The sequence below is a fragment of the Acinetobacter sp. ABJ_C5_2 genome (genome assembly GCF_044538485.1).
In the GTDB taxonomy this organism is placed as follows: domain Bacteria; phylum Pseudomonadota; class Gammaproteobacteria; order Pseudomonadales; family Moraxellaceae; genus Acinetobacter; species Acinetobacter nosocomialis_A.
The window spans coordinates 1-46,760 of the sequence record NZ_JBIUCS010000024.1; the positions used below are offsets into that span (position 1 = coordinate 1).

General features: G+C 37.9%; 47 protein-coding genes and 1 rRNA gene. 25 read left to right on the forward strand and 23 right to left on the reverse strand.

Annotated features, from left to right (window positions below; all coding sequences use genetic code 11):
* From ACH8JV_RS15375 to tviB, 9 genes are all read right to left on the reverse strand, one after another.
* Positions 1 to 926 (reverse strand): EpsG family protein (locus tag ACH8JV_RS15375; RefSeq protein ID WP_396522229.1); only part of this gene is annotated, 926 nt, incomplete at its 3' end.
* A 118-nt stretch (positions 927 to 1,044) separates the two neighbouring features.
* Positions 1,045 to 2,118 carry a glycosyltransferase family 4 protein gene (locus ACH8JV_RS15380; protein WP_396522231.1) on the reverse strand — a complete coding sequence of 358 codons (1,074 nt, stop codon included), beginning with the start codon at positions 2,116 to 2,118 and terminating at the stop codon, positions 1,045 to 1,047.
* On the reverse strand, positions 2,118 to 2,987 hold the full coding sequence (locus tag ACH8JV_RS15385; RefSeq protein WP_396522233.1) for a glycosyltransferase family 2 protein: 870 nt from the start codon (positions 2,985 to 2,987) through the stop codon (positions 2,118 to 2,120). The genes ACH8JV_RS15380 and ACH8JV_RS15385 overlap by 1 nt, the downstream gene beginning before the upstream one ends.
* Positions 2,984 to 4,243: an O-antigen translocase gene (locus ACH8JV_RS15390; protein WP_396522235.1), complete on the reverse strand. Its 1,260-nt coding sequence runs from the start codon at positions 4,241 to 4,243 to the stop codon at positions 2,984 to 2,986. The genes ACH8JV_RS15385 and ACH8JV_RS15390 overlap by 4 nt, the downstream gene beginning before the upstream one ends.
* A 1-nt stretch (position 4,244) precedes the next feature.
* Positions 4,245 to 5,360 carry a DegT/DnrJ/EryC1/StrS family aminotransferase gene (locus ACH8JV_RS15395; protein WP_396522237.1) on the reverse strand — a complete coding sequence of 372 codons (1,116 nt, stop codon included), beginning with the start codon at positions 5,358 to 5,360 and terminating at the stop codon, positions 4,245 to 4,247.
* Entirely contained in the window at positions 5,360 to 6,214 is an 855-nt protein-coding gene (locus tag ACH8JV_RS15400) for a WxcM-like domain-containing protein (protein WP_396522239.1), read from the reverse strand. The genes ACH8JV_RS15395 and ACH8JV_RS15400 overlap by 1 nt, the downstream gene beginning before the upstream one ends.
* A 1-nt stretch (position 6,215) precedes the next feature.
* Positions 6,216 to 7,088 carry a glucose-1-phosphate thymidylyltransferase RfbA gene (gene rfbA / locus ACH8JV_RS15405; RefSeq protein WP_086398840.1) on the reverse strand — a complete coding sequence of 291 codons (873 nt, stop codon included), beginning with the start codon at positions 7,086 to 7,088 and terminating at the stop codon, positions 6,216 to 6,218.
* Entirely contained in the window at positions 7,088 to 8,146 is a 1,059-nt protein-coding gene (gene rfbB / locus ACH8JV_RS15410; protein WP_396522241.1) for a dTDP-glucose 4,6-dehydratase, read from the reverse strand. Before rfbB ends, rfbA begins: the two co-directional genes overlap by 1 nt.
* A gap of 29 nt (positions 8,147 to 8,175) precedes the next feature.
* Positions 8,176 to 9,453 carry a Vi polysaccharide biosynthesis UDP-N-acetylglucosamine C-6 dehydrogenase TviB gene (gene tviB, locus ACH8JV_RS15415; protein ID WP_396522243.1) on the reverse strand — a complete coding sequence of 426 codons (1,278 nt, stop codon included), beginning with the start codon at positions 9,451 to 9,453 and terminating at the stop codon, positions 8,176 to 8,178.
* Between the two features lie 162 nt (positions 9,454 to 9,615).
* Between tviB and ACH8JV_RS15420 the strand changes: the two genes are divergently transcribed.
* The 5 genes from ACH8JV_RS15420 (at position 9,616) to ACH8JV_RS15440 (ending at position 15,069) form a co-directional block, all read left to right on the forward strand.
* Positions 9,616 to 10,758, forward strand: a complete 1,143-nt coding sequence (locus ACH8JV_RS15420) for a polysaccharide biosynthesis/export family protein (RefSeq protein WP_396522245.1) — start codon at positions 9,616 to 9,618, stop codon at positions 10,756 to 10,758.
* A gap of 1 nt (position 10,759) precedes the next feature.
* Positions 10,760 to 11,188, forward strand: a complete 429-nt coding sequence (locus ACH8JV_RS15425) for a low molecular weight protein-tyrosine-phosphatase (RefSeq protein WP_086398843.1) — start codon at positions 10,760 to 10,762, stop codon at positions 11,186 to 11,188.
* Positions 11,189 to 11,209: 21 nt separating this feature from the next.
* Complete coding sequence (locus ACH8JV_RS15430) at positions 11,210 to 13,405, forward strand: polysaccharide biosynthesis tyrosine autokinase (RefSeq protein ID WP_396522247.1); 2,196 nt, start codon at positions 11,210 to 11,212, stop codon at positions 13,403 to 13,405.
* A 196-nt stretch (positions 13,406 to 13,601) separates the two neighbouring features.
* Entirely contained in the window at positions 13,602 to 14,324 is a 723-nt protein-coding gene (locus ACH8JV_RS15435) for an FKBP-type peptidyl-prolyl cis-trans isomerase (protein WP_100192181.1), read from the forward strand.
* Positions 14,325 to 14,373: 49 nt separating this feature from the next.
* Positions 14,374 to 15,069, forward strand: a complete 696-nt coding sequence (locus ACH8JV_RS15440; protein ID WP_396522249.1) for an FKBP-type peptidyl-prolyl cis-trans isomerase — start codon at positions 14,374 to 14,376, stop codon at positions 15,067 to 15,069.
* A gap of 47 nt (positions 15,070 to 15,116) precedes the next feature.
* Here the strand turns inward: ACH8JV_RS15440 and murJ are convergent, their stop codons facing one another.
* Together murJ and ampD are read right to left on the reverse strand one after the other, a co-directional pair.
* Entirely contained in the window at positions 15,117 to 16,667 is a 1,551-nt protein-coding gene (gene murJ / locus ACH8JV_RS15445; RefSeq protein WP_396522251.1) for a murein biosynthesis integral membrane protein MurJ, read from the reverse strand.
* 72 nt (positions 16,668 to 16,739) lie between these two features.
* Complete coding sequence (gene ampD, locus ACH8JV_RS15450; protein WP_396522253.1) at positions 16,740 to 17,309, reverse strand: 1,6-anhydro-N-acetylmuramyl-L-alanine amidase AmpD; 570 nt, start codon at positions 17,307 to 17,309, stop codon at positions 16,740 to 16,742.
* A 171-nt stretch (positions 17,310 to 17,480) separates the two neighbouring features.
* On the opposite strand from ampD, the gene nadC reads away from it, so the two are divergent.
* The gene (gene nadC, locus ACH8JV_RS15455) at positions 17,481 to 18,326 is read left to right on the forward strand and encodes a carboxylating nicotinate-nucleotide diphosphorylase (RefSeq protein WP_396522255.1); all 846 of its coding nucleotides are present in this window, start codon (positions 17,481 to 17,483) and stop codon (positions 18,324 to 18,326) included.
* Here the strand turns inward: nadC and ACH8JV_RS15460 are convergent.
* The 6 genes from ACH8JV_RS15460 to ACH8JV_RS15485 all read right to left on the reverse strand — a co-directional run bounded on the left by ACH8JV_RS15460 (position 18,323) and on the right by ACH8JV_RS15485 (position 24,522).
* Entirely contained in the window at positions 18,323 to 18,490 is a 168-nt protein-coding gene (locus ACH8JV_RS15460; protein ID WP_396522257.1) for a hypothetical protein, read from the reverse strand. The two genes, nadC and ACH8JV_RS15460, sit on opposite strands and share 4 nt — an antisense overlap.
* 500 nt (positions 18,491 to 18,990) lie before the next feature.
* A complete protein-coding gene (locus tag ACH8JV_RS15465; protein WP_396522259.1) occupies positions 18,991 to 21,159 on the reverse strand; it encodes a phosphocholine-specific phospholipase C in 2,169 nt (722 codons plus the stop codon).
* A 20-nt stretch (positions 21,160 to 21,179) separates the two neighbouring features.
* Positions 21,180 to 21,314, reverse strand: coding sequence for a hypothetical protein (locus ACH8JV_RS15470; protein ID WP_264653691.1), 135 nt, complete (start codon positions 21,312 to 21,314; stop codon positions 21,180 to 21,182).
* Positions 21,315 to 21,447: 133 nt separating this feature from the next.
* Positions 21,448 to 22,164 (reverse strand): ribonuclease PH, encoded by a 717-nt coding sequence (gene rph, locus ACH8JV_RS15475; protein WP_002120794.1) that lies wholly within the window; start codon positions 22,162 to 22,164, stop codon positions 21,448 to 21,450.
* Between the two features lie 159 nt (positions 22,165 to 22,323).
* Complete coding sequence (locus tag ACH8JV_RS15480; RefSeq protein WP_396522278.1) at positions 22,324 to 23,466, reverse strand: fatty acid desaturase family protein; 1,143 nt, start codon at positions 23,464 to 23,466, stop codon at positions 22,324 to 22,326.
* A gap of 30 nt (positions 23,467 to 23,496) precedes the next feature.
* On the reverse strand, positions 23,497 to 24,522 hold the full coding sequence (locus ACH8JV_RS15485) for a ferredoxin reductase (protein WP_396522261.1): 1,026 nt from the start codon (positions 24,520 to 24,522) through the stop codon (positions 23,497 to 23,499).
* Positions 24,523 to 24,695: 173 nt separating this feature from the next.
* Between ACH8JV_RS15485 and ACH8JV_RS15490 the strand changes: the two genes are divergently transcribed.
* A complete protein-coding gene (locus ACH8JV_RS15490) occupies positions 24,696 to 25,334 on the forward strand; it encodes a TetR family transcriptional regulator (protein ID WP_000027529.1) in 639 nt (212 codons plus the stop codon).
* 136 nt (positions 25,335 to 25,470) lie between these two features.
* Positions 25,471 to 26,118 (forward strand): TetR/AcrR family transcriptional regulator, encoded by a 648-nt coding sequence (locus ACH8JV_RS15495; protein ID WP_209834843.1) that lies wholly within the window; start codon positions 25,471 to 25,473, stop codon positions 26,116 to 26,118.
* 81 nt (positions 26,119 to 26,199) lie between these two features.
* On the opposite strand, the gene ACH8JV_RS15500 is transcribed toward ACH8JV_RS15495, so the two are convergent.
* Positions 26,200 to 26,817: a thiol:disulfide interchange protein DsbA/DsbL gene (locus ACH8JV_RS15500; RefSeq protein WP_263612645.1), complete on the reverse strand. Its 618-nt coding sequence runs from the start codon at positions 26,815 to 26,817 to the stop codon at positions 26,200 to 26,202.
* A 179-nt stretch (positions 26,818 to 26,996) separates the two neighbouring features.
* On the opposite strand from ACH8JV_RS15500, the gene ubiG reads away from it, so the two are divergent.
* From ubiG to ACH8JV_RS15560, 12 genes are all read left to right on the forward strand, one after another.
* The gene (ubiG, locus tag ACH8JV_RS15505; RefSeq protein ID WP_263612644.1) at positions 26,997 to 27,710 is read left to right on the forward strand and encodes a bifunctional 2-polyprenyl-6-hydroxyphenol methylase/3-demethylubiquinol 3-O-methyltransferase UbiG; all 714 of its coding nucleotides are present in this window, start codon (positions 26,997 to 26,999) and stop codon (positions 27,708 to 27,710) included.
* The gene (locus ACH8JV_RS15510; protein ID WP_311086677.1) at positions 27,707 to 28,408 is read left to right on the forward strand and encodes an HAD-IA family hydrolase; all 702 of its coding nucleotides are present in this window, start codon (positions 27,707 to 27,709) and stop codon (positions 28,406 to 28,408) included. The genes ubiG and ACH8JV_RS15510 overlap by 4 nt, the downstream gene beginning before the upstream one ends.
* Positions 28,409 to 28,473: 65 nt before the next feature.
* Entirely contained in the window at positions 28,474 to 29,220 is a 747-nt protein-coding gene (locus tag ACH8JV_RS15515) for a YciK family oxidoreductase (RefSeq protein WP_263612642.1), read from the forward strand.
* A 216-nt stretch (positions 29,221 to 29,436) separates the two neighbouring features.
* Entirely contained in the window at positions 29,437 to 29,847 is a 411-nt protein-coding gene (locus tag ACH8JV_RS15520) for an RcnB family protein (RefSeq protein WP_263612641.1), read from the forward strand.
* A gap of 222 nt (positions 29,848 to 30,069) precedes the next feature.
* A complete protein-coding gene (locus ACH8JV_RS15525) occupies positions 30,070 to 30,399 on the forward strand; it encodes an RcnB family protein (RefSeq protein WP_396522280.1) in 330 nt (109 codons plus the stop codon).
* Positions 30,400 to 30,519: 120 nt separating this feature from the next.
* Positions 30,520 to 31,875, forward strand: coding sequence for an amino-acid N-acetyltransferase (gene argA / locus ACH8JV_RS15530; RefSeq protein ID WP_396463723.1), 1,356 nt, complete (start codon positions 30,520 to 30,522; stop codon positions 31,873 to 31,875).
* A gap of 333 nt (positions 31,876 to 32,208) precedes the next feature.
* Positions 32,209 to 33,177 carry a sulfonate ABC transporter substrate-binding protein gene (locus ACH8JV_RS15535; protein ID WP_396522263.1) on the forward strand — a complete coding sequence of 323 codons (969 nt, stop codon included), beginning with the start codon at positions 32,209 to 32,211 and terminating at the stop codon, positions 33,175 to 33,177.
* Between the two features lie 70 nt (positions 33,178 to 33,247).
* Positions 33,248 to 34,231, forward strand: coding sequence for a sulfonate ABC transporter substrate-binding protein (locus tag ACH8JV_RS15540; protein WP_396522265.1), 984 nt, complete (start codon positions 33,248 to 33,250; stop codon positions 34,229 to 34,231).
* A gap of 26 nt (positions 34,232 to 34,257) precedes the next feature.
* Positions 34,258 to 35,433, forward strand: coding sequence for an FMNH2-dependent alkanesulfonate monooxygenase (ssuD, locus tag ACH8JV_RS15545; RefSeq protein WP_396522267.1), 1,176 nt, complete (start codon positions 34,258 to 34,260; stop codon positions 35,431 to 35,433).
* Positions 35,430 to 36,227, forward strand: a complete 798-nt coding sequence (gene ssuC / locus ACH8JV_RS15550) for an aliphatic sulfonate ABC transporter permease SsuC (RefSeq protein WP_343569893.1) — start codon at positions 35,430 to 35,432, stop codon at positions 36,225 to 36,227. Before ssuD ends, ssuC begins: the two co-directional genes overlap by 4 nt.
* 13 nt (positions 36,228 to 36,240) lie before the next feature.
* Complete coding sequence (locus tag ACH8JV_RS15555; RefSeq protein WP_004706121.1) at positions 36,241 to 37,041, forward strand: ABC transporter ATP-binding protein; 801 nt, start codon at positions 36,241 to 36,243, stop codon at positions 37,039 to 37,041.
* 260 nt (positions 37,042 to 37,301) lie between these two features.
* A complete protein-coding gene (locus tag ACH8JV_RS15560; protein ID WP_002050490.1) occupies positions 37,302 to 37,922 on the forward strand; it encodes a TetR/AcrR family transcriptional regulator in 621 nt (206 codons plus the stop codon).
* 34 nt (positions 37,923 to 37,956) lie between these two features.
* On the opposite strand, the gene ACH8JV_RS15565 is transcribed toward ACH8JV_RS15560, so the two are convergent.
* On the reverse strand, positions 37,957 to 38,523 hold the full coding sequence (locus ACH8JV_RS15565) for a 5'-nucleosidase (protein ID WP_396522269.1): 567 nt from the start codon (positions 38,521 to 38,523) through the stop codon (positions 37,957 to 37,959).
* An 80-nt stretch (positions 38,524 to 38,603) separates the two neighbouring features.
* On the reverse strand, positions 38,604 to 39,737 hold the full coding sequence (locus tag ACH8JV_RS15570) for a TDT family transporter (RefSeq protein ID WP_396522271.1): 1,134 nt from the start codon (positions 39,735 to 39,737) through the stop codon (positions 38,604 to 38,606).
* Between the two features lie 208 nt (positions 39,738 to 39,945).
* Between ACH8JV_RS15570 and ribF the strand changes: the two genes are divergently transcribed.
* The 5 genes from ribF (at position 39,946) to ACH8JV_RS15595 (ending at position 45,528) form a co-directional block, all read left to right on the forward strand.
* Positions 39,946 to 40,947: a bifunctional riboflavin kinase/FAD synthetase gene (gene ribF, locus ACH8JV_RS15575; RefSeq protein ID WP_342063468.1), complete on the forward strand. Its 1,002-nt coding sequence runs from the start codon at positions 39,946 to 39,948 to the stop codon at positions 40,945 to 40,947.
* A gap of 61 nt (positions 40,948 to 41,008) precedes the next feature.
* Complete coding sequence (ileS, locus tag ACH8JV_RS15580) at positions 41,009 to 43,846, forward strand: isoleucine--tRNA ligase (RefSeq protein ID WP_396522273.1); 2,838 nt, start codon at positions 41,009 to 41,011, stop codon at positions 43,844 to 43,846.
* Entirely contained in the window at positions 43,839 to 44,369 is a 531-nt protein-coding gene (gene lspA / locus ACH8JV_RS15585; RefSeq protein WP_001133879.1) for a signal peptidase II, read from the forward strand. Before ileS ends, lspA begins: the two co-directional genes overlap by 8 nt.
* 1 nt (position 44,370) lies before the next feature.
* Entirely contained in the window at positions 44,371 to 44,853 is a 483-nt protein-coding gene (locus ACH8JV_RS15590) for a peptidylprolyl isomerase (RefSeq protein WP_004884037.1), read from the forward strand.
* A gap of 132 nt (positions 44,854 to 44,985) precedes the next feature.
* Positions 44,986 to 45,528 (forward strand): NADPH-dependent FMN reductase, encoded by a 543-nt coding sequence (locus ACH8JV_RS15595; RefSeq protein WP_004884038.1) that lies wholly within the window; start codon positions 44,986 to 44,988, stop codon positions 45,526 to 45,528.
* 43 nt (positions 45,529 to 45,571) lie between these two features.
* Here ACH8JV_RS15595 and ACH8JV_RS15600 read toward each other — a convergent pair whose 3' ends face one another.
* From ACH8JV_RS15600 to rrf, 3 genes are all read right to left on the reverse strand, one after another.
* Positions 45,572 to 45,883, reverse strand: coding sequence for an ankyrin repeat domain-containing protein (locus tag ACH8JV_RS15600; protein ID WP_396522276.1), 312 nt, complete (start codon positions 45,881 to 45,883; stop codon positions 45,572 to 45,574).
* A 27-nt stretch (positions 45,884 to 45,910) separates the two neighbouring features.
* Positions 45,911 to 46,543 carry a hypothetical protein gene (locus tag ACH8JV_RS15605; protein ID WP_114269952.1) on the reverse strand — a complete coding sequence of 211 codons (633 nt, stop codon included), beginning with the start codon at positions 46,541 to 46,543 and terminating at the stop codon, positions 45,911 to 45,913.
* Between the two features lie 98 nt (positions 46,544 to 46,641).
* Positions 46,642 to 46,756, reverse strand: a 5S ribosomal RNA gene (gene rrf / locus ACH8JV_RS15610).
* Positions 46,757 to 46,760: the final 4 nt, after the last annotated feature.

Consider the following 46,760-nt stretch of genomic DNA (forward strand, 5'->3'; position numbering starts at 1 on the left):
CTATTATATTTTTTTAGAATATATGGAATTAAAAAAATACACATACTTGTAAAATAATATAATATTCGCTGTGGGCCAGATGGATCCGTACCTAAAAGAGCAATTGGAAACATCAAAGCCAATCCACATAAAAATATTTGTTCAAATTTATTAAAATAAATATTTTCACTTCTATTTTTTTTACTAGAAAAATATACAACTAAACCAATTAAAGAATAAAATAGTAATGTAATATATCCACCTGCTTGATCAACCTCTTGAGTATAGTGCTCATAACGCTTGTTCCCCTGAGCTAAATAACCTATTAAAACCTGACTAGCTAAAATAGAAATAATGAAACATGCTATCACCTTATATTCCAGTCTAAATCTTGCATTAACCAAAAGGTATATAGGAATCATTATTAAAGCAGAAATATGGAACATAGATGCAATAAAAACAACAGTAAAATATGGAATTATCCGTTTCTCCAACAGATAAGGTAATCCCAAAAAGCAAATTGACATTGCCAAGCCTTGCCTAAGACCATTAAAGAAAAAGGTATAAAAGCCAAAAGTAATAAATATAAATATCGAATAAAAATAATTAATAGAAAGTTTCTTAATAGTGATTAAATAGGATAAAACCACAACTATAGATGAAATAAGAAATAACCAAAAATAATTATCAGTGCAAGTCAATATGATATACTCAAGTAACTGATAACCCAACTCCATTCCATTATTAAAATCATAATACATTGAGTTTAAAGATCTTTCAAAATTATATGTATAGTTTACTGTATCCGTACCAACAGATGAGCTTCTTATACTTGCAAAAAATATTAGAAAAAGTGCTGGAAGCCAAAAAGCTTTTCGTCCCAAAGAAAAGCTTTCAACAAAAACAACACTTATTAATAAAACAAGTAATAAAATATACGGTAACATTTAAACCTCTATTTTCATGAGCATTAAAAATGCTAATAAAATATAACTTTTCGCATAAAATTTTAAAAATAAAAGGTATGCATAACCAGAATTAAAATAACCACTATTTCTCAGCCAACTAAACTTCCGAAATATTTAGAATATTTTTCCAAATATTTCCAATTTCATTTACACTATATTTATGAGAACTATTATATGCATTTTTAGACAAATTTGAATAATCCACTACATTCATTCTAAAAATCTCTACTAACTTTTCTGCATATAACTTTATATTATTCTCTTCACATAAAAAGCCATTGTAACCTTCTTCAATAATTTCTTTCGGGCCCGTATAACAATCCATAGCCAACAATGGAGTAGAAAAAGATAAAGCCTCAATTAATACTAACGGGAATGCTTCAGTTCTAGATGTCAAACAATAAACCTTAGCTTCTTTATAATAATTATCTATATTTTTTGTAAATTTTTTTATTTCAATACTATCACTTAAGTCATATTTTAAAATTAAAGATTTTAAATTAATATATTCTTCTCCTTCTCCTACAATTAGCAATCTAACATTATCTGGCAAATTTGGTTTTGCTATTTTCCATGCACTAATTAATAAGTCAAAACCTTTTTCATATCGCAATCTCCCAACAGCCAACACATTATAGTAGGGGGTTTTATCAATATGTCTTTCTACATAAAAAGATGAAGGATTCCTTATTACTACTATTTTATTCGGAATATTAAACTTTCGATTCCACTCATACTCATCCCTATTTGTCAAGACAATAATTTTATAAAAAAAATTACTAGCTAAATAGCGAGCAATTTTTCTTTTTCTATCTATTATCGAGTTATTAAAGCTATAATGCTCCCAACCAATACATTTAATCTTCAAACCCAAACTTGCAGGTATAACAATAAAAGATAATAAACTATCAACTATTATTAGGTAATCAATGTGTGTTTTTTTCAAAAAGTATCTTAACTCAAAAATCTTTTGGGCCAAATTTCTACTTTCTAAATATATTATTTTAATATTTTCATTGAAATCAAAAAATAATTCCTCCCCCTTAAACAAGCTAAAAATAAAAATCTGGCATTTAGGATCTTGACTTAACTCATTAGTGATTAATGAAGTAACTCGTTCTAGTCCACCACTTTCATCAATGTTATAGCAAATAAAGCCTATATTTTTCATTAAGAAAATACCTTACCAAATAATTTATACATAAAATATACTGGATTTAAAAAAAACATTTTAAAATAAACTTCTAGCTTATTAGTACGCCCAAGACTGACATACTCCATATTATTCAGCCACCTTACATTAAATATAGCCTCATTATAATACTTTGAATTTTCGAAGCAATTTAAGACATCAAAACGAGAATTATGCATCTTTTCTAATTGCTTAACTGTATTATCACTATGTTGTCTATATCTCGAATATATATTTGGATATACTGCTAATTTACCTATTTCAGCCATTTTAATCCACATATACCAATCTTCAATTATCATATCTTTTTTATATCCGCCAATTTTATTCACAACATCCAAACACATTAGCTGAGTTGGCGCATATATTATATGTTTGTGTAAAATAATATCTTTTAAGCAATAATATTTAATTGTATTGTTTTGAATTTTTTTAATTATATTATTATTTTCATCTATTAATTCCACTCCACCAAACAATGCTACTAAATCTGGATTTTCAGTCATGATTTTGACCTGATCTTTAATTTTACTATTGAAGATCATATCATCAGAAGCAATTGCCGAAAAATACTTACCTTTGCACCACTCTATAGCTTCATTTAATGTTGAAGATAACCCTTTGTTAGATCGACTTCTAAACTCGAAACGATTAAAGCGTTTTTCACATGTCGAAATCATTTGCTGAATTCTTTCTACAGAATTATCTTTAGAACCATCATCAATAATAATTAGTTCAATATTCTCATAAGTCTGATCAATAACACTCTGAATGCAGTCTTGAACAAACTTTCCATGGTTATAACAAGGTATAACTATAGATACTAAAGGTTGCTTTTCATCATTCATACTGTATCCCTTTCTTTTAAACTTTTAAAAACACAAACACTCATTACAAACCAATACATTGCATAGTTAATCAGATGAGCAATTGATACTCCTTCAAAACCAAAAAGATGAGTACACATATAAGTTAATAATATCGAAGTTATTGCAAATATAACTTCAGTAGTTATAAATAATTTCGTCATAGCTTTACTCAACATTAGATATGCAAGTATCCAGCTACCAATTTTTAAGGAGTCACCTATCATCTGCCAAAGAAACAAATCACGCATAGGTAAAAATGTTTTAGTAAATAGAATACCTATAATCCAGTCTCTAAGAAAATATACAGCTAGACTACCTATAACAGCAAAAGGAAATATATATTTATATCCTAAGTAAACTTCTGACTTGATTTCCTCAAGTCTTGATAATTCTGAAAGTCTAGGTAAATAATATACGCCCAATGTTGTGGTCACTAACATTAAATATGCTGCACTTAGACGTATCATTGCTTCCCAGTAACCAGCGTATGTTACCCCATACTCGTGTGTTAGGTAGCTTCGAATAACTATCTGAGAAAGTGGAACACAAATAGCACTAACCAAAGCCATAAAAGCAAAAGCTAAAAATTTTTTAGCAATAGTTTTATCTATTTTCCCAAATAGATAAGACAATTTAAACCAATCAGCTTTGTAACATAAAAATAAAGTTATTAAGAATGCTAAAGACTGATAAATTGAAAGAGCAACTAAAGCGCCATATAAACTATATTTTATTGCTAAAAGGCTTGTGACAGCTAAAGAAAAAATACTTCCTACAATATTTGCAATAACTAATCTTAAAACTTCTTTTTTTCCATTTAAAATGGCTAAAAAAAGTGCATTAAAGGTAAATAATGTTAGGAATACGGCAAACCAAACAAAAACCGTTTGATAAAGATCAGTATGAAAAATATAAATTGAAAGTTGTTTTTGAAAAATTAGAATAATTAATGAAAAAATTAAGCTAAAAAGTAAGACAATACTTCCCGCTGTTTTCCATATATTTCGTTGTTTGGTTTCATCTTCATAATACTCAGCCGTATATTTAATAACTGCAGTATTAATTGCACTACCGGCGAAGGTTGTCACCATTTGTATAAAATTTTGGAACTGCCCAATAGCCGCATAACCAGCTGGACCGACATAAATAGCTAAAATCTTATTTAAAATAAACATCGTGGCCGTTTTAATTAAAACAGCCACGCCATTTAGTACACTTGTTTTTAGTAAATTCATTTTAGACTTTAAAATTATTACAAATCTGAATTACTTTCTCAGCCTCTTCCACGCTTAGTGTAGGACCAATAGGTAAACTCATCACTTCAGCATGAATTTGTTCAGATACAGGATAACTTAAGTCATTCCATTCTTTATAAGCCTGTTGCTTATGAGGTGGGATAGGATAATGAATTAAAGTTTGCACACCTTGTTCAGCTAAGTACTTTTGTAAAGCCTCGCGATGCTCAGTACGAATCACAAATAAATGCCAAACGTGTTGCTGATACTCTTCAGCATTTTTCTGAGCTAAGGGTAATTGGATTAAAGGATTAACTATATGCTGCAAATATAATTGCGCAATTTTACGACGATGAGCTATTTCTTGATCTAAATATTTTAATTTAATATCTAGCATGGCAGCTTGAATTTCATCAAGACGACTATTTACGCCAGGTACTAAATTTTTATATTTTTCATGAGAACCATAATTACGAAGAGCACGTAACATTTGTGCAAGTTCTTCATTATTAGTGGTTACAGCACCAGCATCCCCTAATGCACCTAAATTTTTACCAGGATAAAAACTAAAACCAGAAGCATCTCCCCAGTTTCCAGCTTTTATTCCATTAATTTCAGCACTATGTGATTGAGCTGAATCTTCTAAAACAAGTAGATTATATTTATTAGCAATTGCCATGATTGCAGGCATTTCTGCTAATTGCCCATATAAATGAACAGGTAAGATTACTTTCGTTTTTGAAGTAATTGCAGCCTCAATCTTGCTTGGATCGATATTATAAGTATTAATATCCGGTTCAACTAAAACTGGAGTTAGGTTATTTGCAGTGATTGCTAAAATACTTGCAATGTATGTATTTGATGGGACGATTACTTCATCACCATCATTTAGTTTCCCCAACTCTTTCCATGCTCGAAGCGTAAGAATCAAGGCATCTAAACCATTTGCAACTCCAATTGCAAATTTTACTCCACAATACTCCGCAAAGTTTTTTTCAAATTGAGCTAGCTCATTTCCGCCTATGTACCAGCCAGAGTCTATGACACGAATACAAGCCTCAATGAGTTCTGCACGATATTGACTATTTATACTTTTTAAATCTAAGAAAGGAATCATTATTTCACATAGCCTTTAATAATTGCAGGATTTCCTACTACAATTGCATTTTCCGGAACATCTTTAGTTACTACTGCGCCTGCACCAACCAATGCATTTCGACCAATTCTTATGCCTGGTAAAATGGTAGCATTACCGCCAATACTTGCACCTTGTTCAACTATAGTTTTTAGAAACTCATCGGGATATTGCTTTGAACGAGGAGTCTTATCATTTGTAAAAGTAACGCTAGGGCCAACAAAAACGTTATCTTCTAATGTAATCCCATCCCATACATATACACCTGATTTAATTGTGACGTTATTACCAATTTGCACATCATTTTCAATCATAGTGTGCGCACAAATATTACAATTTTCGCCAATAACCGCTTGTGGGAAAATCACACTATATTGCCAAACTTTTGTTTTTTGACCAATGTTTTTAGATTTAACATCGGATAATGGATGAATATAAGGCTGATTTACTATACGCAGAAACTCATCGTAATTTCGAATATAATCTTGCTCTGTAAAGTGTTCACTTGCTAAAACCAGTAATACACAATCTTCTGAAAAATCATGCATTTCACGCCAGATCAACCCCTCAATAACTAAACCTTGGGTCGGGTTATCTAAAACAACTTCTTCTTTAGTAGAACCATTATCCAAAATAAATCTACAGCTACCTTTCAAACATATTGCAACTTGTTTTAAATCAATATGAGCATGAAAGCCACGCGGTTTTTGTGACGTATTAAAGATGTAATACAAACGTTTCACATCAAAAGGAATTGACTGATTAGATTCAATCGCAACTAAACCACCTCGTTCATCACCAAAACTCGGCAAGTCAATTAATTTTACAAGGCTCATGTTATTCGGTTACCAAAGAAATCAAATATTGACCATAATCATTCTTACTCATGCTTTGGCCGATTTCTAACACTTGAGCTTTCGTCAACCAACCATTATGAAGTGCAATTTCTTCAAGACAAGCCACTTTATAACCTTGACGTTTTTCAATAGTTTCAACAAACTGTGCTGCTTCAAGTAAGCTTGCATGTGTTCCTGTATCTAACCAGGCAAAACCGCGTCCAAGTAACTCAACATTGAGATCACCACGGTCTAGGTACATCTGGTTCACTGTCGTAATTTCAAGTTCACCACGATCTGATGGTTTTACGTGTTTTGCAATTTTCACTACATCATTATCGTAAAAATAAAGTCCCGTAACTGCAAAATTCGATTTTGGATGTTTTGGCTTTTCTTCTAATGATACTGCTCGTTTTTCCTCATCAAACTCAACAACACCAAAACGTTCAGGATCTTTGACTTGATAACCAAATACGGTTGCACCCTTTTGACGGGCCACAGCTTGGCGTAGCATTGGTGTAAAACCTTGACCATAGAAAATATTGTCGCCAAGTACTAAACAGACATTACTTTCGCCAATAAACTCTTCGCCAATAATAAATGCTTGAGCTAAACCATCCGGACTTGGTTGAATCGCATAACTTAATTCAACACCGAATTGTGAACCATCACCCAATAATCGCTTAAAGCCATCTATATCGTCTGGCGTACTGATAATAAGAACTTCACGAATACCAGCCAACATCAAAACAGACAATGGATAATAAACCATTGGCTTATCGTAAATTGGTAACAGTTGTTTTGAAACGCCTTTTGTGATCGGATACAAACGTGTCCCAGAACCACCTGCTAAAATTATACCTTTTGTACTCATTATGCACTTACACCTAATCTTTCTCTTTGGTAACTGCCATCTTGTACTCGGCGGCACCACTCTAAATTATTTAAATACCATTCAACAGTCTTTCTAATACCTGTTTCAAATGTTTCCTCAGGCTTCCAGCCTAAATCTTTTGCAATTTTTGAGGCGTCAATTGCATAACGTAAATCATGTCCTGGACGATCTTTTACGAAAGTGATTAATGTCTCATAAGGTTGATGATTATTTTGTGGTTTTAATTCATCTAAAATTTTACAAATTGTTTTCACAACTTCTATATTTTGTTTTTCATTATGACCACCGATATTATAGGTTTCTCCAAATTTACCTTCAGTCACAACTTTATATAAAGCTTTGGCATGATCTTCGACATACAACCAATCACGGATCTGATCACCTTTACCATAAATCGGTAAAGCCTTACCATCCAGCGCATTTAAGATCACCAATGGAATGAGCTTTTCTGGAAAGTGGTATGGACCGTAATTGTTTGAACAATTCGTTACTACAATTGGTAAACCATATGTTCTATGCCAAGCACGTACTAAATGATCAGAACTTGCTTTACTTGCTGAATACGGCGAACTTGGTGCATAAGATGTCGTTTCAGTGAATAAATCTGTTGTACCTTCTAAATCACCATAAACCTCATCTGTTGAAATATGATGAAATTTAAAAGAGGCTTTCTTTTCTTCATTTAATTGTAGCCAGTACTTACGTGCAACCTCTAATAATGTATAAGTGCCCACAATATTTGTTGTAATAAACTCAGCGGGACCATCAATAGAGCGATCAACATGTGACTCGGCTGCTAGATGCATCACAGCATCCGGTTGGAAAATTTTAAAAATTTCTGTTAAACGCTCACTATCACAAATATCAACTTGTGCAAATTGATATCGTGGATCCATATCAATTTCAGACAATGATTCTAAATTGCCTGCATATGTTAATTTATCTATATTTAATACTTCATCTTGAGTATTTTTTATAATATTTCTAATGACAGCAGAACCAATAAAACCTGCACCACCAGTGACTAAAATTTTCATAAAATTCCTATGCTAATAACTAGTAATTTTTACAGTCGAATATCACTTTGTTCTTTATCCAAAACATATTTTAAGTCATATAAAACATGTTTCTCTTTGCCTAGTGCAATGAGCTCCTGGCTCGACATTGCTTTAAACTGATCATGGGCAACAGCAATAACTATTGCATCATAATGATCTTGCTTTAATTCCGTAACCGGAGCTAAGCCATACTCGCCTTCAACTTCGGCACTATCCACCCAAGGATCGTAAATATCAAGATCTAAATCGTATTCCTTTAGTGCTTTCACCATATCTACAATTTTGGTGTTACGGATATCAGGGCAGTTTTCTTTAAAACTCAAACCTAAAATTAATATACGAGCACCTACTACTTGTATGCGCTGCTTTACCATTTCTTTGATCAATTGGGTTGCAACATATTCACCCATACGATCATTTAAACGACGAGCTGCCAAAATAATTTCTGGATGTAAACCAATTGACTCTGCTTTATGCGTTAAATAATACGGGTCAACACCAATACAATGACCCCCAACTAAACCAGGTCTAAAGTTTAAAAAATTCCATTTTGTACCTGCTGCCTTGAGTACATCTTCTGTATCGATACCCATTTTATTAAAAATCAGAGCCAACTCATTGATTAAAGCGATATTCACATCTCTTTGTGTATTTTCAATGACTTTAGCAGCCTCAGCAACTTTGATACTCGGGGCTTTATGTGTGCCCGCCTCAATAATTAAGTTATATACTTGATCAACATAGTCAGTGACCTCTGGAGTCGAACCTGAGGTAATTTTTAAAATATTAGTGACACGTCGTTGTTTATCACCAGGATTAATACGTTCCGGACTATAACCAACAAAGAAATCTTTATTAAAATTTAAACCCGAATGTTTTTCTAATTCAGGTATACATACCTCTTCTGTCGCACCAGGATAAACCGTTGACTCATAAACAACGACATCGCCTTTTTTTAGAACTTTAGCAATGCTTTGGGATGCTTTTATAAGCGGGGTCAGGTCTGGCTGTTTAAAGTCATCGATTGGTGTAGGTACAGTAACTATAAAAAAATTTGAATTTTTTAAATCATTGATATCTGCAGTGTATGAGAGATGTTCTACTTGTTTTAGCTCATCTGAAGTGACTTCTAATGTATGGTCATAGCCACTTTGTAACTCTCGTATCCGTTGCGGGTTTATATCAAAGCCTATTGTAGGTTTATGTTTACCAAATTCAACCGCTAAAGGCAGCCCAACATACCCTAAGCCGATAATTGATATTTTTAATTGTTCGAGTTGAAACATATATAAAACCTAACCATTTAGATCTAAATGGACAAACATCATGGATACGACCTACTACGATAATATAGCAGACTTTAAACAAAAATTTCTTGAAATATACAATCTGCGCTTAGCAAATAAAGTATGATTTGGGTTAATTATAGACTACAATCCAGTATCTTCATGCAACGTATCATTGGATTACAAACAATAAAGGGTTTGAATGTGAAGTATCAGAGCACATTATTATTTTTAGCCATTTCACTTTCGTTTACAGGATGTGCAGTCACCTCAGGCTTACAAACTTATGACTTACCTGAACAAGGAACATTTAAAACAAATCAGGGGGCTGAAGTCTCAGTTGTGCCTTTAACCCAAAATAATATTCCTAAGATTAGTTCTGAATCTTTGCGTCCGCAAGCAAATTTAAGTGCTTTATTTAATACCCCGTTTTATCAATACAGATTAAGTCCAGGAGATGTCTTATCTATTCAACTTTGGGCCTACCCTGAAATTACTCCTCCTATTCAAGGACCTTCTACAGATAGTAAAGCGTTTGGTTATCCAATTGACTCCACTGGTAATGTCCAACTGCCTCTTATTGGGGAAGTTCATGTTGCAGGTAAAACACTTTCTGAGACCAATAAATATTTACGCAATCAATTTGCTAAATATTTAAAAACACCTGATGTTGTAGCTCGAGTATTATCGTACCAAGCTAAGCGCTACTTTGTTAATGGTCAGGTCATGAAAAGTGGACAATATACTTTAGATGATCAACCTATCAGTATTTATACAGCCCTCAGTATGGCAGGTGGTGTAAATCAAGAATCGGGCGACAATACTGATATTCAGTTAATCCGAAATGGTCAAGTGTACAATTTAAATGCTGTTGCACTTGAGAAACAGGGATACTCGTTACATAAACTATTGATACAACCTAATGATACAATATATGTGAATACCAAAGAAAACCAAAAACTCTATGTCATGGGAGAGTCTAATAAAAGCTCAGCTATTCCATTACGAGATCAAGGTATGACTTTAAGTGATGTACTAGGTGAAAGCGAAGGAGTTAATCCCTACTCTGCAAGTGCTGCTCGTATTTACGTGATGCGTACAGATTTGCAAACCAAAAAATCAACAATTTATCAGCTCAATTTAAGTAGTCTTGGTAACCTTGCATTATCGAATCAATTCCAAATGCAAAAAAATGATATTGTTTATATTGATGCAACTGGCTTAACACGCTGGCAGCGAATCATGAATCAGATTGTACCTTTCTCAAGTGCACTTTATACCTTTGATCAATTGGGTAAAAACTAGCATGCAGTTACAAAACATCTTAGTGGTCTGTGTTGGCAATATTTGCCGCAGCCCAATGGCAGAGTACTTTTTAAAGGTCCAACATCCTACATTAAATATCTCATCTGCTGGTATTTCAGCCCTAGTAGGTCATACTGCAGATGACAAAGCTATTCATTGTATGGATCAGTTGAATATTGATATGCGACCACACTTGGCTCGTCAACTCACTGCTGAATTGATCAAACAAAATGATTTGATTTTGGTAATGAGCAATAATCAGCAAAAGCATATTGAACAAACTTGGCCATTTGCTAAGGGTAAAATTTTTAGACTTGGCCATTGGCAGGGACAAAATATACCTGACCCTTATCAGCACGACCAAGCTTTTTTTGATCAGACTTGCCGCAACATTCAAAGCTATGTGCAAGATTGGCACACTCAATTATAATTGTATATTAGTTGTAAATTTATGAACCAAAACTCTAAAACTAGCGAAGATAGCATCGATTTAAAAGAGTTATTCTTTTCATTGATTGCACAATGGAAAATTATAGCATGCTGCGTGGTATTAAGTTTAATTTGTGCCTTGCTATATTTACGTATAACACCAGATATCTATTCTGTAGATGCAATGGTTCAAGTTGAGGAAAGTAAAGGGGCTGCCTCAGCTGCATTACTGGGAGATCTTTCTAAAGTTAGTAGCGGCCTAACACAAAAATCACCAGCCGATCCAGAAATTGAAATTCTTCGTTCTCGAATGGTTTTAGGGCAAGTTATTCATAATCTTAATCTTGATATTAAAATTAAAGATAATCAATCCAGCTTCATTGGTAAACTTGTTTCGCAAGATAAAAGTAGATTTGAGTATCGCAATGATGCTGTAATTTACAATAATCAAAATAATAAATTGATTGTTCGACAACTCGAAGTTCCTGAATATTATTTAGATAAACCTCTAAAATTAGAATTTAAAGATACAAATCGATTTAATTTAATTTATAATAAGCAAATTGTATTTAGTGGCTTACTAAATCAAAAAAATAGACAAACTACAAACAAAGGACTATGGCAAGTTCAAATTACTACACAAGGTAATTTAAAAGATCACAATTATACTTTAACTAAACTCGCTCTTTTAACAGCTGTAAATCAATTTAATGCAATTTATAGTGTTGCTGAAAAAGGTAAAATGACCGGTGTTATTGGTTTAAGCTATTCAGGCCAAGATCCAGAACAGATTACTCAAGTACTAAATAATGTTTTAAATGTTTATCATAAACAAAATATTGAGCGAAAGTCTTTAGAATCCAAGCAAACGTTAGCTTTTCTTGAAAAACAGTTACCTGATCTTAGAAAACAGTTAGAGGATTCCGAGATCAAATTTAACCAGTTCCGAGAAAAGTACAAAACAGTCGATGTGAATGCTGAGTCAGAACTGTTACTTAAACAAAATATTGATCTAGAAAAGCTTAAGATTGAATTACAACAAAAGCAAGCTGAACTTTCTGCTAAATATACCAATGATCACCCATTAATCTTGCAAATTAATGCTCAAATTGCAGAGATTAATAAAAAGATTGCTGATCTTAACAATCGTTTGACGCAACTTCCGGAAACACAACGTTTATATTTACAACTTTATCGTGATGTAAAAGTAAATACCGAACTATATACATCTTTACTTAATTCTTATCAGCAGCTCAAGATCGCCAATGCTGGTGAAATTGGTAATGTCCGTATTATCGATACTGCAGTAGAACCAGTTAAACCTATTAAACCTCAAAAACTGATTATTTTAATTCTATCTATACTTGTCGGTGGATTTATCGGTGTATTAATTGCCTTATTACGTAATATAATGCGTAGTGGTGTTAAAGATTCTGCTCAAATCGAAAATGAATTAGATCTGCCAGTTTATGCAACTGTACCTCGTTCTCCGATTCAAGAAACTCGCATGAATATTCTAAAAAAGAAAAAGAGTATTCCTATCCTTGCTGTTAAAAGTAGCGATGATATTGCAATTGAGAGCTTACGTAGTATTCGCACAGCAATCCATTTCGCATTAACTACAGCAAAAAATAATATTATTATGATTGCTGGTCCATCGCCAGAGGTCGGTAAATCGTTTATTTCAACGAACCTGGCTACTATTTTTGCACAAGGGAATAAACGCGTATTATTAATTGATGCTGATATGCGTCGTGGCTATATGCATAAATATTTTGATATTGATGTCAAACCAGGTCTTTCTGAATTACTAAGTGGACAGTCTGCTTTACAACAAGTATTACATAAAACACAAGTTGCAAATCTTGATGTGATTACTCGAGGTAAGAGCCCAACCAATCCTTCAGAGATGTTGAGCTCTACACAATTTAAAGAATTACTTGAGCAGCTCCAGACTCAATATGACCATATCATTATTGATACGCCACCAGTGCTTGCAGTAACTGACGGTATTATTATTTCTCAATATACTGGCGTAAACTTAATTGTTGCCCGTTATATCAAGTCTCATATGAAAGAGCTTGAATTAACAGTTAATCGCTTTGAACAAGCTGGTGTTAAAGTGAATGGCTTTATCCTTAACGATATTCAACGCTCTAGTGGCGGTGGATATGGCTATAACTATGCCTATGCATATAAAGCACAAAAAGAAGATTAATTAAGAGTTTTCTTAAAAAACCGGATCAAATGATCCGGCTTTTTTTATTTGATTTTTTAAGTTTCGCCAAATTAAAACTAACTAAAATATATAAAAAAACCACTCGTTTTTTTTGTTAAACATTCTATGCTTAAGTCGAAGCATGCTAAGATCGAAGCAGCCTTTTAGACTCAAATGATTATTTTTGGAACCTTTTATGAGTAAAGCCTTACCCATTGCTGTCGCTGTAGTTTTAGGCGGTGCTGCACTTGTACCTGTATATTATGCAACTCAACATCCGACCACAGAAGTCGGACGTAAAGCAGACAAAAATGCTTCTCCAATTCAAAAAATCAGTTATGTTCTTGGTTATGAAGTTGCGCAACAAACTCCTCCAGAATTGGATACTAAAGCCTTTGTTCAAGGGATCCATGATGCTCGTGGCAAGCAGCCAAGTGCTTATACTCAAGAAGATTTAAAAGCAGCTGTTGCCGCTTATGAAAAAGAGTTACAACAAAAAATGCAGCACCCAGACAAATCAGAGCAAGCAGGTACAACTTCTGAATCTGCAGATGCACAATTCCTTACTGAAAACAAAACTAAAGCTGGGGTAAAAACCACTGCATCAGGCTTGCAATATATCATTACTAAAGAAGGTACTGGTAAGCAGCCAACAGCTCAGTCAGTTGTTAAAGTACATTATGAAGGTCGTTTAATTAACGGTCAGGTTTTTGATAGTTCTTATAAACGTGGTCAGCCAGTTGAGTTCCCTCTTAATCAGGTCATTCCAGGTTGGACTGAAGGTCTTCAACTCATGAAAGAAGGCGGAAAAGCGACTTTCTTTATCCCATCAAACCTTGCATATGGTCCACAAGAACTTCCAGGGATCCCAGCAAACAGTACACTGATTTTTGATGTAGAACTTATTTCAGTGAAATAATAACAATTCAGGAGAGTCGTTATACTCTCCTGTTTTTTTGGAAAATGGCATGAAAAAAATTAGTTTGTTTATTGCAGCATCAACAATGAGTTTATCTGTTCTTGCTGCCACACCGATAACAAATAAAAGTCCAGCAAAGGATCAGTTTAGCTATAGTTATGGCTATTTAATGGGTCGTAATAATACTGATGCATTAACAGATTTAAATCTTGATATCTTTTACCAAGGTCTTCAAGAAGGGGCACAGAAAAAAAATGCCCGCTTAACAGATGAAGAAATGGCGAAAGCAATTAATGAGTATAAGAAAACTTTAGAAGCGAAACAGCTCGTCGAGTTTCAAAAATTAGGTCAACAAAATGCTCAGGCTGGCGCTGCTTTCCTTGCAGAAAATGCTAAAAAGTCTGGTGTAATTACGACCAAATCAGGTTTGCAATATCAGGTATTAAAAGAAGGTTCTGGTAAAACACCTAAAGCCACCTCTCGTGTAAAAGTTAACTATGAAGGTCGTTTACTCGATGGGACTGTTTTTGATAGCTCAATTGCACGTAATCACCCTGTAGATTTCCAATTAAACCAAGTGATTGCAGGCTGGACAGAAGGCTTACAAACAATGAAAGAAGGCGGTAAAACCCGTTTCTTCATTCCGGCTAAACTTGCTTATGGTGAAGTAGGTGCTGGTGACAGTATCGGTCCAAATAGCACATTAATTTTTGATGTTGAATTACTACAAGTTTTGCCAAAATAAATTTTTTTAGTTAAAAAAAAGCGATCGTAAATGATCGCTTTTTTATTTTAGTGTTTTAAATCTCTTGGTCTAAAACCAGTAATCAGTAAGCCAATTAAGTAAGCGATTACGCCTACTATGCATAAACCTGCGACCTCAGCAATCCGGATCCATTGAGAAAGTTCACCGTTATACCAACTTAACCCAAACCAAAGCGCTGCAATCATGGCAAGATTTGCTAAACCATATTGAAGGACTAGTTTTTTCCAATGCGCGCCAAATCGGAAAATATTACGCTTGTGTAGATAGAAGTAGAGTAAACCAGCATTCACCAAAGCTGAACCAGAAGATGCCAGTGCAAGCGCCATATGCTCAGCCTGCCAATTGATCAGTTTAAAGAATCCAATGAATACAACGTTTAAAATTGCATTTGCAGCAACTGACATTAAACCCACACGGACCGGTGTTTTGGTATCTTGCTGTGCATAGAAGCCTGGTGCGAATACCTTAATGAGCATAAATGAAATTACACCAGCACTCATACATTGCAATGCAAGTGCTGTCATTTGCGTATCACGTAGGTCAAACTCACCACGTTGGAATAAAGCCTGAATAATCGGTGTGGAAAGCATAAACAAAGCAATACTTGCTGGTAAACCAACCAACACAATAACTTTTGCTGCCCAGTCGATCATTCCGCGGAACTTTTCTTGATCTTGCTCAGCATGGCGTGCTGAAAGTGAAGGTAAAATTACTGTACCAATCGCAACACCGATTAAACCTAACGGTAGCTCAGTCATACGCTCAGCACTGTATAGCCAAGATACCGAACCATCTTGCATGAAAGATGCCCAAATTGTATTTAACAATAGGTTAATCTGAGTCACAGACACACCAAATAATGCTGGAAGCATTAATTTTAAAATACGCTCTACACCCTCGTGTTTAAAATCAACTTTAGGTGGAATTAGTAAGTTTTTACGCCATAACTCAGGAATTTGTACGGCTAACTGTAAAATACCCGCTGCTACAACCGACCATCCTAATGCTTTAATAGGCTCAGCCATATACGGCGTAAGCCACCATGCACCTGCAATCATTGCTACATTGAGCAATACAGGTGAAAAAGCTGGGGAAGCAAAAGAACCATAACTGTTTAAGATACTGCTGGCAAAAGCAGTCAATGACATAAACATTAAATATGGAATAGTCAGACGGAACATGCTGACCGCTAAATCGAACTTTTCAGGGTCATTATGGAACCCTGGCGCATACATATAGATGATTGCTGGTGCTAAGACCATAGCCACGAAAGTGAGTAAGGTCATGACCGTGAGCAAGCAACCAAATACCCGGCTAATCAGGATTTGAACTTCAGCATGTGCTCGGCCTGTTTTATATTCGGTTAGTACCGGAATAAAAGCCTGTGAAAAAGCCCCTTCGGCAAACAACCTTCGAAAGAAGTTGGGAATACGAAAAGCAACGACAAAGGTATCGAAATCTTTACCCGCACCAAACACGTTGAGCAATACGACATCTCGTACTAAGCCCAATACCCGTGACAACATCGTCATCGCACTGACAATAAAAGTCGATCGCCACAATGCCATCGTACTCACCTACAGCTATATTCGAAAGTCGCTATTGTAATGAAACTAGAAAATCTTTTCGTTGTGAAATGATGAATGAACTCAAGTTTTTTTCTGTGCTAACAGTTGTCTAAAGTGTTGCCATTTAAAATAAGGCCCCGGATCAGTTTTTCGGCCCGGTGCAATGTCCGAATGCCCTGCAATATGATTTTTAATTTCAGGATAAGCCTGATGAATAGCGGTAACTACATCGGTTAGTACGCTGTACTGTACTTCCTCAAAAGGCAAGTCATCACTTCCTTCAAGTTCTATTCCAATTGAATAATCATTGCATTCAACTTTAGCTAAATAGCTCGAACGTCCTGCATGCCATGCACGATCATTAAAGTTAACAAACTGTAGGACTTCACCTGTTCGTAAAATTAACAGGTGCGTAGAGACTTGCATACCTTCAATAGTCTGAAAATAGGGATGTACGGACCAATCTAATTTATTTTGGAAAAACTGCTCAATATAGCCTCCCCCAAATTGAGATGGTGGCAAGCTAATATTATGAACCACAATCATTTGAATTTCGGTACCAGTCGGACGCTGGTTAAAATTTGGAGAAGGAACTTGTCTCGCCCCTTTTAATTGTCCATCTATAACTTCATACGGTGTGATTTGCTTCATTGAAATGCCAATAAATTGCTTGCCAATTGTTTTAGTTTAAAACAGTTATGTGCTTTTCAAAGTAGTCAGCACGATTGTTTATCGCGATTAAACGAATAAAACAGCTTATTTTTAAAGTCGACGGTGCTAATATATCGCAAGTTTTAGGGTCATCGACAAAATGGAAACCGTATGAGCATACCTCAGTCTTTGCTTGAACAGTCAATTCAAATCAATATTCAACAAGCATTACAAGAAGATATTGGGGACGGTGACATTACCGCCATGCTCACGCCAGAAGATGAACAGGCAACTGCAACCATCATTAGCCGTGAAGATATGGTTTTAGCTGGACAACCGTGGGTAAATGCACTCATCTCAGCTTACGACAACACTGTACAGGTGACTTGGTTAAAACAAGAAGGTGACCGTGTTGCTGCAAATGAAGCATTTTTAAAGCTTGCAGGTTCTGCACGTAGTTTACTGACAGTAGAGCGCCCGGCTTTGAACTTTATTCAAACTTTGTCTGCTGTTGCAACAAAAACTGCTGAATATGTTCAGCATCTTGAAGGTTTAAATACAAAACTTCTCGATACACGTAAAACTTTACCGGGTTTGCGTATTGCACAAAAATATGCGGTTGGTATTGGCGGCGGACAAAACCATCGTCTTGGTTTATTTGATGCGTTTTTAATTAAAGAAAACCATATTATGGCAGCTGGTGGTATTGCTCAAGCAATTGCAAAAGCACACCAAATTGCGCCAGGCAAACCTGTTGAAGTCGAAGTTGAAACTTGGGACGAGCTTAACCAAGCGCTTGAAGCTGGTGCGGACATTGTTATGCTCGACAACTTTAGTCAGCAACAAATGATTGATGCCGTAAAACATGTGGCTGGACGTTGTAAACTTGAAGCTTCTGGCAATATCACCATTGAAAACTTACGCGAAGTAGCGACGACTGGTGTCGACTATATTTCTATGGGCGTATTGACTAAAGACGTCAAAGCCGTTGATTTATCAATGCGTTTTAATGCTTAAATAAAATCCACATCATTCTTGGTATTTTTTTGCGACTTGGTCATGTCTGCTGCTTGTGTTTTTTGCCATGCTGACTGAGTCGCTTGTGCCCCACTATCCCTTGGATCGGCAGCCATTAAAACAAATGTAACGACCGTTAAGAAAACTAAAAATACCTGTAACATTGCCATTCCTGTAGTTTTATATTTAATCGTTAAACTAGCGGTCTAACGTGAGTTAAATGCGGAGAGAATGTAAAAAACTACAATCCTACGTGATGTTTTGTTGACATGATTCTCACAGAGTTTTCTTTTCAGGCGAGTTATGTCGACCTACAATACATTCTATTCAATAACTTAGAATAAAAGTGTTGGTCTACTATGGAAGCAATATTTGACTTTTTTTTTCATATTATTGTTGTCATTTGTCGTTTCATTCTTATGAACATTATTCTAGAAATCATTGTAGAAATTGTCTTTCGTAGCACAGGCTATGTGATTGTTCGATGTTATCGTTATGGGCAATCGGTAGATTTTGATAGTACCGAGGTGGTTCTCGTTGGTTTTTTCGCTCTGCTGGTGCTTATTCTGCTCAGTATCTACTGCTTTTTACGATGAAAATTGCACCCATTAAAAACGGCTAAACATTACACTTTAGCCGTTTCTTGAATTATCAGATCTAAATCTTACAATTCAATCGTACCCATATAAGGATCAGAAATTGAATCTTCTTGAGTTTCTATACGTCCTGCAAAACGGCGACTAAACGTTGCATCATCAGCTAATGTCACCGTAAAGTCATACCAACCACCAAATTCAGACATATCCCAAACCAATTCTTTTTCGGAACTGTTGGTTTCTATATTCCATGTTTTATTTGGAAGATACGCATTTGCTTTGACAGTGAGTTTGTCTGACTTATTACCATCGTGACGAACCTTTAAATATAAATTCGCATCACACTCTTCCACACATACTCTAATTTCTGGTAATGCTTGAGTTTGGTTGGCTTGATTTAGATCTCCTTTAAACGCGCGATGGAAACCATTTGGTCCAAGTACCCATAAATCATACTGTCCATTTGTGGTATTCCACACGTCATCAAGCTGTTTACCCGCCTCAACCATATAGCGGCGTGGAATTGCTACAAGATCTAATCGGTTATACACATGAAACACTGCTGCCTGTTTACCCGTATTAGAGAACATCAGCTTAACCGTTTTTTGAGTGGCATCGACTTTGGCACTGGTGTGCAAAATATATGGCAAAGCACGTGATGGTCGAATCCCCATTTCCTGCTGAGGAAATTGCTGCTGGCTCGGAACAGGAACTTGTGGCAATAAAGCTTGAGCAACACGAATCGCATCGGCTTCAGCTTTTGTTTTCTTCCCATCTAGTTCAGCAACAGGCAAAAGGTTCGGTGTTTTAAAATTAAATGCTGTCGTTAAATCACCACATACAGCACGGCGGTATGGGCTAATGTTTGGTTCTTGCACACCAAAACGTTTTTCCAAGAACTGTAAAATAGAAGTATGATCAAAGACTTGAGAATTTACCCATCCTCCACGGCTCCACGGCGAAATCACATACATCGGAACACGTACACCTGGCCCGTATACTCGACCATCTGGTTTAGGTTGCGATTTGGAGGTCGCTACTGCTGGATGATTAAAGTACTCATAAGATACTTGCTGATCACTTAACGTGGTTTTTCCATATACGACACCGTTTAAATCTTTAGACGGTGCACTTGGTGAAGGAACATGGTCAAAGAAACCGTCATTTTCATCGAAGTTCACCAATAAAACCGTTTGACTCCATACTTGAGGGTTTTCAGTTAAAGCATTTAATACTTCCTGAATATACCAAGCGCCCTGTACAGGACTCGATGGTCCGGGATGCTCACTGTAGGTCGCTGGAGCAACTAACCAACTCACTTGTGGTAATTTACCTTGCGCAATATCAGCTTTAAAAGTTCCTAGAAAACCACCATCTGGCATGGTATTGGCAATACCTTTGTAAAGTGGTTGAGTCGCGTCAATCTTTTCATCGTATGCTGGGCATGTTGGGGTGTCATTACTGACAGGTTGACCAGATTGCTCATTTGCACGGCGATATTGCTTGAAACCAGCTAAAGGGTTATCGGTAAAGTTATCTGGCATGTTTTGATAAACTTTCCATGTCACGCCAGCCTGCTGTAAACGCTCGGGATACGTCGTCCATTCATAACCTTCTGTTGATGGCCCAATTCCATCAAATTCATTGACCACACTCGCGACACCAGCGCCTGTCGGGCCATTCGTTCCAGTCCAGATAAACTTGCGGTTTGGGTTAGTTCCCGCATGCATGGCACAGTGGTAGGCATCACAAATGGTAAAGGCATTGGCTAAGGCAAATTGATATTCGACTTCTTGTTTTTTGTAGTAGCCCATCGACTGCGGTTTTTTGTAGGCTACCCAATCACTCATACGACCATTGTCCCAAGCTGCTTGGCCATCAGACCATGAGTGAGGAGTGCCTGAAACTCGCTGAGCATTTCCTAAACGGCTATCTAAATGATAAGGCAATACTTTATTTTTCTTGGCGTCGTATTGCTCCCAAACTTTGCGGCTTTCTGTCATTGGAATGGTAAAGCGGTCACCAAAACCACGCACACCTTTTAATGTTCCAAAGTAATTATCGAAAGAACGGTTTTCCTGAGTCAAAATCACGATGTGCTTAACATCTTGAATAGTTCCACTTTCAACTTTGGCATCAATTGCCAGCGCTTTTTGAATACTCAGCGGGAAACTCGCCAGAGCAGCGGTCCCAAACATAGTTTTTGTAGAATTTAAAAGAAATTCGCGACGATTCATTTTTTCATCCTTAATTTTTATTATGGTGCACAGTGCATTTTGCAATTGCTGGTTGGCGGTGTTGTTGGCGATGAATTATCTGAGTTGTTGTCATCGTTACAAGCACTGAGCATAAGCGCTAAAGATGTAATGAATAAAAGTGAAAGTTTTCGCATTAGTTTTTTCCAAACGGTTTAAATGCGAACTACTAATAAAGCGTAAAAGTGACAGGCAAGTGATGTTTTTATGTCGATTTGATGAAGGCATAAAAAAACGCATCCGAAGATGCGTTTTTTAGATAACTTGAAATTACCAGCCTAAAGCTTCTTGTTGCTTTTTAATAAGCTCGGCAATTCCTTTTTCTGCCATTTCTAGCATGGCATTACTTTGTGCACGAGTAAACGGTTTATCTTCGGCTGTACCTTGAATTTCAATAAACTCACCCGCTTGTGTCATCACGACGTTTAAGTCAGTTTGACAGTTCGAATCTTCTTCATAGCAAAGATCAAGAAGTACTTCATCTTGATACATACCTACAGAAATTGCAGCAACCAACCCTTTAAGCGGATCATGCTTAATTTTCTTTTGAGACAATAGAACATTCATCGCATCAACCAATGCTACAGCAGCACCAGTGATTGAAGCAGTACGCGTACCACCATCAGCCTGAATGACATCACAGTCGATAGTAATCGTGTTTTCACCAAGCTTTTTCAAATCAACCATCGCACGTAAGCTACGGCCAATCAAACGTTGGATTTCTTGAGTACGACCTGTTTGTTTGCCACGAGCCGCTTCACGGTCACAACGTGAATGGGTTGAACGCGGTAACATGCCATATTCTGCCGTTACCCAGCCTTGGCCTTGGCCTTTTAAAAAGCGTGGCACTGAGTTATCAATGCTTGCAGTACAAAGGACTTTGGTGTGACCAAATTCGACCAGCACAGAACCTTCAGCATAACGGGTGTAGTTTCGTGTAATTTTCACTTCACGTAATTGGTCTAATGCACGTTGGTCAATACGCATAATCCTTCCTAACTTCTCTTAAATACAAACTTGGACATAGTATAGCAAAGGATTTTGACAGGTTGAGTTTATTCCCTACTTTGAAATGTAAGTCTGCAAGTTTCATAACTCAAAAATAAAAATAGCCCCTAAAAAGGAGCTATTTTGGATTAACTGAGATTACGCAAATTTGAATTTTGCTTTTAATTTTTCTAATGTCTGCATGACTTTTCCTGTGGTGTGGTTTGGCAGTGAACATTTTGCTAAACGTACCCATACACTCCAGAACTGGCGCATAAAGTTCGCTTCGTTGTAATTAATGCCATATTCTGCACAGAGGGCCTTAATTTTCGGGGCTACTTCTTTATAGCGGTTGGCAGGCATATCTGGGAATAAATGGTGTTCAATTTGATGGCTTAAGTTACCACTCAGAAAATGAAGCCATTCTGTCCCACTAAAATTACTTGAACCACGAATCTGGCGTAAATACCACTCTGCCTTAGTTTCAGTATCTGTATTGTCTGGTTCAAACGTTTCTGCATCTTCAGTAAAGTGGCCATTAAAGATCACAGCAGATGACCACAAGTTACGAATAATATTGGCAACTACATTTCCTGCAAAAACTGGTAAAAACATAGGACCAGAGATCACAGGGAAAAACACATAATCTTTTAAAACTTGGCGCGTTGCTTTTTTACGCACTTTAGCCGAATCTTTCCAAACCTGTTTCCAGCTCTTGGTTTTATAAACTAATGCATCTTCAAGATGTAAGTTTTGTACACCTACATACCATTCAAAGAAAAACATTAACTGTAGGCCGAGCGGAATATTAAACAGGTGGCGAGGTTCCCACTTCTGTTGGTCACTTACTCGCAAAATGCCATAACCCACATCATGGTCTTTACCTACAATATTGGTATAAGTGTGGTGCACGTAGTTATGTGTTTCACGCCAGTCATCACCCGATGCAATGGTATCCCAATCATAGGTATTACCGTTCAGACTTGGTTCATTTAACCAGTCAAACTGACCATGCATAACGTTATGACCAAGTTCCATGTTTTCTACAATTTTAGAAATACCTAGTAAGCCTGTTCCCAATAACCAGACAGGTGGAATCCAGCCACCAAACATCAACATGCCACGCGATGCGATTTCGGTATAGCGAACAAAATTACGCACTTTATAGATATATTTTGCGTCTTGTTCACCAAGACTTTGCATCACTTCTTGACGAATCTGTTCAACACGGCGACCAAACTCTTCAGTCTGTTCAGGTGTTAAATGAGCAGATTTAGAAACGGTAGAAAACTCTAATACCATATTCATAGGGTTAATCCTCTGTAATTCTTTTTATAGATCAATCGTGACTGGGCTTAATGCCTGGCTCACGCATAGTTTAATTGGACGGTTCGGTTGATCTTCAATTTCACCAGTTAACAGGTTTTGAGTAACTCCACTCACTTTGGTACAGCTGCATTTATTGCAGACACCCATACGACAACCATGTTGCGGACGTAGTCCTGCTTGCTCTGCACTGCTCAATAAATTCGTTTCAGCTAAAAATTCGTGTTGGGCACGGCGGAAAATAACAGGCTGTGCGATATGAGTTCCTGTCACTTGAAGTGGTTGGAAATATTCTTGGTGAAGCTGCGATTGAGCACCTTTTTGGGCATAAATTTCATTTGCCTGCTGCATCATGCCGTGATGACCACAAACATACGTTGCTGTTTGCTCAAAGTCAGGAACCAGCTTTTGCAGTAAACTTTCAGTTAAATGCTGTTTTTGCTCGGTGGTATTAAAAAAATGATACTGAAGCTGTGGGTACTGCTCTGCCAAAGCTTTTAATTCAGCATGAAAAATTTCCGCACGATTAAAATAAATGACATGAATTTGTTCAAGCTGCTGTTTCAAAGCTTGCTGCAAGAGTGAATAAATTGCAGTAATGCCACTTCCTGAAGCAATAAAAATCGCAGGCTGCTGGCCTTGATGCAAAGTGAAATCACCTTGTGGCTGTGAAATCTCAACACACTCGCCTACATGTAATAGTTGAGCTGCACGAGACACCAAGCCTTGTACTTTAATACCTAAAGCAATTTCACCTTGTGTGGTTACTTCAATAATCGAGTAACTACGCTGTTGGTAAACGCCATCGATAAGTAACGTCAATAGAATGCTTTGTCCCGCACGTACCTGATCGAAATTAAAATTACGATTCGGTTTAAGCTTGATCAGCACCATATCGGTATGAAGTGGCTGAACGGCGGTAACTTCTGCAAGTACCCTTTTCCAAGCCCAAGACACGTTAATTTTTTGCAAAATAAAATCAACGAAATCTTCTCGAACCCAATGCGGTTGATAGTTAAGTGTTGCGTTCATACGTTCCTCTTTTGTTTCTGGCTATTTATTTGAGTGAACACATGTTCGTATAGTGAACATATGTACACTATATTTATAAGTGTTCACTCAGTCAACACTTGTTCACTATTTTTTTTATGAAAGTTTGCTCTTTTTTGTTAGACTTTGGCTCACGGTTTAAATAGGTTTTTTTAATGTCGATACGGGATGAACGAAAACAGCAAAGTCGTCAGGCACTTCTCGATGCAGCCTTGCATCTAAGCACGTCTGGGCGTTCGTTCAGTAGTATCAGTTTGCGTGAAGTTGCACGTGAAGTAGGTTTGGTACCAACAGCGTTCTATCGTCATTTTCAAGACATGGATGAACTCGGTAAAGAACTGGTTGATCAAGTCGCGCTGCATTTAAAAAGCGTTTTGCATCAACTTGGACAAAGTTATTTACAACATAAATCTGCTAAAACTCAAACCAGCATTGAGCTATTTGTGCAGGCAGTGAACCATAGCCCGAAACAGTGGCAATTTATGATTGCTGAACGTTGGGGTGGCTCAGAAACGGTTCGTGCAGCCATTGCCAGAGAAATTGAATTTTTAATTGAAGACTTAACGACAGATCTCACTAAGCTCGAAAATTTTAAACATATTCAAAACCCTCAAGACTTAAATGTCTTATCTACCATTTTGACCAATATGTCATTTACGTGGGCAATGACATGGCTCAACCTAGCCAAACAATATCAAGGTGAGCAACTCAAACAGCAGCAAACTGCCTTTATTGAAAATGCATCTACACAAGTTCGCTTACTGTTTAGAGGCATTGCCAACTGGGAACGGTAAAACTGGCAAATGACAAAAAACAGGTTATGTGTTAATACGTAAAGAGTGAAAGAAAAAGGCTAAAATTTCGAGAAAAGTCTTTTTCTTTTTACAGGAAGTAAACTATTCGTTAGGCCAAACTGGTGCGGGAATACCTATGAATCTTGATCGTCATACACAATTTTTGATGCGCAAAGAAAAAATTCTAAGCGTTGCTGAAAAATTGTTACTAGAAAACAATCAGGAAATTACTCTAGATGAATTAGTGGCCGAGCTAGATATTGCAAAAGGTACGCTTTATAAGCACTTTAGAAGTAAAAATGAACTTCTGCTTGAACTCATTATTCAAAATGAAAAACAAATTTTAGAAATTTCTCAAAAATATAATACCGACTTTAAAGAGTATGCTCCGCGTTACATGCTTCATCATTTGCTCACCCCAGGAAAAACCATTTTATTACATCAACTTGAAGAAAATTTGACCATGACAGAATCTAAGTTGAAGCACCTTTTTGAAGAGCTGTATGAAATCCGTCAGCAACGTATTCTTGCGATTAAAGATATTACCGAAAGTTATTTAAAATCATTAAATTATGACATGTCGATTCGTGACTATTTATCTTATATCTGGTCGCTGACTTATGGCGCATCACTACTTTTAAATTCGACTTACTATCAGCGTTCGATTGGTTCTCGCCAAAAATTGATTAATTTATATATTAATCAGGCATTGTCACTACCTACTCAAACCACCAATTTTGATGCGCTAAATTTCCAGATTGAAGAAGAAAATCATCAAAATTAATTGAATTATTTCGTGATTGTGAAAGTAATTAAATATTAAAAAAGGGCTTCTAATGGAGCCCTTTTTCTAACGCAATCAAAATTATTTTGCTTTACGTTCTTTCTCAATTAAGTAGTTAAGTACTTGAGTAACTTTACCATCTTCACCCTGTACAACATATTTACCATTTACCACTACAGCAGGAACGCCTGTTAATTGGTACTGTTGAGCAAGTTTATTTGACTCGGCAACTTTCGCAGTCACAGCAAATGAGTTGTACGTACTATTAAATTTCTGTTCAGGCACACCATAGCGTGTGAAGAACTTAGCCGCAGAAGCTTGGTCAAAAATCTGCTGACCATTTACCTGAATCGCATGGAATAATGGCAAGTGAGTGCGCTTACGTACACCTAATGCCTCAGATGTATAATAAGTACGTGCCCCCTGTTCCCATACTTTGTTCATAGCGGCTGGTGTACGTACGAAACGTATATCACTCGGCGCCTGTTTTAACCACGCTTGCATATGTGGCTCAAGTTTAAAACAGTGCGGACATCCATACCAAAAGAACTCACGTACTTCGATTTTCCCCGGTACTTCCACTTTGCCTGGATTGGCAATCACGGTGTAGTCTTTACCAGCAACGAAATCTGCTGCCATTGCACTACCCGATACGGCCATAATTGCTGCACTCAAACCACCCAAAACCAATTTTTTCATTGCTACAGCTTTTCCTCTAAGTTGTTATGCATTAGCTTATGCCCTAAATATAAAACAAATATGCTAAATTCGTTTTGCTTCTGTGAAGTTTTTTATTGGGTTTATCGCTTTTTTCCCAATAATCGCTACACTAACGGCGAACTACATCAAAAAGATAACCCAAGTTTAGAGGTGACACCATGTCGCAATTGAATGTTGATTTACAAGAAATCGCAAAATTTGAAGCACTTGCTGCCAAATGGTGGGATCAACATTCTGAATTTCGCCCACTCCATCAAATCAACCCATTACGTTTAAACTGGATTGATGAACGTGTTGGTGGTCTTGCCGGTAAAAAGGTTCTTGATGTTGGCTGTGGTGGCGGTATTTTAGCTGAAAGCATGGCTCGTCGTGGTGCAGACGTACTCGGTATTGATATGGGTGAAGCCCCTTTGGCTGTTGGTCGCTTACATGCTCAACAAGACAATGTTCAAAATATTGAATATCGCCAAATTCCGGTTGAAGAGTTGGCACAAGAACAAGCTGGTCAATACGATGTGGTCACTTGCATGGAAATGATGGAACACGTTCCAGACCCAGCATCTATTGTTAAAGCATGTCAGGCTTTGGTTAAACCGGGTGGTCATGTGTTCTTCTCGACCATTAACCGTAATCCAAAATCTTATTTGTTCGCCATTATTGGTGCTGAATACGTGCTACGCATGCTTCCAAAAGGTACGCATGATTATCACAAGTTCATTCGCCCTTCAGAAATGGCACATGACATTCGTAATGCAGGCCTAACGTTAAAAGAAATGACGGGCTTACACTACAACCCTATTACAAAACGTTATTGGTTAGCACCAAATGTTGATGTTAACTATATGGTTCATACAGTAAAGACAGGTGCATGATGAAAGCTGTTTTATTTGATTTAGACGGCACTCTCATCGACACGGCTGCCGACTTTATCCGTATTATTCAACAAATGTGCCGTGATGAAAGACGTCCTGTGGTAGAAGCAGATCTCATCCGCACTCAGGTTTCTGAAGGTGCACGTGCGATGGTCAAATTGGTCTATCCAGAACTGGATGTGACCAACCCAATTTTCTTGGCGCATCGCCAAAACTTTTTAGATATTTATGGCAATAATATTGTCGTCGATACAGACCTGTTTGAAGGCATGTATCCGCTTTTAGAAGAGTTAGAAGCTCAGCAAATTCCGTGGGGTATTGTGACCAATAAACCACGCGGTTTAAGTGAGTCATTATTAGAGAAATTAAACTTAACTGAGCGCTGCGCGGTATTGGTGTGTCCAGAGGATGTTTCTAAAACTAAGCCTGACCCGGAACCGATGTATTTGGCTGCAAAACAGTTAAATATTCCAGCAGATGAAATTATTTATGTGGGTGACCACCCTCGTGATATTGATGCTGGTCGCAATGCAAATATGTATACCATCTTGGCAGCATACGGTTATTTACCTATTGAACATCGTGACGATCTAGCCGCTTGGCAAGCTGATTCGATTGTAAATACGGTGACAGAATTACACGAGATGTTACGTCAAAAGCTTCCTGCTCTACAGGAAAATCAGCGTATGATAGGTTAACACAAGAGTTTTACAGGCTTTTTTAACGGTTATTTATATCAATATAAAAAGAAGGAGGTTTACCAATGAAATATTCAGAATATCAACCTCGTCCAGATCTACTCAAAGATCGCATTATTTTAATCACCGGTGCAGGTGATGGAATTGGGCGAGCTGCGGCCCTCAGTTATGCTTTACACGGTGCAACTGTGGTTTTGCATGGTAGAACCTTAAATAAACTTGAAGTAATTTATGACGAAATTGAAGGTTTAGGCGCCCCTCAGCCTGCAATTTTACCGCTCCAGCTTTCGAGTGCTTCTGATCGTGATTATGACTTTTTAGTGAGTACACTTGAAAAGCAATTTGGACGTCTAGATGGCATTTTGCATAATGCCGGTATTTTAGGTGACCGAGTAGAACTCGCCCATTATCCAGCAGAGGTATGGGATGATGTGATGTCAGTAAATTTACGTGCGCCTTTTGCCCTGACTCAAGCACTACTTCCGCTTTTGCAAAAATCAGATAACGCTTCTGTTGTATTTACCAGCTCTGGCGTAGGTCGCGAAGCGCGTGCACTCTGGGGCGCGTATTCAGTGTCTAAAGTCGCGATTGAAGCTGTGAGCAAGATTTTTGCAGCTGAGCATACTTATCCAAATATTCGCTTTAACTGCATTAACCCAGGTGCAACACGTACAGCAATGCGTGCAAAAGCTTATCCTGAAGAAGATCCAAAAACATTACCAACACCAGAGTCAATCATGCCGGCTTATCTTTATTTAATGGGTGAAGATAGCCTGTCGCTCAATGGTCAAAGTATTGATGCACAGGATTAAATAACTATAGATGAAAAGCTAAAATAAATTACGGCCAATCATCACATCTGGCTTGGCTATACCTGAAAAGATATATACAAGCCTTTTTTATTATTGATAAAACACTGGATTTATCCGTAATTTTAATTGAAGCATTAAATGATCTTCACAGTTTCTCTGCATTTTGCGCGTACAGTATTCAACATGAGAGACATCAGATGTAAACGAGGATGCATCATGAAAAAGTTGTTCACCATCTTAGCCCTTAGCATCACTGTACTGACCACCAGTATGGCAAGCTTTGCTGATCCTCCATTTGACCGAGGACATGGCCAGAAAGGGCCTAAAGGTGGGCCTCGTGGTGAATGGAATGATCGTGGGCATAAATATGACCGTGACGATGATGAAGATCGTTTTCGCGATGAGCGCCGTATGCGTGAAGAACGCGGTTTTGAGCGTCTAAAACAACATCGCTGGCAGCCAGGTTATGTCATGCCACAGCATTATCGCGGCAATGGCTATAAGGTCGACTATAGAGACAGTAACTTACCTAAACCAGACCGTAACCAGCAATGGTATAAAATTAACAATGACTATATTTTAGTCGACACAGACTCTAACAGTATTGTTAGCATTCGTGGTTTATAAAACTGATAGCTCCTCACTATCAGTTAATAAAAAGGATAAAGCCAATCGGTTTTATCCTTTTTTTATTTTTATATCAATAAGATATTAAAAACTTATATATTCTAAATTTCTTCTTATTTGATAGATATTTTTCACATTTATTGTTCTTAGCCTTCACGATTTATCTGTAATTTTTCACTAACCTTCAATTATCGAAATTTAATTGATCATTCGAGGTTCATGATGAAAAAACTAACAACAGCAATTGTTCTTTCAATGAGTGGTTTAATCGCAACAACAGCGATGGCTGCACCAAATGATCATGACCATCATGGTAACTACCGAAACCATGACGTCAGACCAGTCAAAGTCATTCACAAAGACGACCATCGCAATGACTGGCGAGCAGGTCAAGTTGTACCCCGTGAATATCAGCACCCACGTTATGCAGTTGACTACCGCTCACACCAAAAACTGACAAAGCCAGGGCGTTTTCAAAAATGGTATAAAGTGAATGGTAACTATGTACTGGTAAATGAACAAAGCCATAAAATCATTAAAGTGATTCGTTAATTTAACAAAACATCAAACACCCAAATCTAATTTGGGTGTTTTTCTATCTAAAACATGCGACTTTAAGCTTTTTTGTTTAGAATCATCTTTATATCTTTTTGCTGTTGATTCGAGATCGGTATGCCAACTAAGTCTTTAGAGAAATCACATAATAACACCCAACATTATGTACATTGGTTCCGACATTCAGCACCTTATATTAATGCCCATCGCGATAAAACTTTTGTATTAATGTTTGGCGGTGAAGCCGTCCGCGATCCTAATTTCGAACATATTATTCATGATATTGCTTTATTGCATTCACTTGGTATTCGCTTAATTTTAGTCCATGGCGCACGTCCACAAATAAATCAAAATCTAAAAGATAAAGGTATCGAAACTCCTTTTTATGACAACAGCCGTATTACCACGCGTGAATCATTAAGCTGTGTCATGAGTGCTGTCGGGTCTATTCGCTTAGAAATCGAAGCACTGTTATCTATGGGGTTGGCTAACTCTCCAATGTACGGCGCTCGAATAGATGTTGTATCAGGTAATTTCGTAACAGCTAAACCTTATGGTATTCGTGATGGCATGGATTTTCAGCTTACAGGTGAAGTTCGTTCCATAGATACCGACGCGATTGAGCGTCATCTTGATAACGATAATATTATTTTACTTGGCCCGACGGGTTACTCAACCACAGGTGAAGTATTTAATTTAAGAGCTGAAGAAGTAGCAACGAAAACTGCAACCTATTTAAAAGCAGACAAATTAATCTTTTTAGGTGAACAACAAGGTTTGCTTAATGAAGAAGGACAATTATTGCGTGAATTGAGTCCGCATCAACTTGACTACTATATTCAACAATACCAAGCCAGTAGCCCCACCCTAACCCTACATTTACAAGAAGCAAAAAAAGCTTCTCTATCGGGTGTACATCGTGTTCATTTGATTTCATATGCCTATGATGGCGCACTCATTGAAGAACTGTTCACACGTGATGGTGTGGGTACCATGATTACCGATGCGCATTATGAAGAAGTTCGTATGGCGCATATTCAAGATGTCGGCGGCTTAATGAACCTATTACGCCCGTTAGAAGAAGAAGGCATTTTGGTGTATCGCTCACGTGAACGTTTAGAGCAGGAAATTAGTCAGTTTGCGGTTATTGAACGAGACGGTATGATTTTGGCCTGTGCTGCTCTTTATCCAATTCCTACTGAATTTAATGAAACTCGTTCGGCAGAAATTGCTTGTGTAGCAGTACACCCAAGTTATCGCAAATCCAACCGTGGTAGCCAAATTCTGCAATTCCTGGAGGAAAAGGCCAAACAACAAGGCATTCGTCAATTATTTGTTTTAACAACACGAACTGCACACTGGTTTTTAGAACATGGCTTTCACCAAGTTACTGTGGATGAACTACCAAATGCCCGTCAGGCACTTTATAACTACCAAAGAAATTCTTTAGTCTTTAAAAAACTGCTTCCCTAGGCTTTGCATTTTTTAAGATATTCTTATTTCAGATAAGCTTAGTCCAAAAAGTACAACCATAAATACGATTAATATATGGTTGTACTTTTTTTAAATCTTTAAATTTTATTCTTTTAATATTTTTCATTTTATTTACAAAAACTTAAACACTATTTTTTAAATATTATTCTGTTTAATAAATCATTTTTTTGCATAAGTTTATCGCCGAATGTTTTTAGCTTTTTTTTGCATAAATAAAGACTGAATACTTATTTTTTATGAAATAAAAATCCCTTTAGGGTATCTGCTCATCCAATTATTTTTCTTTTTCTCTTTCGGGGAGCACGAAACCACATGGCACTTTTTAATTCCACTTCATGGGCAAAATATTCAGTCATTGCTGCCAGCCTTGCGGGAGTGATGATGCTAGGTGGTTGTGCCAAAAAAGAGGAACACACCACCACAACTTTAAATATTGGATATCAGAAATATGGCATCCTTCCTATTTTAAAAGCACGTGGTGACTTGGAAAAAGCACTCAAAGATCAAGGCGTACAAGTGAAATGGGTTGAGTTTCCTGCGGGACCTCAATTACTTGAAGGTCTAAATGTCGGAAGCGTTTCATTGGGTGAGGCAGGTGAAGCACCACCTATTTTTGCTCAAGCAGCCAATCCAAATTTAGTCTATGTTGCAAACCAACCTGCTGCACCAAAAGCAGAAGCGTTATTGGTACAAAAAGACTCTCCTATTCACTCTATTCAAGATTTAAAAGGCAAACGTGTCGCACTGAATAAAGGTTCGAATGTTCACTACCTTTTATTGAAAGTTCTAGAAGCAAATCACTTGAGCTTAAGTGATATTCAACCTGTTTATTTACCTCCATCAGACGCACGTGCTGCCTTTGAAAAAGGCGCTGTCGATGCGTGGGTGATTTGGGACCCGTTCTTTGCAGCAGCTGAACATCAAATTCAAGCTCGCGTTTTAGCAACAGGTGAAAACTTGGTAAGCAATCATCAGTTCTACTTAGCTGATCGTAAATTTGCAGAAAGTAATCCAAAAGTACTCAACACTGTTGTGCAGACACTCAACCAAACAACCCAATGGGTCAGCACGCATCAAGATGAAGCGGCCAAGCTACTCGAAAAACCTACCGCACTTGAATTTGATGTACTCAAAACTTCTATTTCGCGAATGGGTTTTGGTGTTCAGCCAATATCTGACAAGGTAGCCCAAGAACAACAATATGTAGCCGATGCCTTTTATGCGCAAAAGCTCATTCCAAACAAGCTCACCATTCAAGATGCCATTTTAAAACTGAAATAAACCCAGCTTGGCACAGTTTAAATAACGATATAAACGCTGTGCTTTGCCTTAAGGGAACAAGGATATCAATATGCAACATCAATCATTATTTAATAAGGGTCAGTGGGCCCAATTAGTTAAGCGCTTTAGCGCAGTCGCTGTCTTAGGTTTAACAATTGCAGCGCCTGCTTGGGCAATTGACCCAACAGTGAAAGAACTTCGTATCGGTTTTCAAAAAAGTTCGATTAACTTCGCGATTGCCAAACAGCAAAAATTATTTGAACAAGAATTTCCAAATGCAAAAATCACTTGGAATGAGTTCCCCGCTGGTCCTCAAATTTTAGAAGCCTTGGCTGTTGGCTCACTCGATGTTGGAGTCACAGGAGACACACCGCCAGTCTATGCTCAAGCAGCTGGCAAGCCTTTATATTACATTGCTTATGAAGCAGCTAAGCCATTGGCATCAGCAATTTTAGTTCCTAAAAACTCACAGCTCACCCAGCTTAAAGACCTTAAAGGCAAACGCATTGCGTTGCAAAAAGGTTCCAGTTCACATTACTTGCTCGTACAGGCTGTGCGTAAAGCGGGCTTAAAATGGAGCGACATTACGCCCATTTGGCTCACACCTGCCGATGCTCGCGCTGCATTCCAAAAAGGTGCTGTTGATGCATGGGCAATTTGGGACCCTTACTACGCTTCAGCACAACTAGAAGACCAAGCTCGTGTACTTGCTTCAGGTAAAGGTTTAAGCCCGAACTATACCTTTTATTTAGCCGCTCCAAATTTTGTTAAGCAATATCCAAAAGCTGTTCCTGAACTCATCAAACAAATCAATCAAGCCGACAAATGGGTTCAAACCCACCAAGCCGAAACTGCAAGTGTGATTGGCCAAAGTACAGGCCTAAAACCTGCAACCAGCGACTTATTTATTAAACGTCGTCCACGTCCATCAGCAGCAGCTCCGCTGAACAGCAAAGTGATTGCTGAGCAGCAGCAACTTGCAGACATCTTTACTCAACAAGGCATCATTCCAAAACCAATCAGCATTAAACAAGCTGTTTGGGGTGCCAAGTAATTTCAATAGACATATAGGTAATGCACATGAAAATTTTCTGGTTTATTCCTACCCACGGTGATAGTCGCTATTTAGGTACAAGTAAAGGCGCTCGTCAGGTTGACCATGCCTATATGAAGCAAATTGCTGTGGCAGTAGATAACTTGGGTTACGAAGGTGTACTTATTCCAACGGGCCGTTCATGTGAAGACCCATGGATTACGGCGGCTAGCCTTATGGATGCAACTCAGCACCTTAAGTTTTTAGTTGCGTTACGTCCGGGGGTAACCACACCAGCTTTAGCTGCACGTATGGCTGCAACATTTGACCGCCTATCGAATGGTCGTGTGTTACTCAACTTGGTGACAGGTGGCGATGAAGCAGAACTACGCGGTGACGGTTTATATGAAGATCACTCAACGCGTTACCAAACTGCCAATGAATACGTAAAAATCTGGCGTGAAATTTTGACGCGTTCACATACAGGTGAAGCTTTTACATTCCACGGTGAACGTTTACAAGTAGATGATGCAAAACTACTTTACCCACCTGTCCAAAAGCCTTACCCACCACTTTGGTTTGGCGGTTCTTCAGACGTCGCTGTCGACCTTGCAGCTGAGCAAGTGGACACTTACCTCACTTGGGGTGAACCACCAGCAGCCGTGAAAGAAAAGATCGAGCATGTTCGTGCCAAAGCTGAGGCTAAGGGCCGTAAATTAACTTATGGCATTCGCTTGCATGTCATTGTTCGCGAAACCAACGAACAAGCATGGGCAGCAGCGAACGAGCTTATTCAATATCTCGACGATGCAACTATTGCTGCAGCACAGAAAAAATTTGCCCAAATGGACTCCGTAGGCCAACAACGTATGGCCGCGCTACACGGCGGTAACCGAGACAAGCTAGAAGTCTCTCCAAACCTTTGGGCAGGTATTGGTTTAGTCCGTGGTGGTGCAGGTACAGCGCTTGTAGGTGACCCAGAAACAGTTGCTGCTCGTATTCAGGAGTATGCAGACCTTGGCATTGATACCTTCATTTTCTCAGGCTATCCACACCTTGAAGAGTCTATCCGCTTTGCAGAGTTAGTATTCCCATTATTACCAATTGAGACCCGAGCTAAACTTGCTCAGCCAAACTTAACTGGTCCATTCGGTGAGATTATTGCCAACAACTATGTTCCAGACGAGAAGAAGCAAAATAGTTCCGTCAAGGAGCCTGCATGAGTAAAGATACAACTATTGTTTCACGTGGAACAAGACAAATCGGGCAGCGTTTGCTGCCTTGGATTTTCCCAATTGTTCTATTGGTTATCTGGCAAATTGCCTCAAGTTCGGGTCTTTTAGAAAACCGTATTTTGCCAGCCCCGACTGCTGTCGTTTCCGCTTTCTGGCATCTTCTCGTTAGTGGCGAATTATGGCATCACGTTAAGGTAAGTGCTGGTCGTGCACTGCTTGGGCTTCTAATAGGCGGTGGTTTAGGTTTGCTATTAGGTCTGCTCAATGGGTCTTCGCGTTTCGCCTCTACCCTGCTCGATACGACCTTGCAAATGATTCGTAATATTCCGGCTCTTGCACTTATTCCGCTTGTGATTTTGTGGTTTGGTATTGATGAAACAGCAAAATTATTCTTAGTAGCAGTTGGTGTTTTCTTCCCTATTTATATCAACACCTATCACGGTATTCGTTCAGTTGACCCTCAATTGATTGAGATGGGTAAAAGCTATGGCCTTTCCCGTTGGCAGCTTTACAAAGAAATTATTCTACCTGGTGCGATGCCTTCTATTTTAGTCGGTTTACGTTTTGCGTTAGGTTTGGTTTGGGTATTACTCATTGTAGCCGAAACTATCTCAGCACAAGCTGGCATTGGTTATATGACCATGAATGCACGAGAGTTTTTGCAAACAGATGTAGTTCTGGTCGGTATTCTTCTTTATGCCCTATTAGGTAAGTTAGCCGATGTTTTAGCACAAATTTTGGAACGCTATTTACTACGTTGGCACGCTGGTTATCAAAAATAAGGGAGCTTAAAATATGACAAATCTGAATTTAAATATTAATCAGAATGACGTAGAGCTCATTCCAGAAAATCATCCAGAGTCACAAGAGCCTGTAGTAGGTGCAGAGATTCTGATTGAACAGCTTTATAAATTTTATGGTGAGGTGAAGGTTCTTGAAGATCTTAACCTGCATATTCAACCGGGCGAATTTTTAGCGATCGTAGGTCGTAGTGGCTGCGGTAAAAGTACCTTATTACGCTTAATTGCCCAACTTGAAAAAGCAAGTTTTGGTGAGATCAAGTTTAAATCTGCCCGACATTTACGTGAAGGAATTACTAACGATGACATTCGGGTTATGTTCCAAGACCCCCGCCTACTTCCTTGGCGAAATATTCTTCAAAACGTTCAACTTGGACTACCAAAATCACAACATGCTTTAGCAGAAGAATTACTGGAAAAAGTGGGCCTCAAAGAAAAATCGGGACAATGGCCTTCACAGCTCTCAGGTGGTCAACGTCAGCGTACAGCCTTAGCCCGTGCGTTATCGCATACTCCACGTATTTTACTGTTAGATGAGCCGTTAGGTGCATTAGACGCGCTCACCCGTCTTGAGATGCAAAGCTTGATTGAACGTTTATGGAAAGAGCAAGGTTTTACTGCCATTTTGGTCACACACGATGTGAGTGAAGCAGTGCAGTTGGCCGACCGTATTATCCTATTAGATAAGGGTCAAATTGCTCAAAGTTTCCAAGTGAATTTGCCACGTCCGCGGAAAAAGAGCATAACTTTTGCCCAGCTTGAACAACAAGTACTCGACGCAGTCTTAGCAACTTAAGGTTAAGATGAGTAATGAGAACCATTCAACTGAAAAATGCCCAATTAACGAGCAATAAAACTGATGATTTATTGCTCTTTTTTAGGGCGAAGATCAAAAAATATTTTTAAGAATAACAATAAACTAGTGAATCTCTCTATTTTTTGCACAATAGTATATCTATTGCTCAAATAACTATCCGTTTTTTCACTAAAAAAGTGAGACACCTGTGCACAAATCAAACGATTTACCTTACAATGGGAACACTATCTTTTTAATTTATGCAGCAAATGGAACAAAAGAAGAGTACTCAAAAGCGCAATCAGCTTCTTGCTGCCGCCCTTGATGTGTTTTCACTATATGGGTTTAGTGGTGCAAGTCTGGATGAAATTGCCCAACTCGCTGACATGCATAAGTCGAATATTTTCTATTACTATGAAAATAAAGAGTCTTTATATGTGGAAGTGCTGACCACAGTTTTACAAAAATGGCTTGCTCCCTTACAAACTTTAGAAGCTGAGTTAGAACCAGCCGAAGCTTTGTCTCACTATTTAATACAAAAAATCGAACTTTCTCGTAGCCAACCAAAGGCTTCGCGATTATTTGCTTTGGAAATTATCCAAGGGGCTCCGCACATTTTGCCTATACTGAAAGGGCCTTTGAAAAAGCTATTTAAGCGCAAAGCTAAAGTCATTCAGACTTGGCAAGAAGAAGGGAAAATTTCTCCAGATATCGATCCTGAGCTGTTAATACTCAATATTTGGGGCCTTACGCAAAACTATGCCGATTTTGCCACTCAAATGGAAATGGTGACTGGTAAAACACTTCGTAACCGCAGTATGTTCCAGCGCTCAATTGAGCATACGGTGCATATGATGCTCTACGGCGTATTACCTCGCTAAAATAAAAAAGATCGGCAAATTTGCCGATCTTTTTTTAGAAATGATTTTGATAAAGAGCCAAGAGTTTTTGCGCACCCAATAATAAATTTTCTTCCCAATCTAAATGGGCAGTATCATCTGCACCATCAGTAATATATTTCACCGAAATTAAACGTACACCTAGCTTGTGGCAAACTTTGGCTAAGGCATACCCTTCCATATCCACCACATCACACGCGACTTTCGGCTGACCCGTTTCAAATGAGTCCCCTGTCCCGCATATCCCTTTTGGTAAATCAGCAAAATGTGTTTGAAGATGAATTTCAGCTGGCAAGTGATCATCTAACGGCGTTACACCTACTTCAAACCCTAAGGGTGAAACATCCATATCACGTTGTACAAAAGTTTTCACCTCGACTAAATCATGTCGATTAAATGCAGAGCTTCCAGCTGTACCCAGATTAATTAAAGTTTTACAGCCAGTTTTTTGAATAACCTCAAATGCTTTAAAGGCAGCATTAATCTTACCAATACCACTGTAATGGACTTCAATACCTGCTTGCTCAAATAAACCTTTAGATTCATTAGGAAGTGCCATAATTAAAGCAATATCTTTGTTCATTCAAAAAGGCTCAATTCAAGATTAATAAATTAGAAAATAAGTATAAATCAGGTGCAAAAGCTTTTTGCACCTTTTCATCATTACTGCATTTTTTGTTGTAAGGCGATTAAACATGGAGAGAAGAACAGTTGCCCACTATAGGCTCCGGCTAAGGTTTTCTTCATTACAACGCTCCACATCACTAATAATAAAACACTGAGTGCCACCGCAACATACTGTAAAAATACAACTTCAACCTGATGCCCTAAATTAAATAAAGCCAGAATAAACACACCTAGTGGAAAGGTTAAGCCCCACCATCCCAAGTTAAATGGAATACCTGTCTTTGCATGACGAAGCGTTGTTAATATCGCAAGACCTAGCCACCATAACCCAAAGCCTAACAGTACTAGACTACCCACAACGCCTAATGCTTGAAATACATTGGCAAACTGGTCAAATCCTACATTTGGTGCCACTCTTTTTGCCTGTTCACCTAGCAACAACAGACCTAAAGCACCTGTTCCAATTGGACCTAAAGATAACCAGCTAGAAATTGCGACTTCTTTTTCCGGTAACTGATGCAAAGCCATACGCAACATTAAAATTGTTAAAATAGCGAATGCAGGTAAAACAGAAATCCCCCAGAGTACATACCCCGCTAACAATAATTGAAAGCTATGCAAATCTGCTGGTAAATGTGCAACTAACATGCCCGCAGAACTTGCTGCTACTTCACATGCAACCACAGGTAAAAGCCAGATTGCAGTCATGGTATGTAGCTGATGGTTCTGACGGCTAAACATACAAAACGGCACAATCCAAGCAATTGCTAGCGCTAAAAAGACATCGACGTACCATAAAGCTTGAGCGATATGAACTGCCACTTCACCATAAAGCCCGACACCGAAGCTTAAAAAGCCATTTAATATGGTTGCGAGCCCCATTGGAATAGCGCCTAAAAACAAGCTCATATTTGGATGATTAAATACTTGCTTAGCTTCATGAGGGAAAAGAAACCACCGCAATAAATAAAGACCTGAAAAAACACTAAATAGAACAATATTGAATTGCCATAACAGTGTAGCCAGCATAAATAAAAATGATTTGGCAAATGAAAGCTGAATTAAAATCATACTGACCACACCAGTACCCATAGTTGCTGTAAACCAATTTGGGGTAAAATGCCGTATAACATCTTTACTTTGATTTAATTGGTAAAAGGGTCTTTTCATCTTGAGTCTCTAGTCAAAGAGTGGATGAAGCTATAGTAGGATAAATTAATAATAAGAAAAATTGATTTATTTTTATTTAATTCATCAATTTTTTAGATATAAAAGATATTCGTATTGAAAAATACCTGAGTAAAAACACAACAACAAGACGAATCTGTGAGATTATGGCAATATATAGCCCTTGCAAAAATAGCCATATTTTAAGTTCATGAAACTGCTTCGTCTTAATGCGTTATCGCCCAATTTCCAGTTGCCGCAAACAGCGGTAACTATTGGTAATTTTGATGGTGTCCATTTAGGTCACCAAGCGATGATTGCTCAACTCAAAAAAATTGCTGCAGCACAAGGCTTAAAAACATTGGTCATGATTTTTGAGCCACAACCACTTGAGTTCTTCAAAGGCTACGATGCCCCACCTCGTATTAACTCATTACGGGAAAAAGTTGAATATCTAGCTGAACTTGGGGTTGATTACATTGCGGTTGCCAAATTTGACCAGCATTTCCGTAGCATGAGCGCATCACAATTCGCAGATTTATTAAAAGACAAATTAAATGCGCAGGCTTTGGTTTTAGGAGATGACTTTCATTTCGGCAAAGACCGTCAAGGCAACAGCGAATTTTTAAGAAATTACGGCTTTCAAGTCACAAATTTACATACAATTGAACTCGAAGGTGAACGCGTCAGTTCAACTCGTATTCGCCAAGTGCTTCAAGTGGGTAATCTCGCTTTAGCAGCTAAATTATTAGGCCGTCCATACAGTATTACTGGACGAGTTCAATATGGCGACCAAATTGGACGAACTTTAGATTTTCCAACGATTAATGTCCGTCTCAACCGCCATAAGCCTTGTTTAAATGGTATTTATGGCGTTGAAGTCATTTGCGAAACAACTTCGCTAACTCAAAAAGTGCTTCAGGACTCGCCTGAAAAACCGGGAATTGCCGGATATCATGAAAATAGCCTTTATGGTGCAGGTCATGTCGGTACTCGCCCAGCCATTCAGCAAGAGCATCCCGAGTGGAGATTAGAAGTACATTTCCCTGATGTTTCTGCTAATCTGTATGGCTTATTTATGCGGGTGACTTTTCTTCACTATCTTCATGGTGAATTGAACTACCCTTCGCTTGAGGCACTTAAGGCAGGAATTGATAATGACGTGCAACAATTACGACAATATCGTAAAGACACGACACAATTTCCTTTTTAATTCGAATTTTGATTGTAAAACATGTCGGCTCCCAAGCTGATTAAACTGGAAGACAACTTGCATGAGCGATAAGCAAACTACTGAAAATGCAGTGGACTACAAAGCCACGCTAAACCTGCCGGATACTGAATTTGCAATGAAAGCAAATTTGGCAGTACGTGAAGTGAAATGGTTAGAAGAGTGGTATACCGACAACATTTATCAGCAGATTCGTGCATCGCGTATTGGCAAGAAAAAATATATTTTGCATGATGGTCCTCCATATGCGAACGGTACAATTCACTTGGGCCATGCGGTTAACAAAGTACTCAAAGACGTCATCGTAAAAAGCCGTACTTTGGCAGGTTTCGATGCGCCCTATGTTCCGGGTTGGGACTGTCATGGCTTGCCAATCGAACTAAAAGTTGAAGAAAAAGTAGGTAAAGTAGGCGAAAAAGTTGACGCAGCGACTTTCCGTAAACTCTGCCGTGAATATGCGCTAAAACAAATTGATTTACAGCGTGCTGACTTTAAACGTCTTGGTGTTTTAGGTGATTGGGATAATCCTTACCTCACCATGAACTACAAACAAGAAGCCGATATCGTTCGTGCTTTAGGTTTAATCCAAAAAAATGGTCATATCCAGCCGGGCTTAAAGCCAGTGAACTGGTGTATGGACTGTGGTTCAGCACTTGCTGAAGCTGAAGTTGAATACGAAGATAAAAAATCTGACGCAATTGACGTTGGTTTTGGCGTTGTAGATTTAAAAGACTTAAGCGCTCGTGTAAATGTAGACGTTCAAGATCCAACGGATATCGTGATCTGGACCACTACTCCTTGGACATTACCAGCGAACCAAGCAGTTGCATTACATGCCGAAATTGAATATCAATTGGTACAAGTAACAACTGAGCGTGGTAAGCAAAACTTTATTCTTGCTAAAGACTTAGTTGCTTCTGCAATTGAGCGTTACAAGCTTGAAAACCCAGTTGTTTTAGCTGACTTTACTGGTTCAGCTCTTGAAAACCTTACTTTACAACACCCTTTACTTACCGATCGCCAAGTTCCGGTTATTTTGGGTGAACACGTTATCGCAACAAGCGGTACAGGTGCTGTACACACTGCGCCTGGCCACGGTGCAGACGACTATAAAGTAGGTATTCAATACAACCTTAAAGTTGAAAACCCAGTGGGTGGTAACGGGGTTTACTTACCAACCGCACCAATCTTTGCTGGTGAGCACATCTATAAAGCCAATCCAAAGATTATTGAAGCTTTAGGTGCTGTAGGCCGCTTATGGGCTCATCAACCGATTAAACACAGCTACCCACACTGCTGGCGCCATAAAACTCCTATTATTTTCCGTGCTACACCACAATGGTTTATCAGCATGGATCAAAAAGGTTTACGTGAAGGTGCGCTTAACGCCATTGAAAAAGATATCGAATTTGTACCGAACTGGGGTAAAAACCGTATTGAATCAATGATTGAAGGTCGTCCGGACTGGTGTATCTCACGTCAACGTACTTGGGGTGTACCAATTCCATTCTTCGTTCATAAAGATACGAATGAATTACACCCTCGTACGCCTGAACTGATCGAAGAAGTTGCTAAACTTATCGAACAAGAAGGTATCGATGCATGGTTTAACCGTGAAGCCAAAGACTTCATTGGTGAAGATGCTGAACAGTACAATGCGGTTCGCGATACGCTTGATGTATGGTTTGACTCTGGTACAACGCATTACTCTGTACTTGAGCAACGTGAAGAATTAGAAAGCCCTGCTGACTTATATTTAGAAGGTTCAGACCAACACCGTGGCTGGTTCCAATCTTCTTTATTAACGTCTATGGCAATTCATAATCGTGCGCCATACAAAGCCTTGTTAACACATGGTTTCACAGTGGATGAAAATGGCCGTAAATTATCGAAATCTTTAGGCAACTATATTCCACTTGAAGAAATCATCAAACAACTTGGTGCCGACGGTTTACGTTTATATGTAGCGTCTAGTGACTATCGCTATGAAATTGCAGCATCTAAAGAAATCTTTAGCCGCGTAAGTGATAGCTACCGTCGTATTCGTAATACGCTACGATTCTTGCTTGCGAACCTAAATGGTTTCAAACCAAGTACAGATGCTTTAGCAGTAGATGACCTCATCGCGCTTGATCAATACATCTTGCAACGTGCGAACGAAGTACAACAAACCATTATCACTGCATATGAAGAAATGAACTTCCATGTCGTGTGTAGTGCGTTAACAAGCTTCTGTATTAATGACTTAGGTGGTTTCTATCTAGACATCATCAAAGACCGTCAATACACCACTAAGGCTGACTCACAAGCACGTCGTTCTGCACAAACAGCGCTTTACCATATCGTACAAGCATTTGTTCGCTGGATGAGTCCTATTCTAAGCTTCACAGCTCAAGAAGCGTGGCCACTTATTCCAGAACAAACTGAGAAGTATGTATTTACAGCTGAATGGTATGACTTACCTGTTTCATCAAAAGCAAACTTGCTTTCTGAAGCAGACTGGCAAACATTGATTAGCGTAAAATCTGCAGTAAATAAACAGATTGAAGCAGCTCGTAACGCTAAACTTGTCGGTAGTAATCTTTCAGCCAAAGTTGAACTTTGGGCAAATGAATCATTACAAACAGTTTTAAACCAACTGGCTGATGAACTCCGTTTTGTTCTTATTACTTCGCAAGTAGTAGTACATCCATTTGCTGAACAAGGTGAAGTAACTGAAATGGAAGGCTTACGTGTACAAGTATCTGCAGCTGAAGGTGAAAAATGTGCACGTTGCTGGCATGTCCTTCCTGATGTAAATACACACGCCGATCATCCTGGTTTATGTGGTCGTTGTATTGTGAACGTCACTGGTCGTGGCGAAGTGAGAAAATATGCCTAATTCACAAGCTAAAAAAGGCTTATTCCAGTTTTATCCGCACAACCTCATTTGGCTTGGACTTTCTGTCCTTGCCATTGTTTTGGATCAATGGACAAAATGGATTGCAAGTACACATCTGAACTATGCAGATCCTGTACCTGTGCTTCCATTTTTAAACTGGACACTATTACATAACTATGGTGCAGCCTTTAGCTTTTTATCTGATGCGGGGGGATGGCAACGCTATTTCTTCACATCTTTGGCAGGCTTAGTTTCAATACTTTTTGTATTTTGGTTGCTGCGTATGCCTAAAAAAATGGTGGTGCTACCTGTAGCTATCGCTTTAATTTTAGGTGGAGCACTCGGTAATCTAATTGACCGTATTACTTTAGGGTATGTGGTCGATTTCATTCATGTTTATTACCAAAATCATCACTTTCCAGCTTTTAATATTGCGGACAGTGCCATTACTCTAGGTACCATTTTGCTACTCATCGATACATTCTTCCTTGAGAAGCAAAGACCTAAAAATTCGGATGCATAATATGACCGAAATTATTCAACCTAATGAAGAAATTCGTATTACTGACGGTTCTAAAGTTGACCTACACTTTTCTGTTGCTCTTGAAAATGGCGTAGAAATTGACAATACACGTAGCCGTGAAGAACCTGTTAGCTTGACTATTGGCGACGGTAACTTGTTACCAGGTTTTGAGAAAGCCTTATTCGGCTTACGTGCAGGTGATCGACGTACTGTACATCTTCCACCAGAAGATGCTTTTGGTCCTTGGAACCCTGAAAATATACAAACTTTTGATACGGTTAAATTCGAACAACGACCTATTCCTGGTCACATGATCGAGTTTGAAGATAAAGCAAAAGCAACTTTATTTGGTGTCGTGAAGTCAGTGAATGATGATATTACTGAAATTGATTTCAACCACCCTTTAGCTGGCAAAAATATTACTTTTGAAGTAGAGATATTCAAAGTAACTCCAGCTGGCCAGCAAGGCATTAAGTTGATGTAAAAAAAGCCCTCGATTGAGGGCTTTTTTATTATTTAACTTTTATGCATGACATAAGAATCCTTACAAATTCTATATTCTCACATCCTATGTAATGAATTAAGTTATAAAGATAAAAATCCTTAGGAAAAATATATGCTGGTCTATATCATCGTAGGAAGTGTTCGTGAAGGACGCACAGCTATTAAAATTGCCAATTGGTTAGAAACAGCAATTCCATCATTTAATCTAGAAGATTTTCAGACAGAAGTAATTGATTTAAAAGAGTGGAATTTACCGTTATTTTCAGGCTCTCACCCACCTGCAACAGGTATTTATGATCAACCAAAACAACAAGAATGGGCAGATAAAATTGCCAAAGCTGATGCATTTATCTTTATTAGCCCAGAATACAACCATGGCTACAGTCCAGCTTTAAAAAATGCACTCGATTATGTAGGTAAAGAATGGAGTGGCAAACCAGCCGCATTTATTGGTTATGGCTCAACAAATGGCTCTCGCTCTATTAGCCAAATACGTCAAGTCACCTCCAGTTTAAGTATTGTTGACCCAAATGCTGTAATAGAAATACGAGATATCTTTAAACGTAATAAAGATGAAAAGTTCGAAGCCAATGAATTTGAAGTAAAAGGACTTCAATCAATTGTTGAAAAGCTACAAAAATATCATTTGTCTTAAATTGAAAAAAAGCCTCTTTTCCAATAAAAGGGGCTTTTTAATGTTATAAATTTTTTAAATAATTCACTACGTCTTTATTACCAGCCATTTCTGCTAACTGTAATGCTGTGTATTCGCTTTTATAAGTGATATAAGCACCTTTTTCAACCAAGAGTTTCACTATCTCTAAATGATCATTCTCAGCTGCTGCTTGTAAAGCACTATAGCCTTCCTCATCTATCTGATTAGGATCCTCTCCATCTATTAATAATTGTTTTACTTGATCTAAATCACCTAAAGATGCCCAATAGATCAACTCTGGAAGAGAAAGTTCTTCATTATCTTCAGGTAATTGAGAGAATGAGTTGAATTTCATAGTTTTCTCTTTAAAAATTTTTTTGAGTTAATAGTCTTCAACGAGAAATTCTCCTTTAGATTCACCAATAAGAAATTGCACAATATTATCACGAGTTTCTAAAACCCATACACCTGTAAACTCTGGTGTACGTATAACAGTAAAATACAACTTAAGAAGTTCACGAATAGAGCTTATACTTTTCTGCACTACTGAAGCAAAGTTTTCCCATTCTTTATTATTTGCCCAAGGATTATCAGCATGTAAATATTTACCTAATCGATCATATAACTTAATAAATTGATTCATATCAAAAAAATTCTCTCTTTTTCTATCAAAATGCCAACTTCCATCTGGTAATTTTTTAGCAGGTAATAAAGGTATTGGATAAAAATCAGAATTTATCTCACTTAATGCTTTTAAAATTGAACTAGCTTTATAATCTTTTGTATAGTCAGGATTCTTATTGGCTTGAGCACGATATTCTTGATATTTAATTTTATTTGGCGCTATGGAAGCCAAAGCCAATATTTCTAAAGCTTTACGCATATGTAATATTGAAGATTCTAAATCTAATACATCTCTAATTTCAAAGTAAGAGTTTATAAGAACTTCACATTTATTTAATCGAAATAATGCCTCATTCACCTTATCTGCATAAATTTTTTGTAAATCTTTCATTTTTAAATCTATATAAAATTAAAATAATACAATAAGTCTAATTATCACGCATAAAGCAACACCCCAATCTCTTTTGAGATTGGGGTGTTAGAATAATGAGCTGGCGATGACTTACTCTCACATGGGTAACCCCACACTACCATCAGCGCTAAGAGGTTTCACTTCTGAGTTCGGGAAGGGATCAGGTGGTTCACTCTTGCTATGGTCGCCAGCACAA

Bases quoted from the DNA above. Each gene is read 5' to 3' on its own strand.
- ACH8JV_RS15380 (WP_396522231.1), bottom strand. From the start codon at position 2,118: ATGAAAAATATAGGCTTTATTTGCTATAACATTGATGAAAGTGGTGGA.
- ACH8JV_RS15385 (WP_396522233.1), bottom strand. From the start codon at position 2,987: ATGAATGATGAAAAGCAACCTTTAGTATCTATAGTTATACCTTGTTAT.
- ACH8JV_RS15390 (WP_396522235.1), bottom strand. From the start codon at position 4,243: ATGAATTTACTAAAAACAAGTGTACTAAATGGCGTGGCTGTTTTAATT.
- ACH8JV_RS15395 (WP_396522237.1), bottom strand. From the start codon at position 5,360: ATGATTCCTTTCTTAGATTTAAAAAGTATAAATAGTCAATATCGTGCA.
- ACH8JV_RS15400 (WP_396522239.1), bottom strand. From the start codon at position 6,214: ATGAGCCTTGTAAAATTAATTGACTTGCCGAGTTTTGGTGATGAACGA.
- rfbA (WP_086398840.1), bottom strand. From the start codon at position 7,088: ATGAGTACAAAAGGTATAATTTTAGCAGGTGGTTCTGGGACACGTTTG.
- rfbB (WP_396522241.1), bottom strand. From the start codon at position 8,146: ATGAAAATTTTAGTCACTGGTGGTGCAGGTTTTATTGGTTCTGCTGTC.
- tviB (WP_396522243.1), bottom strand. From the start codon at position 9,453: ATGTTTCAACTCGAACAATTAAAAATATCAATTATCGGCTTAGGGTAT.
- ACH8JV_RS15420 (WP_396522245.1), top strand. From the start codon at position 9,616: ATGCAACGTATCATTGGATTACAAACAATAAAGGGTTTGAATGTGAAG.
- ACH8JV_RS15425 (WP_086398843.1), top strand. From the start codon at position 10,760: ATGCAGTTACAAAACATCTTAGTGGTCTGTGTTGGCAATATTTGCCGC.
- ACH8JV_RS15430 (WP_396522247.1), top strand. From the start codon at position 11,210: ATGAACCAAAACTCTAAAACTAGCGAAGATAGCATCGATTTAAAAGAG.
- ACH8JV_RS15435 (WP_100192181.1), top strand. From the start codon at position 13,602: ATGAGTAAAGCCTTACCCATTGCTGTCGCTGTAGTTTTAGGCGGTGCT.
- ACH8JV_RS15440 (WP_396522249.1), top strand. From the start codon at position 14,374: ATGAAAAAAATTAGTTTGTTTATTGCAGCATCAACAATGAGTTTATCT.
- ampD (WP_396522253.1), bottom strand. From the start codon at position 17,309: ATGAAGCAAATCACACCGTATGAAGTTATAGATGGACAATTAAAAGGG.
- nadC (WP_396522255.1), top strand. From the start codon at position 17,481: ATGAGCATACCTCAGTCTTTGCTTGAACAGTCAATTCAAATCAATATT.
- ACH8JV_RS15460 (WP_396522257.1), bottom strand. From the start codon at position 18,490: ATGTTACAGGTATTTTTAGTTTTCTTAACGGTCGTTACATTTGTTTTA.
- ACH8JV_RS15465 (WP_396522259.1), bottom strand. From the start codon at position 21,159: ATGAATCGTCGCGAATTTCTTTTAAATTCTACAAAAACTATGTTTGGG.
- ACH8JV_RS15470 (WP_264653691.1), bottom strand. From the start codon at position 21,314: ATGCGAAAACTTTCACTTTTATTCATTACATCTTTAGCGCTTATGCTC.
- rph (WP_002120794.1), bottom strand. From the start codon at position 22,164: ATGCGTATTGACCAACGTGCATTAGACCAATTACGTGAAGTGAAAATT.
- ACH8JV_RS15480 (WP_396522278.1), bottom strand. From the start codon at position 23,466: ATGGTATTAGAGTTTTCTACCGTTTCTAAATCTGCTCATTTAACACCT.
- ACH8JV_RS15485 (WP_396522261.1), bottom strand. From the start codon at position 24,522: ATGAACGCAACACTTAACTATCAACCGCATTGGGTTCGAGAAGATTTC.
- ACH8JV_RS15490 (WP_000027529.1), top strand. From the start codon at position 24,696: ATGTCGATACGGGATGAACGAAAACAGCAAAGTCGTCAGGCACTTCTC.
- ACH8JV_RS15495 (WP_209834843.1), top strand. From the start codon at position 25,471: ATGAATCTTGATCGTCATACACAATTTTTGATGCGCAAAGAAAAAATT.
- ACH8JV_RS15500 (WP_263612645.1), bottom strand. From the start codon at position 26,817: ATGAAAAAATTGGTTTTGGGTGGTTTGAGTGCAGCAATTATGGCCGTA.
- ubiG (WP_263612644.1), top strand. From the start codon at position 26,997: ATGTCGCAATTGAATGTTGATTTACAAGAAATCGCAAAATTTGAAGCA.
- ACH8JV_RS15510 (WP_311086677.1), top strand. From the start codon at position 27,707: ATGATGAAAGCTGTTTTATTTGATTTAGACGGCACTCTCATCGACACG.
- ACH8JV_RS15515 (WP_263612642.1), top strand. From the start codon at position 28,474: ATGAAATATTCAGAATATCAACCTCGTCCAGATCTACTCAAAGATCGC.
- ACH8JV_RS15520 (WP_263612641.1), top strand. From the start codon at position 29,437: ATGAAAAAGTTGTTCACCATCTTAGCCCTTAGCATCACTGTACTGACC.
- ACH8JV_RS15525 (WP_396522280.1), top strand. From the start codon at position 30,070: ATGAAAAAACTAACAACAGCAATTGTTCTTTCAATGAGTGGTTTAATC.
- argA (WP_396463723.1), top strand. From the start codon at position 30,520: ATGCCAACTAAGTCTTTAGAGAAATCACATAATAACACCCAACATTAT.
- ACH8JV_RS15535 (WP_396522263.1), top strand. From the start codon at position 32,209: ATGGCACTTTTTAATTCCACTTCATGGGCAAAATATTCAGTCATTGCT.
- ACH8JV_RS15540 (WP_396522265.1), top strand. From the start codon at position 33,248: ATGCAACATCAATCATTATTTAATAAGGGTCAGTGGGCCCAATTAGTT.
- ssuD (WP_396522267.1), top strand. From the start codon at position 34,258: ATGAAAATTTTCTGGTTTATTCCTACCCACGGTGATAGTCGCTATTTA.
- ssuC (WP_343569893.1), top strand. From the start codon at position 35,430: ATGAGTAAAGATACAACTATTGTTTCACGTGGAACAAGACAAATCGGG.
- ACH8JV_RS15555 (WP_004706121.1), top strand. From the start codon at position 36,241: ATGACAAATCTGAATTTAAATATTAATCAGAATGACGTAGAGCTCATT.
- ACH8JV_RS15560 (WP_002050490.1), top strand. From the start codon at position 37,302: ATGCAGCAAATGGAACAAAAGAAGAGTACTCAAAAGCGCAATCAGCTT.
- ACH8JV_RS15565 (WP_396522269.1), bottom strand. From the start codon at position 38,523: ATGAACAAAGATATTGCTTTAATTATGGCACTTCCTAATGAATCTAAA.
- ACH8JV_RS15570 (WP_396522271.1), bottom strand. From the start codon at position 39,737: ATGAAAAGACCCTTTTACCAATTAAATCAAAGTAAAGATGTTATACGG.
- ribF (WP_342063468.1), top strand. From the start codon at position 39,946: ATGAAACTGCTTCGTCTTAATGCGTTATCGCCCAATTTCCAGTTGCCG.
- ileS (WP_396522273.1), top strand. From the start codon at position 41,009: ATGAGCGATAAGCAAACTACTGAAAATGCAGTGGACTACAAAGCCACG.
- lspA (WP_001133879.1), top strand. From the start codon at position 43,839: ATGCCTAATTCACAAGCTAAAAAAGGCTTATTCCAGTTTTATCCGCAC.
- ACH8JV_RS15590 (WP_004884037.1), top strand. From the start codon at position 44,371: ATGACCGAAATTATTCAACCTAATGAAGAAATTCGTATTACTGACGGT.
- ACH8JV_RS15595 (WP_004884038.1), top strand. From the start codon at position 44,986: ATGCTGGTCTATATCATCGTAGGAAGTGTTCGTGAAGGACGCACAGCT.
- ACH8JV_RS15600 (WP_396522276.1), bottom strand. From the start codon at position 45,883: ATGAAATTCAACTCATTCTCTCAATTACCTGAAGATAATGAAGAACTT.
- ACH8JV_RS15605 (WP_114269952.1), bottom strand. From the start codon at position 46,543: ATGAAAGATTTACAAAAAATTTATGCAGATAAGGTGAATGAGGCATTA.